The sequence below is a fragment of the Arthrobacter sp. 05T410 genome (genome assembly GCF_056396505.1).
This window is the reverse complement of the sequence record NZ_JBFTLP010000016.1, coordinates 1-55,750: the sequence shown is the minus strand read 5'-3', so window position 1 is coordinate 55,750 and position 55,750 is coordinate 1. Positions and strand designations below refer to the sequence as shown.

At 67.4% G+C, this 55,750-nt stretch carries 57 protein-coding genes, 1 pseudogene and 2 riboswitches (1 of these 60 cut by a window edge); of the genes and pseudogenes, 47 read left to right on the top strand and 11 right to left on the bottom strand.

The features are described 5' to 3' along the window. The 5 genes from AC1DFR_RS16995 to AC1DFR_RS16975 form a co-directional block, all read left to right on the top strand. Positions 1-613, top strand: the final stretch of a protein-coding gene (locus tag AC1DFR_RS16995) for an aminobutyraldehyde dehydrogenase (protein WP_476872206.1). The gene continues 890 nt to the left of window position 1, outside the view; only the last 613 of its 1,503 coding nucleotides appear in the window; the start codon falls outside the window, past its left edge; its stop codon occupies positions 611-613. Positions 614-641: 28 nt separating this feature from the next. After that, complete coding sequence (locus AC1DFR_RS16990; RefSeq protein WP_476873971.1) at positions 642-1,937, top strand: D-arabinono-1,4-lactone oxidase; 1,296 nt, start codon at positions 642-644, stop codon at positions 1,935-1,937. Positions 1,938-2,037: 100 nt separating this feature from the next. Next, complete coding sequence (locus AC1DFR_RS16985) at positions 2,038-2,796, top strand: SDR family NAD(P)-dependent oxidoreductase (RefSeq protein WP_476851559.1); 759 nt, start codon at positions 2,038-2,040, stop codon at positions 2,794-2,796. A 38-nt stretch (positions 2,797-2,834) separates the two neighbouring features. Next, complete coding sequence (locus AC1DFR_RS16980; RefSeq protein WP_476872207.1) at positions 2,835-3,758, top strand: NAD-dependent epimerase/dehydratase family protein; 924 nt, start codon at positions 2,835-2,837, stop codon at positions 3,756-3,758. Between the two features lie 53 nt (positions 3,759-3,811). Then, positions 3,812-4,690 (top strand): polysaccharide deacetylase family protein, encoded by an 879-nt coding sequence (locus tag AC1DFR_RS16975; protein WP_476873970.1) that lies wholly within the window; start codon positions 3,812-3,814, stop codon positions 4,688-4,690. A gap of 147 nt (positions 4,691-4,837) precedes the next feature. Here AC1DFR_RS16975 and AC1DFR_RS16970 read toward each other — a convergent pair whose 3' ends face one another. The 4 genes from AC1DFR_RS16970 to AC1DFR_RS16955 form a co-directional block, all read right to left on the bottom strand. After that, positions 4,838-6,214, bottom strand: a complete 1,377-nt coding sequence (locus AC1DFR_RS16970) for a hypothetical protein (RefSeq protein ID WP_476873969.1) — start codon at positions 6,212-6,214, stop codon at positions 4,838-4,840. Positions 6,215-6,397: 183 nt separating this feature from the next. Beyond that, positions 6,398-7,966 carry an APC family permease gene (locus AC1DFR_RS16965; RefSeq protein WP_243182223.1) on the bottom strand — a complete coding sequence of 523 codons (1,569 nt, stop codon included), beginning with the start codon at positions 7,964-7,966 and terminating at the stop codon, positions 6,398-6,400. Then, positions 7,963-9,006, bottom strand: a complete 1,044-nt coding sequence (locus AC1DFR_RS16960) for an agmatine deiminase family protein (protein ID WP_476860117.1) — start codon at positions 9,004-9,006, stop codon at positions 7,963-7,965. Before AC1DFR_RS16960 ends, AC1DFR_RS16965 begins: the two co-directional genes overlap by 4 nt. After that, complete coding sequence (locus AC1DFR_RS16955; RefSeq protein WP_476873968.1) at positions 9,003-10,028, bottom strand: nitrilase-related carbon-nitrogen hydrolase; 1,026 nt, start codon at positions 10,026-10,028, stop codon at positions 9,003-9,005. The genes AC1DFR_RS16960 and AC1DFR_RS16955 overlap by 4 nt, the downstream gene beginning before the upstream one ends. A 239-nt stretch (positions 10,029-10,267) precedes the next feature. Between AC1DFR_RS16955 and AC1DFR_RS16950 the strand changes: the two genes are divergently transcribed. The 3 genes from AC1DFR_RS16950 (at position 10,268) to AC1DFR_RS16940 (ending at position 12,124) form a co-directional block, all read left to right on the top strand. After that, positions 10,268-10,762 carry a GyrI-like domain-containing protein gene (locus AC1DFR_RS16950; RefSeq protein WP_290370286.1) on the top strand — a complete coding sequence of 165 codons (495 nt, stop codon included), beginning with the start codon at positions 10,268-10,270 and terminating at the stop codon, positions 10,760-10,762. Positions 10,763-10,955: 193 nt separating this feature from the next. Next, on the top strand, positions 10,956-11,258 hold the full coding sequence (locus AC1DFR_RS16945) for a DUF4193 domain-containing protein (protein WP_018775830.1): 303 nt from the start codon (positions 10,956-10,958) through the stop codon (positions 11,256-11,258). Positions 11,259-11,578: 320 nt separating this feature from the next. After that, a complete protein-coding gene (locus tag AC1DFR_RS16940) occupies positions 11,579-12,124 on the top strand; it encodes an AMIN-like domain-containing (lipo)protein (RefSeq protein WP_476873985.1) in 546 nt (181 codons plus the stop codon). A 53-nt stretch (positions 12,125-12,177) separates the two neighbouring features. On the opposite strand, the gene fliW is transcribed toward AC1DFR_RS16940, so the two are convergent. From fliW to AC1DFR_RS16920, 4 genes are read right to left on the bottom strand one after another with little or no spacing between them, the layout of a single operon-like run. Next, positions 12,178-12,582, bottom strand: a complete 405-nt coding sequence (gene fliW, locus AC1DFR_RS16935; protein ID WP_476873967.1) for a flagellar assembly protein FliW — start codon at positions 12,580-12,582, stop codon at positions 12,178-12,180. Next, positions 12,579-13,502, bottom strand: coding sequence for a flagellar hook-associated protein FlgL (flgL, locus tag AC1DFR_RS16930; protein ID WP_476872213.1), 924 nt, complete (start codon positions 13,500-13,502; stop codon positions 12,579-12,581). The genes fliW and flgL overlap by 4 nt, the downstream gene beginning before the upstream one ends. Positions 13,503-13,504: 2 nt before the next feature. Next, positions 13,505-14,917 carry a flagellar hook-associated protein FlgK gene (gene flgK, locus AC1DFR_RS16925; protein WP_476873966.1) on the bottom strand — a complete coding sequence of 471 codons (1,413 nt, stop codon included), beginning with the start codon at positions 14,915-14,917 and terminating at the stop codon, positions 13,505-13,507. 10 nt (positions 14,918-14,927) lie between these two features. After that, the gene (locus AC1DFR_RS16920; RefSeq protein WP_476857557.1) at positions 14,928-15,416 is read right to left on the bottom strand and encodes a flagellar protein FlgN; all 489 of its coding nucleotides are present in this window, start codon (positions 15,414-15,416) and stop codon (positions 14,928-14,930) included. Positions 15,417-15,710: 294 nt separating this feature from the next. Here AC1DFR_RS16920 and AC1DFR_RS16915 point away from each other — a divergent pair, with 294 nt between their 5' ends. The 18 genes from AC1DFR_RS16915 (at position 15,711) to rox (ending at position 32,396) form a co-directional block, all read left to right on the top strand. Further along, complete coding sequence (locus AC1DFR_RS16915) at positions 15,711-16,928, top strand: flagellin N-terminal helical domain-containing protein (protein WP_476873965.1); 1,218 nt, start codon at positions 15,711-15,713, stop codon at positions 16,926-16,928. Between the two features lie 151 nt (positions 16,929-17,079). Next, positions 17,080-18,405, top strand: a complete 1,326-nt coding sequence (gene fliD, locus AC1DFR_RS16910; RefSeq protein WP_476873964.1) for a flagellar filament capping protein FliD — start codon at positions 17,080-17,082, stop codon at positions 18,403-18,405. Beyond that, the gene (gene fliS, locus AC1DFR_RS16905) at positions 18,402-18,911 is read left to right on the top strand and encodes a flagellar export chaperone FliS (protein WP_476873963.1); all 510 of its coding nucleotides are present in this window, start codon (positions 18,402-18,404) and stop codon (positions 18,909-18,911) included. The genes fliD and fliS overlap by 4 nt, the downstream gene beginning before the upstream one ends. Then, positions 18,904-19,329, top strand: a complete 426-nt coding sequence (locus AC1DFR_RS16900) for a hypothetical protein (RefSeq protein WP_476873962.1) — start codon at positions 18,904-18,906, stop codon at positions 19,327-19,329. The genes fliS and AC1DFR_RS16900 overlap by 8 nt, the downstream gene beginning before the upstream one ends. 145 nt (positions 19,330-19,474) lie before the next feature. Continuing rightward, positions 19,475-19,816, top strand: a complete 342-nt coding sequence (flgB, locus tag AC1DFR_RS16895; RefSeq protein WP_028277071.1) for a flagellar basal body rod protein FlgB — start codon at positions 19,475-19,477, stop codon at positions 19,814-19,816. Further along, positions 19,816-20,208, top strand: coding sequence for a flagellar basal body rod protein FlgC (locus tag AC1DFR_RS16890; protein WP_079555549.1), 393 nt, complete (start codon positions 19,816-19,818; stop codon positions 20,206-20,208). The genes flgB and AC1DFR_RS16890 overlap by 1 nt, the downstream gene beginning before the upstream one ends. Further along, complete coding sequence (gene fliE, locus AC1DFR_RS16885; RefSeq protein ID WP_028277073.1) at positions 20,208-20,519, top strand: flagellar hook-basal body complex protein FliE; 312 nt, start codon at positions 20,208-20,210, stop codon at positions 20,517-20,519. The genes AC1DFR_RS16890 and fliE overlap by 1 nt, the downstream gene beginning before the upstream one ends. Continuing rightward, on the top strand, positions 20,519-22,123 hold the full coding sequence (fliF, locus tag AC1DFR_RS16880; protein ID WP_476873961.1) for a flagellar basal-body MS-ring/collar protein FliF: 1,605 nt from the start codon (positions 20,519-20,521) through the stop codon (positions 22,121-22,123). Before fliE ends, fliF begins: the two co-directional genes overlap by 1 nt. Further along, positions 22,120-23,136 carry a flagellar motor switch protein FliG gene (gene fliG, locus AC1DFR_RS16875; protein ID WP_476873960.1) on the top strand — a complete coding sequence of 339 codons (1,017 nt, stop codon included), beginning with the start codon at positions 22,120-22,122 and terminating at the stop codon, positions 23,134-23,136. Before fliF ends, fliG begins: the two co-directional genes overlap by 4 nt. After that, positions 23,126-23,875 (top strand): FliH/SctL family protein, encoded by a 750-nt coding sequence (locus AC1DFR_RS16870; protein ID WP_476873959.1) that lies wholly within the window; start codon positions 23,126-23,128, stop codon positions 23,873-23,875. The genes fliG and AC1DFR_RS16870 overlap by 11 nt, the downstream gene beginning before the upstream one ends. Then, the gene (locus tag AC1DFR_RS16865; RefSeq protein ID WP_223914323.1) at positions 23,872-25,200 is read left to right on the top strand and encodes a FliI/YscN family ATPase; all 1,329 of its coding nucleotides are present in this window, start codon (positions 23,872-23,874) and stop codon (positions 25,198-25,200) included. Before AC1DFR_RS16870 ends, AC1DFR_RS16865 begins: the two co-directional genes overlap by 4 nt. Next, positions 25,197-25,631, top strand: coding sequence for a flagellar FliJ family protein (locus AC1DFR_RS16860; protein ID WP_026538968.1), 435 nt, complete (start codon positions 25,197-25,199; stop codon positions 25,629-25,631). Before AC1DFR_RS16865 ends, AC1DFR_RS16860 begins: the two co-directional genes overlap by 4 nt. Beyond that, the gene (locus tag AC1DFR_RS16855; protein ID WP_476873958.1) at positions 25,628-26,356 is read left to right on the top strand and encodes a C40 family peptidase; all 729 of its coding nucleotides are present in this window, start codon (positions 25,628-25,630) and stop codon (positions 26,354-26,356) included. Before AC1DFR_RS16860 ends, AC1DFR_RS16855 begins: the two co-directional genes overlap by 4 nt. Continuing rightward, positions 26,353-28,542 carry a flagellar hook-length control protein FliK gene (locus AC1DFR_RS16850; RefSeq protein ID WP_476873957.1) on the top strand — a complete coding sequence of 730 codons (2,190 nt, stop codon included), beginning with the start codon at positions 26,353-26,355 and terminating at the stop codon, positions 28,540-28,542. The genes AC1DFR_RS16855 and AC1DFR_RS16850 overlap by 4 nt, the downstream gene beginning before the upstream one ends. Before the next feature lie 18 nt (positions 28,543-28,560). Then, entirely contained in the window at positions 28,561-28,995 is a 435-nt protein-coding gene (locus AC1DFR_RS16845; protein WP_476873956.1) for a flagellar hook assembly protein FlgD, read from the top strand. A gap of 31 nt (positions 28,996-29,026) precedes the next feature. Then, on the top strand, positions 29,027-30,193 hold the full coding sequence (locus AC1DFR_RS16840) for a flagellar hook protein FlgE (RefSeq protein ID WP_028277079.1): 1,167 nt from the start codon (positions 29,027-29,029) through the stop codon (positions 30,191-30,193). Positions 30,194-30,391: 198 nt separating this feature from the next. After that, the gene (locus AC1DFR_RS16835) at positions 30,392-30,856 is read left to right on the top strand and encodes a phage tail protein (protein WP_223914319.1); all 465 of its coding nucleotides are present in this window, start codon (positions 30,392-30,394) and stop codon (positions 30,854-30,856) included. A 79-nt stretch (positions 30,857-30,935) separates the two neighbouring features. Beyond that, positions 30,936-32,396 carry a rifampin monooxygenase gene (rox, locus tag AC1DFR_RS16830; protein ID WP_476873984.1) on the top strand — a complete coding sequence of 487 codons (1,461 nt, stop codon included), beginning with the start codon at positions 30,936-30,938 and terminating at the stop codon, positions 32,394-32,396. Between the two features lie 14 nt (positions 32,397-32,410). Here the strand turns inward: rox and AC1DFR_RS16825 are convergent, their stop codons facing one another. Next, positions 32,411-33,577 carry a cytochrome P450 gene (locus AC1DFR_RS16825; protein WP_476857546.1) on the bottom strand — a complete coding sequence of 389 codons (1,167 nt, stop codon included), beginning with the start codon at positions 33,575-33,577 and terminating at the stop codon, positions 32,411-32,413. Here AC1DFR_RS16825 and AC1DFR_RS16820 point away from each other — a divergent pair. The 14 genes from AC1DFR_RS16820 (at position 33,568) to AC1DFR_RS16755 (ending at position 44,822) form a co-directional block, all read left to right on the top strand. Continuing rightward, positions 33,568-33,795 carry a hypothetical protein gene (locus AC1DFR_RS16820; RefSeq protein WP_476873955.1) on the top strand — a complete coding sequence of 76 codons (228 nt, stop codon included), beginning with the start codon at positions 33,568-33,570 and terminating at the stop codon, positions 33,793-33,795. The genes AC1DFR_RS16825 and AC1DFR_RS16820 overlap by 10 nt on opposite strands. 67 nt (positions 33,796-33,862) lie before the next feature. Continuing rightward, positions 33,863-34,165 (top strand): flagellar FlbD family protein, encoded by a 303-nt coding sequence (locus tag AC1DFR_RS16815; RefSeq protein WP_476873954.1) that lies wholly within the window; start codon positions 33,863-33,865, stop codon positions 34,163-34,165. Positions 34,166-34,167: 2 nt separating this feature from the next. Next, positions 34,168-34,977 (top strand): motility protein A, encoded by an 810-nt coding sequence (locus AC1DFR_RS16810; RefSeq protein WP_028277084.1) that lies wholly within the window; start codon positions 34,168-34,170, stop codon positions 34,975-34,977. After that, complete coding sequence (locus tag AC1DFR_RS16805) at positions 34,974-35,798, top strand: OmpA/MotB family protein (RefSeq protein ID WP_476873953.1); 825 nt, start codon at positions 34,974-34,976, stop codon at positions 35,796-35,798. The genes AC1DFR_RS16810 and AC1DFR_RS16805 overlap by 4 nt, the downstream gene beginning before the upstream one ends. Before the next feature lie 109 nt (positions 35,799-35,907). Beyond that, complete coding sequence (locus AC1DFR_RS16800) at positions 35,908-36,804, top strand: flagellar motor switch protein FliM (protein WP_223914317.1); 897 nt, start codon at positions 35,908-35,910, stop codon at positions 36,802-36,804. After that, complete coding sequence (fliN, locus tag AC1DFR_RS16795) at positions 36,801-37,523, top strand: flagellar motor switch protein FliN (RefSeq protein WP_028277087.1); 723 nt, start codon at positions 36,801-36,803, stop codon at positions 37,521-37,523. Before AC1DFR_RS16800 ends, fliN begins: the two co-directional genes overlap by 4 nt. Continuing rightward, complete coding sequence (gene fliO / locus AC1DFR_RS16790; protein ID WP_476860128.1) at positions 37,524-38,147, top strand: flagellar biosynthetic protein FliO; 624 nt, start codon at positions 37,524-37,526, stop codon at positions 38,145-38,147. After that, a complete protein-coding gene (gene fliP / locus AC1DFR_RS16785; RefSeq protein ID WP_223914314.1) occupies positions 38,144-39,010 on the top strand; it encodes a flagellar type III secretion system pore protein FliP in 867 nt (288 codons plus the stop codon). The genes fliO and fliP overlap by 4 nt, the downstream gene beginning before the upstream one ends. After that, positions 39,007-39,282 carry a flagellar biosynthesis protein FliQ gene (gene fliQ, locus AC1DFR_RS16780; protein ID WP_079555610.1) on the top strand — a complete coding sequence of 92 codons (276 nt, stop codon included), beginning with the start codon at positions 39,007-39,009 and terminating at the stop codon, positions 39,280-39,282. Before fliP ends, fliQ begins: the two co-directional genes overlap by 4 nt. 1 nt (position 39,283) lies before the next feature. Continuing rightward, positions 39,284-40,042: a flagellar biosynthetic protein FliR gene (locus AC1DFR_RS16775; RefSeq protein WP_476872222.1), complete on the top strand. Its 759-nt coding sequence runs from the start codon at positions 39,284-39,286 to the stop codon at positions 40,040-40,042. After that, complete coding sequence (locus AC1DFR_RS16770; RefSeq protein ID WP_476872223.1) at positions 40,042-41,130, top strand: EscU/YscU/HrcU family type III secretion system export apparatus switch protein; 1,089 nt, start codon at positions 40,042-40,044, stop codon at positions 41,128-41,130. The genes AC1DFR_RS16775 and AC1DFR_RS16770 overlap by 1 nt, the downstream gene beginning before the upstream one ends. A gap of 73 nt (positions 41,131-41,203) precedes the next feature. Then, positions 41,204-43,252 carry a flagellar biosynthesis protein FlhA gene (locus AC1DFR_RS16765; protein ID WP_476851538.1) on the top strand — a complete coding sequence of 683 codons (2,049 nt, stop codon included), beginning with the start codon at positions 41,204-41,206 and terminating at the stop codon, positions 43,250-43,252. Beyond that, positions 43,230-44,564 carry a hypothetical protein gene (locus AC1DFR_RS16760; RefSeq protein WP_476873952.1) on the top strand — a complete coding sequence of 445 codons (1,335 nt, stop codon included), beginning with the start codon at positions 43,230-43,232 and terminating at the stop codon, positions 44,562-44,564. Before AC1DFR_RS16765 ends, AC1DFR_RS16760 begins: the two co-directional genes overlap by 23 nt. A gap of 9 nt (positions 44,565-44,573) precedes the next feature. Continuing rightward, positions 44,574-44,822, top strand: a complete 249-nt coding sequence (locus AC1DFR_RS16755) for a carbon storage regulator (protein ID WP_026538957.1) — start codon at positions 44,574-44,576, stop codon at positions 44,820-44,822. Between the two features lie 14 nt (positions 44,823-44,836). On the opposite strand, the gene flgN is transcribed toward AC1DFR_RS16755, so the two are convergent. Continuing rightward, positions 44,837-45,352 carry a flagellar export chaperone FlgN gene (gene flgN / locus AC1DFR_RS16750; protein WP_476873951.1) on the bottom strand — a complete coding sequence of 172 codons (516 nt, stop codon included), beginning with the start codon at positions 45,350-45,352 and terminating at the stop codon, positions 44,837-44,839. A 244-nt stretch (positions 45,353-45,596) separates the two neighbouring features. Here flgN and AC1DFR_RS16745 point away from each other — a divergent pair, with 244 nt between their 5' ends. Beyond that, positions 45,597-46,415 (top strand): sigma-70 family RNA polymerase sigma factor, encoded by an 819-nt coding sequence (locus AC1DFR_RS16745; protein ID WP_026538956.1) that lies wholly within the window; start codon positions 45,597-45,599, stop codon positions 46,413-46,415. A gap of 166 nt (positions 46,416-46,581) precedes the next feature. Further along, positions 46,582-47,061 carry a Dps family protein gene (locus AC1DFR_RS16740; RefSeq protein WP_028275324.1) on the top strand — a complete coding sequence of 160 codons (480 nt, stop codon included), beginning with the start codon at positions 46,582-46,584 and terminating at the stop codon, positions 47,059-47,061. 136 nt (positions 47,062-47,197) lie between these two features. On the opposite strand, the gene AC1DFR_RS16735 is transcribed toward AC1DFR_RS16740, so the two are convergent. After that, positions 47,198-48,784, bottom strand: a complete 1,587-nt coding sequence (locus tag AC1DFR_RS16735; protein WP_476873950.1) for an MFS transporter — start codon at positions 48,782-48,784, stop codon at positions 47,198-47,200. Between the two features lie 67 nt (positions 48,785-48,851). Between AC1DFR_RS16735 and AC1DFR_RS16730 the strand changes: the two genes are divergently transcribed. The 5 genes and pseudogenes from AC1DFR_RS16730 to glyA all read left to right on the top strand — a co-directional run. After that, a complete protein-coding gene (locus AC1DFR_RS16730; RefSeq protein ID WP_079555622.1) occupies positions 48,852-49,391 on the top strand; it encodes a TetR/AcrR family transcriptional regulator in 540 nt (179 codons plus the stop codon). 268 nt (positions 49,392-49,659) lie between these two features. Continuing rightward, a riboswitch (glycine riboswitch) is annotated at positions 49,660-49,758 on the top strand. Between the two features lies 1 nt (position 49,759). Continuing rightward, positions 49,760-49,874, top strand: a riboswitch (glycine riboswitch). A gap of 39 nt (positions 49,875-49,913) precedes the next feature. After that, positions 49,914-52,835 (top strand): aminomethyl-transferring glycine dehydrogenase, encoded by a 2,922-nt coding sequence (gene gcvP / locus AC1DFR_RS16725; RefSeq protein WP_476873949.1) that lies wholly within the window; start codon positions 49,914-49,916, stop codon positions 52,833-52,835. A 12-nt stretch (positions 52,836-52,847) separates the two neighbouring features. Then, complete coding sequence (gene gcvT, locus AC1DFR_RS16720; RefSeq protein WP_476873948.1) at positions 52,848-53,996, top strand: glycine cleavage system aminomethyltransferase GcvT; 1,149 nt, start codon at positions 52,848-52,850, stop codon at positions 53,994-53,996. A 536-nt stretch (positions 53,997-54,532) separates the two neighbouring features. Then, a complete protein-coding gene (gcvH, locus tag AC1DFR_RS16715) occupies positions 54,533-54,916 on the top strand; it encodes a glycine cleavage system protein GcvH (protein ID WP_230007215.1) in 384 nt (127 codons plus the stop codon). A 32-nt stretch (positions 54,917-54,948) separates the two neighbouring features. After that, positions 54,949-55,750, top strand: a pseudogene (gene glyA / locus AC1DFR_RS16710) (serine hydroxymethyltransferase); the annotation flags it as partial.

Genomic DNA, 55,750 nt, shown 5'->3' with positions numbered 1-55,750 from the left:
CTGGAATGCCGGCCAGGACTGCGGCGCCGCCTGCCGTGTGCTCGTGCACGAGTCCGTGGCCGAGGAGTTCACCGAACACCTGGTACGCGAAGTCAGCACGCTCGTCGTCGGCGCTCCGGGCGCAGGGGAAGACGTGGAAATCGGTCCCATGATTTCGCGCCCGCACTTCGAACGCGTGAAGGAAGCGCTTGCCGAGGCAAAGGCTGCGGGCCTTCAGGTGGCCATCGGCGGCTCGGCGTTGGAAGGCCCCGGCTACTTCATTGAACCCACCGTAATCAGCAACGTCCCGGCCGGGGCGCATATTGCTACCCACGAAATCTTTGGCCCAGTGGTCACCGTCGAGTCCTTCAGCTCCACTGAAGAGGCCATCACCCGGGCCAACGAGAGTCCCTACGGGCTTTCCGCCTCGGTATGGACCCGGGATTCGAGCCTCTCGCTCCGCATTCCGAAGCAGCTCGATTTCGGCACCGTCTGGGTCAATTCACACCTGGTGTTGGCCTGCGAGGTTCCGTGGGGCGGATTCAAGGGATCCGGCTACGGCCGCGACCTCTCGCTGTATGCCTTGGACGATTACTCCCGGACCAAGCACGTCATGATCAACCACGGCGCATGAGCGTTTAGACCAGCATCGGAGCCCAGCAATGACCACCACGAATCATCCCCACTCCGCGTCGTCGGCGCGCGCCGCAACCCCGTCCGCTCCGTTCGGGACAGACGTAACCTGGACCAACTGGGGCGGCAACCAGAGCGCCACGCCGGCCTTCACCGTCCGGCCGCGGAACGAACAGGAGGCGCTCGACGCCGTCCGGTTCGCCATCCGCGAAGGCCTCCCCGTACGTGCAGTCGGCTCAGGGCATTCGTCCTCACCGCTTGTCCAGACGGGCGGAGTCCTGATGGACATGTCCGCACTCTCGGCCATCACCGGAACCGACCTCATGGGGCGCCGTGCGAGGGCCCTGGCCGGCACCACCATCAACGCCTTTGGCGATCCGCTGTGGGAGCAGGGGCTGGCACTGGGCAACCAGGGCGACATCGACAAGCAGCAGATCGCCGGGGCACTCGCGACCAGCACCCACGGCTCCGGAAAGAACCTGGGCAGCTTCTCATCGGCACTGCGCTGGGTCCGGCTGATCAACGGTTACGGCGAAATCGTCGAAATCGGCGAAGGGCAACTCCGCGAACTCAGGGCCGCCCAGGTCGCCTTGGGGACGCTCGGAATCTTCCTGGAGGTCGAACTGGCGGTCGAGGACCGCTATTACCTGCAGGAGGAGATTACCTATCCCACGTGGGCGGAGACCGCGGCAACCTGGCAGGCCGACATCGACGGGAACCGGCACTACTCGTTCCTCTGGTGCCCGGACAACGATTCCTGTGAGCTCCTGGACCTGCCCGGTTCGCCGGGCCAGAGCATGGCAAACCGCAGCTACACCAAGCGGTACAACGTCGCCCAGGTCCAGGACGAGGGTGAAATTTCCCGCACGGAAGGTGCCCGGCTGGACCGGTCGTACCGCATCTACCCGGGCGGATTCACCACACCGTTCCATGAACTGGAGTACTTCGTTCCCAGCGAACACGGCCTGGCGGCCGTCCAGGCCGTCCAGGAGCTGATCCGCACCAAGCATTCCGACCAGAAGTACCCCGTTGAGGTCCGCTGGGTGAAAGCCGACGAAGGCTACATGTCCCAGTTCCAAGGACGCGACACCACCGTCATCACCCTGACCACCGAACCCGGGACCGACTACTGGCCCTTCTTCCGGGATGCGGATGCGGTGCTGCAGGAATTCGAGCCCCGCGCGCACTGGGGAAAGATCCATTTCATGACGAGGAGCCGATTGGAGCGTCTCTACCCGGAGCTTGACACCTTCATCCAGATACGCCGGGAGTTCGACCCCCGCGGCATGTTCCTTAACGACCACACTCGTGCGCTCGTTGGCTAAATCAGCCATCAAGGTTAAACCGGCAAATCCGGCGTATGCCCCCGAATCGTGACCGGGGGCATGCTGCCCGCCTTGCCACATCCAACGGGGAAGAGGAGACATGAGCCATTTTCAGGACAAGGCCTACCTTGTCACCGGAGCCAGCTCCGGCATCGGTCTCGCGACCACCCGGGCCCTTCTGGCGCAAGGGGCAAAGGTTGCAGCGGTCGGTCTCCCGGACCGTCTGCTTGAAGACGCAAAAAGCCAAGTCTCGGGCGCTGTGATCTTCATCGAAGCCGACGTATCTGAGTCCCAACAGGTCGATGGCGCCTTCGCCCGGGCGGAAGCAGAACTCGGGCCCCTGAGCGGGGCCTTCAACGCCGCAGGAATCTCCAGTGTTGCGCCCATCGCCGAAACATCCGACGAGCTGTGGCAGAGACTGATCCGGGTGAACTTGACCGGCACTTTCCACTTCGCCCGGGCAGCGGCGCGGACGCTCTCGGCCAACGGCGGTGGATCGCTGGTCTGCACTGCCAGCGAGCTGTCACTCGTCGGCCAGGCAGGCTACACCGCATACACCGCGACCAAGGGCGGCGTGCTGTCGATGATGCGGTCACTGGCCGCCGAACTCGCACCGGCCGGCGTCCGGGTCAACGCACTGTCGCCGGGCACGACAGATACCCCGATGCTTGCGGCCGAGTTCGCGAACGAAGAAGAACGCGCCCGGGACGAAGTGTCCGTGCCGCTTGGCCGGTTCGCCCTGCCCGAGGAGATTGCAGCCGCGGCGCTGTGGCTGTTGGGTCCTGAATCCTCGTATGTCACGGGAACAAACCTTGTTGTCGATGGTGGTCGGACCACGACGTTCCCACTCGGACATTGAATCCCACATCCAACGCACCTAGTGAAAGGCAACATCACATGAGCTCTGTTCTGGTCACAGGTGGTGCCGGATTCACCGGACGCCACATCGTCAACGAACTCGCCGACGCCGGCCATCAAACAGTCAGCTACAACCGGGACTTCATCGAGGCGCCACGCCCCGACGTCGTTTCCGTCCAGGGCGAACTGTTCGATATCCCCCGTCTCCTCGAAGTATTCAAGGAGCACGACGTCGACACCATCGTCCATACCGCCGCCATATCCCACCCGACCTATTCCCTGAGCTTTCCCCTGGCTACGTTTGCTGCCAACGTCGAGGGAACGGTGGCGGTTTTCGAGGCGGCACGACTCCACGGCGTCAAACGGATCATCAACTTCTCTTCCGAGTGCGTGTACGGAAAGACCTCAGCACCGGTGGTTCTCGAATCGGAGCCAGTAAATCCGACGACGCCTTACGCCGTGACGAAGGTTACCGGGGAATGGCTCGGGCAGGTCTACGGCGACAGGTATGGAGTCGACGTCATCTCCCTGCGCATCGGCCAGGTTTACGGACCCGGAAACCGCATGGATGAAGTCATGCGGGACATTATGCGCGGCGTAGTCCGCGACGGTTCATTCTCACAGGACCACGGGGCCGACCACCGCTACAACCTTGTCTACGTCCGCGACGTCGCTCTTGCCGTCCTGGCGGCAGTCCAGGCACCAGAAACGGCCCGGGCCAGGCCCCTGGCCTACAACATCTCCGGCAGCGAGTACTGGACACTCAGCGACGTCGTCAAAGAAGTTCGAATCGCATTCCCGGACGCCTCCGTGGAGATCGGGCCCGGGACGGATCCAACCTTGGATCTGCAGGGCCACTTCAGCATCGCTTCCGCAGCCGCGGATCTCGGCTACGAATCGGTCTGGCCGCTGCATCGGGCCCTCGGCGACTATGCCGACTGGCTCTCCACCCATGACTTCTGACCCCTTTCTTCTGACTCATTTCTTCCAACCCATTTCTTCGAAGAGGGACGAACATGACATTCGATAAAAGCGGCTGGAGGCAGGGGGCGGCCTGCGTTGCCGCATTGACCTTCGACGTCGACGCCGAGTCCCCCGTCCTGGCCGCCGGCCGGCGCTACGCCGACAATGCGATGGCGATGACCCACCAGGCGTTCGGACCCAAGGTGGGTGTTCCCCGGATTCTCCAGATGTTGAAGGATGTGCAGCAGCCGGCGACATTCTTCATTCCAGGAGTAACCGCGGAGCGGTATCCCCGCATGGTGGAACAGGTCCTGGAATCGGGTCATGAGATCGCGCACCACTCACACACTCACCGCACCGCGGTGAACATGAGTTTCGACGACGAACGCGCCGACTTCGATCTGGCGCTAGCTGCACTCGGGCGTTTCGGCATTTCTCCAAAGGGGCATCGCGCCGCACTGTGGGAGCCCTCGTGGCAGACACCGTCGTTGGTGGCTGAATACGGGCTGAAATACGATTCCAGCCTGATGGACGCGGACGTCCCCTATCTCATCGAAACCCCCGCAGGCACAGTTGCGGAGCTCCCCCCACATTGGAGTCTGGATGACTGGGAGCAGTATGCCTTCCTTCCGGAACCCAAGATCGGTGAAATCATCCAGTCGCCACTTGTCGTGGCGGACATGTGGATTCATGAGATCGATGCAATGCGACGTCATGGTGCTCTTTTCATGCTCACTTGCCACCCGTTCCTCACTGGGCGGGCAGGACGGCTGGAGGCGCTGCGGACCGTGATCGAAACTGCGCTGGAACGAGGCGATGTCCGCTTCACGACGTGCGAAGCGCTCGCGGAAGCGGCACTCGGTGACCCCGCATTGATTGCCGAGCCCCTCAATCCAGTTACAGCGTCCGAGGAGCTCTATCCGGACTACTGAATCCGGGCTACTCAGCCGTGCGACACGGCGAACATTGATGATCCCAGAACACACCAGGCGACAGCGTCAGACCCGGAACTGCTGAACGTCGGGCCGTGAGCGCTGCCCGGCACAAACGTTGGGGCGCGGCTGGCTGGAGGCTGGAACTCAGATGCAGGACTTGTTGTAGTCGAAGCCGCCCGAGATGTACTGGGCCATGGTGACTTTCCCGCCGCCTGTCAGCGGCGCTGCCAAACACATGCTGCTGGCGTTTTGGAAGGAGCTCCCGCCGGCGAGCCAGCTTGGCTGGGCGTAAAGGTTGCTTGTCGAGGGCACCGTGCCGATGATCTGTGCCCATTGGTAGCCGGTCGAGTAGAGCCCGGTTTTGGCGCCGATGCTGGCAAAGTAGGCGGCCATGCCCTCCAGATCAGCTCTGTTGGCGGCCTTGTTCGTTGACCAGGAGTTTTCGGTCTCGACGTCCAACCACCAGGTGTAGGAGGCCGGGTTCTTGACCCCGCGGATGATGGCGTCGTCGTAGGCCTTGGCGTAACCGTACATATAGGAGCACGCCGAACCGACCGAGCCCTTGGTGCACGTGCCGTACGGGTTGGCCACGGTCTTCCCGGCATAGGTGTTGCTGGTGGGCCACCAGGAGCCGGCCGTCCCGGGGTTCCCGGTATTTACGTACAGGGCCACGAGGGGCTGCCCGGTCCCGCCGGTGGACGTGGCGGCCCAGGACAGCTGGGTGGCCAGGCACGAGTTGGTGTTGTTCGCCAGGCCGTTGTTCACACCAATGATCGCGAAGCTCTGGCCCTTGGGCAGGGGTTTGCCGCACTGCGGCCAGGACACGTCGACGCCGGGTCCGGCGGGCGTGACTGCCGCTGTGCCGGCCGAGGTCCTCGCGGCGGTGGTGTAGCCGGTCTTGGTTCCGGTGACGGTGACGGTGAGGGCCTTGCCGGCCTGCGCCGCGGCCAGTTTGTAGGTGGCGGCGGTCGCGCCAATGATGACGACGCCGTTCGCCTTCCACTGGTACTTCAAGATGACGGGTGCCGGACCCCACGTGCCCGGGAGTGCGGTCAGGGTGTAGCCGGCCTTTGTCATGCCGGTGATCGTCGGTACCGGGGCCGGCCCGAGCGAGCCGGCAGCGATGGCTGCGGTGGGGGTCGAGGTCTTCGCGGCGGTGGTGTAGCCGGTCTTGGTTCCGGTGACGGTGACGGTGAGGGCCTTGCCGGCCTGCGCCGCGGCCAGTTTGTAGGTGGCGGCGGTCGCGCCAATGATGACGACGCCGTTCGCCTTCCACTGATACGTCAGAGTGACGGGTGCCGGACCCCAGATGCCCGGGACCGCGGTCAGGGTGTAGCCGACCTTTGTTGTGCCCTTGACCGTCGGCACGGGGGCCGTCGTCAACGGCGCGGACGCTGCACTGACCGCCGTCGTCGTATCCGGCGCGGCGGATGCGGGGGCAAGCGGTGTCAGGGAAAGCATCATGACCACACCCAGGAACAACGGAATTGATAGAGGCCGGACGCGGTCGAATAGCAGCATAAAAATTTCCCCCAAATTGCCGCGCCCGGAACAGGCTGCGCTAGAGCCCGCGGAAATGCAGACAGCGTGAATCTAGCACGGGGAGGTGTTCCTCAACATGTCTGGCAGCTATGCGGGCGACGGACGCACGCAAAAACCCGCCGGCTCCGGGCTCACCCGGGCCGGCGGGTCGTTGCTGGGAGGCTACTCCGGAACCACCAGGGCGGGGGTGTCCTTCCGGATGGTCTCGCCCCGGAAGAAGCCCGGATGCAGTTTCGCGGCGACCAGCATGATCACGACGCCGAGGGCGAGGATGCCGATCCCCAGAATGAACACCAGGCCCACGCCGAAGACCTCCGAGCCGCTGCCGAATTCCGGTGCCCAGCTGTCCACGGCGGTCTGGAAGAAGACCACGGTGAGGACCAGGCCGCCCAGGACCGGGAACAGCAGCCGCATGAAGAAGTTGCGGACGCTGGAGAACAGGCTGTGCCGGAAGTACCAGGTGCAGGCGAAGGCCGTGAGGCCGTAGTAGAAGCAGATCATCAGGCCCAGGGCCATGATGGTGTCATTGAGGACGTTTTCGCTGACTACCTTCATGACGGCGTAGAAGCCGCCGGAGATCACACCGGCAATCACCGTTGCGAAACCGGGGGACCCGAACCGCTTGCTGACGGATGCGAAGCGCGGCGGCAGTGCCCCGTAGTGGCCCATCGCCAGCAGGCTGCGGGCGGGGGAGGCCATGGTGGACTGCAGGGACGACGCGGTGCCGGAGAGTACGGCCAGGGACATCAGGATGGCCAGCGGGCCCATGACGGGGGAAGCCAGTGCCGCAAAGATATTCGACTGGTTGTCGGGGTTGTTCAGGCCGATGCCGTCGGTTCCGGTGCCGGCAACCATCATGGTGGCCACGATCGCGACGAGGTAAAGGGCCAGGACGGCGACCGCCGTCGTGGTTCCTGCCCGGCCGGCGGTACCCTTGCCGCCCTTGGTTTCCTCGTTGACGGTGAGGCAGACGTCCCAGCCCCAGTAGACGAAGACGGCCAGTGACATGCCGGCGGCGAACTGCTCGAAGCTGCCGATCTTCATCGGGTTGAACCAGTCCCAGCTGAAGGCGATTGCGGTGCCCGAGTCGCCCGAGGCGGCGTGGGTGAGTGCCATGACGACGAAGATGCCCAGGACGAGGACCTGGAATCCGACCATGGTGTACTGCACCAGCTTGGTGGCGTGCAGGCCGCGGTAGCTGACCCAGACGGCCAGTGCCACGAACACCAGGCACGTCACGATGTTTACGGCCGTGTTGGAGGTCAGGTCCGCGAGGTCCGGGTTGTTGAACACCTGGGCCAGGAAGAGGTAGAAGAAGTCCACCGCGACGCCGGCCAGGTTGGACAGGACGATGATGTTGGCGGCCAGCAGACCCCAGCCGCCCAGCCAGCCGACGAACGGGCCGAACGCCTTGGTGGCCCACGTGAAGGTGGTGCCGCTGTCCGGTGAATCGGCGTTGAGCTCACGGTAGGCGAACGCCACCAGGATCATCGGGATGAACGCGACAATGAAGATCGCCGGCAGCTGCAGGCCCACGGCGCCGACGGCGGGTCCCAGCGAACTGGTCAGGCTGTAGGCGGGTGCCACGGAGGAGATGCCGAGGACGACGACGGCGAGCAGGCCCAGCTGGCCGCCCTTGAGCCCCTTGCCCGAGATGCCGTGCTTGGAACCGGCCGGATCGACGACGTCGTGCGTGATGGTGCCGTCTTCACGGCCGATAGTCTGACTCATTGCTGACCTTTTTTCTGGGGGACGGATGGTTGCTGTTGGGTGATGCAGTGGATGCCGCCGCCGCGGGCGAAGAGCTCGCGGGCGTCGATGCCGACTACCCTGCGGCCGGGGTAGGCGTCGCCAAGGATGCGCAAGGCTTTTTCGTCCATCGGGTCGCCGAAGGTGCAGGCGATGACGCCGCCGTTGACCACCAGGTGGTTGATGTAGCTGTAGTCGACGAACCCCTCCTCATCCGTCAGGGTTTCCGGGGCGGGGACCTCGATGATGTTCCATTCGCGGCCGGCCGCGTCCCGGGTGGTGGCGAGGTGGCTGATGATGGCCCGGCAGACTTCGAAGTCGGGGTGTGCCGGGTTCTGTTGGGAATGGACCAGCACGGTGCCCGGGGACGGGATGGCCGCAACGATGTCGACGTGGCCGCGCGTGCCGAACCGTTCCGAATCCCGGGTCAGGCCGCGGGGAAGCCAGACGACGTGGCTTACGCCCAGGGTCCGGCCCAGCTCGGCTTCGACGTCGGCCTTGCTGAGCCCGGGATTGCGGCCCGGATCGAGCTGGACCGTCTCGGTGACGAGGACGGTGCCTTCGCCGTCGACGTGGATGCCGCCGCCCTCGTTCACCAGCGGCGAGACAAGGTGGCTGGCCCCCGAGCGGGCCGCGACGGCCGACGCCACGAGCGCGTCCTTGTCCCAGGCGGCCCAGTCCTGGCCGCCCCAGCCGTTGAAGACCCAGTCGACGGCGCCGAGCCGGCCGCCGTCGTCGAGGACGAACGTGGGGCCGATGTCCCGCATCCAGGCGTCGTTCAGCGCGGCGGGGACCACCTCGATATCCGGGTGGAGGTAGTCCGCCGCGGTCTGCACATCCGCCGGCGCCACCAGCATGGTGACCGGTTCGAATTCCACGACGGCGTTCGCGACGGCGGCCCAGACGGAGCGGGCGGCGTGGGCTTCTGCCGCTGTTTCGCCCAGGGTGTAGCCGCCGGTGGGGAACGCCATCCAGACACGGTCCTGGGGCGCCGTTTCGGACGGCATCCGCCACGCGCTCATGCGGTGGCCTTGCTGGTTTCGGCGCCGAGCGGGGCGTCGGGGCGAACCGGTTCGGTCAGCCGCCCGTACGTGTCCGGGCGTCGGGTGGCCAGGAAGGGGAAAAGCGTGAGCCAGTCCCGGCGCTGGTCGAGGTCGAGGTCCGCGACGAGCACCGCGGATTCGTCCCGCGGTGCCTGGGCAAGGATCCGGCCGTAGGGATCGGAGATGAAGGAGGAACCGTAGAAGTTCAGCGTCCCTTCGCTGCCCCAGCGGTTGGGGACCACCATGAACAGCCCGTTGGCGATGCCGTTGCCGACGATGACCTGCTGCCACAACGGCTGGGTGTCGAAGTCGGGGTGGTCGGGCTCGGAGCCGATGGCTGTGGGGTAGACCAGGAGTTCCGCGCCGCCGAGGGAGTAGATCCGCGCCAGCTCCGGGAACCACTCGTCCCAGCAGGTGGGCATGCCCAACCGTGCGCCGCCGAGTTCGGCGGGGGAGTGGACCTCGTAGGCATCGTCGCCGTCCGGGCCCTGGCGGAAGAATTTGTCCTCGTAGTAGCCTGCCGTGACGGGAATGTGGAGCTTGTGGGTGCGGGCCAGGAGTTCGCCCCCGGGGGACACCAGGACGGCGGTGTTCAGGCCCAGGCCGTCGTCTGTGCCGTCCGGGTTCTCCGCCTTCTGGTACAGCGAAGCGTGGACGCAGATGCCGTGCCTCCGGGCCGCGTCCGCCGCGAACCGGAACGTGGGGCCGGTGAACAGATCCTCGGCAATGTCCGAGGGCCGCGGGCGCGTGGTCCCGCCGCGGGCGGCGTCATTTTCGGGAAGCGTGTCCGCGGGATAGCGGGACAGCGTGAGCTCGGGGAGGAAGACGACGGCTGCTCCCAGCCGGGCGGCGCGCCCGATGCCTTCGTCCAGTTCGGCGTGCAGGGCCGCGGCGTCAGGATGCCAACGGTGCTGCACGACGCCGATCCGCAGTGCCGGCCGGCCGGAGGGCAGCGTGCGGGCGAGGGAGGGCGGGGTGTCGAGGGACGTGATTTCGATCATGGCTACTCCAGTGAGACGGGCGTCACATTAATGAACGTTGTTCATTTAGTTTGAGGGTGATGGCCGCATGGGGCAAGGCCTAATATGAATAAAGTTCATTTATTTATTCGGGGTGGAACCCGCGCCGTCCCCGCGCCGTCCCCGGGCCGGCAGCCGGACCGCTACTGGACCACGGCGCGGACCTCCCCTGCGGGCCGTAAGGCCCTAGACCGTGGATTAGTCCCGGCAGAGTCTGGGGTATGACTCAAACGAACCCGGGGCCGGCCCCGGACATCAGGGCCGCCCAACTCAAGGAACAGCCCACGGCGGTGGTGCATGAGACAGTCCCGATGAATGCGTTGCGGGATTTTTTCGGCCGTGCCTTCGCCGCCGTCATGGGTGCGGTGCAGGAGCAGCATGTCCAGTTGGCCGGACCCCCGTTCGCGCTGTACCGCGGCATGCCGACCGACGTCGTCGACGTCGAAGCGGGGTTCCCCCTCGCCGCGCCTTTCACGAACCCCAGTGGCGCGGACACGGCGGTTGTCGCCGGCACCCTCCCCGCAGGCCAGGCCTACGAGGCGATGCACATCGGTCCCTACGAATCACTGCAGCGTACTTACGGCGCGATCATGGCGCGGATGCGGCAGGACGGCGCGAGCCCGGGAGCAGCAATGTGGGAGTACTACCTTACCGATCCCGGCGTCGAACCCGATCCAGCGAAGTGGCAGACGCTCGTGGTCTGGCCGGTCGACTGAAATGCCGCACCTGCACTGCCCGGCCGCCGCGCGGAGGGGCCCCGGCCGGGGGCCGCTGCCCGGGTTTCCAGGGCCCGTCCGACTCATTCTGTCTGATAGGCCACACTATTGCTCTACTCCATGCATAATGTCCTAAACTGCTTCACTGAGGTGCCTGAAATGGCGCTGCGCAGCAACGAAAGTGAACCCCGATATGGCTACCGATTACGACGCCCCACGCAAGACAGAAGAAGAATCTCCCGCTGAGTCGCTGGAGGCCCTTCAGGCGTCCCGCGGCGGCGGCGCGCAGACCGCTGTGATCGACGTCGATGAGAACGACACCGCTGAAGGCATTGATCTTCCCGGTGCAGATCTGTCCGGCGAAGAGCTGACGGTCATTGTTGTTCCGGAGCAGTCCGATGAATTCACCTGCTCCTCCTGCTTCCTGGTCCGTCACAGGTCCCAGGTGGCCCTTGAGAAGAACGGCATGAAGTACTGCCGCGACTGCGAAGGCTAAAACCTTCCGGCAACAGACAGGCCGTACGAAGCGCCGGACCCGCGAGGGTGCCGGCGCTTCGCCGTTCCCGGCCAGGCCTGCTGCTGGCGGTGTTATCTGTTCGTGAACGACCTTCACGAACAGGGTCCGTGCAATCCGTCCGTGACCAGCAGCGGGCCACGCTAACGGTTGGGCGCCGAAACTGTGGAGGACCTCGCCCGCCGGGCCGGGCCCGCCTACGCTGAAAGCGTCTGACCTGCGCTGACTGTTCCGCCAGCCCAAGGGTCAGGCAGCACCAGGGGGTGGCGGCCTTGAAGAAGACCCAGTTGAAGAAGATCCAGTTGAAAAAGGTCAACGCGTTGCTCGCGGCTGTTCAGATGGCCGCCGCGCTCGGGATTCTTGCGCCGGCGCCGGCCGCCGCAGACCCGTACTGCGGACTGGCCTGGGGGTCGCTGAGCAAACTGGATCCGGCCATGAGCCAGGCCAAGGTGGTGGACGTCCGCACCGGTCAGCACTACTGCTTTGACCGGCTGGTCATTGACCTCAACGGCCCCGTGGCCGGCTACAGTGTCCGCTACGTACCCGCGGTGGTGCAGGACGGGTCCGGCCTGCCGGTCCCGTTGCGGGGCCAGGCCTTCATTCAGCTCACGGTCAATGCTCCCGCATATGACGACGCCGGCAATTCCACCTACAACCCGCCGAACAAGAATGAATTGGCTGACGTGGCTGGCTACCAGACCTTCCGGCAGGTGGCGTGGGCGGGCAGCTTCGAGGGCTATTCGACCATTGGCCTGGGGGTCCGCGCCCGGCTGCCGTTCCGGGTCCTGGCCCTGCCCGGGCCGGGCACCGGGTCCCGGCTCGTGGTGGACGTGGCGCATTTCTGGTGAGGCTGGTGAAGCCGGTCGCAAGGCAGGGCTGCGCGCCTTGCCGGGCGGGTCGGCTAGAGCGAGCCGAGCTCGGCCCGGAGCGGGAAGTCCCGGCCGTCCAGCACCAGCTGCGTGCAGCGCCCGGTGGCGCGGTTCAGAACGATCGGGGCCATGAGGTTGACGGTCGTGGAACCGGGCGAGTGGTTGACCACGACCAGTACTTGGGCGGCGTCCCGCCCGTCGAGTTCGAGGGCCTCCAGCGAGGCTGCCGGGATCGGCGGAGCGTAGCTCGGTGCGAACACGGCCGCATCGGCCAGGAATAGCCGCACCGGGCTGGAACCGGCCTCCAGGGCGTACAGTCCGGCCGCGCCCTCGACGCTCCGCAGCGCGAAATCGTGCAGCTCCTCGAAGCCAGGCATGGGTGCGGTGAATGTGAGGGGCAGGCTTGCGACGGGAGTGTCCATGACCGGGGTGCTCACCGCAGGAAGTCCATCAGGGTGGGCTGAAGCACCCGGGCCGTCGCCGCGAGGGCCACCTGGTAGTTGGTTTCCTGAAGCTTCAGGTCCATGATGACGCTGCCGAGATCTGCCTTTTCAATGCCCATCTTCTGTGCATCCAAGGTGGCCTCCAGTTCGGTGTTGACGTTGCCGGCGCGTTCCAGCTGCACCTGCCGTGTTCCTATTTCAGCACGCCCGCTGACGATGTTCTTGAAAGATGCCTGCAGGTTGGTGAGGTTCACAGTGGCATCCTCACCTTTGCGCAGTGACTCGATGGTCTTGGTGACGGCGTCGAAGACGGAGCCGGAGCCGCTGCCGAAGATCGCGGCGCCGTCGGCGTCGACCCGGACGGTTCTGTCGGCACTGATGCGCCGTTCCACTGAGCCGCCGGCGACGCCGTTGAAGACCGGGGGAGTGCCGGTGTCTCCTGGGATGCTCGGGTCGGCCGGGATGGCTGGGCTGAAGGCCGTGGCCGCGTCCGAACTTCCAGCAAAGATGTTCCGGCCAAGGTGCTTGCTGTTGGCGGTTGAGAGCAGATCCTTGTTCAGCCCTTCGAGCTCGACGGCGATCGCGTCCTTGCCCGCCTGGTTGAGCGCGCCGTTGCCGGCCTGGACCGTGAGGTCGAGGATGCGGTTCATGACGTTGGTGGCCTGGCTGAGGGCGGAGTCGGCCGCGTTGAGCCAGCTGGCGCCGTCGTCGATGTTCCTGCCGTACTGGGCGTTGGCGGCGAGCCGCGCGCGCGTATCGAGAGCCTGCGCCGTGGCGGCAGGATCGTCAGACGGGCGCGAAATCTTGTCCAGCGTGGTCGCCTTTTCCTGCAGCTGGGCCAGCTTGGACTGCTGGGCCTGCAGGGTCCGCTGGGCGGTTGTGCTCATGGTCAGGTTGGTTACCCGGTTCAGCATGTCTACCTTCCTACCAGTCCGGTGCGGTTGATCAGGACGTCCAGGGCTTCGTCCACAGCCGTCATGACGCGGGCCGCGGCCTGGTATGCGTGCTGGTTGGTGAGCAGGCTGACGTTTTCTTCGTCCAGGCTGACGGACGCCTGCGAGGAGCGGTTGGACTGCGCGGAGATTTCCGCTGCCGAACTCAACGCTTCATGCTGCTGGGCGCCGCGTGACTGCACACCGATCCCGGTGACGATGTTTGCCCAGGCGCTGTCCGGAGACCCCGGCCCAGTGCCAAGCTGTGAGATTTTGTCGGCGAGGCTGCCGTCCAGGTTCCCCGCACCCGCCACGCCGACCGCGATCTCCGCGGCGGCCTTGGGCACAACGGCGAGAGCGAGGGCGGCGGGGCCTGCGGCGGCAGGGTTGAAGAAGCTGCCGGAGGAGGAGCCGTCAGAGGTCCGTCCGCCGAAGTGAAGGGCGTTGACCGCATCCCGCAGGTCGCCGGCGAACTTGTTCAGTGACTGTGCGGCCGAGTCGATGGCGCCGCCGTTCGCGGCAGGAGCCAGGACGGACAACGCGCCGGCGATTTCCCCATCGGCGACGGCAATTGCCGCGCCCGGCCGGTCCGCCCACTCAAGCTGCACGGCTGTGCCGAGCTTGTCCGCAGTCTGGCTTCCGGAGAGGGCGAGTGCCCGGACGGAGCTGCCCATCACGAGGGCGTTTCCGCCGACGTGGACATCCACGGTGCCGTCGGCCTGTTCCCTGACGGTGCCGCCGGTCAGCCGGGAGATGGTCTCGGTGAGCTTGGCCCGCGCGTCGATCAGCTCGTTGGCCGATCCTCCCGCGGCGAGGGTCGAGCGGATGCTGGTGTTGAAGGCGGCCACCTGCGTGGCGGCGGCATTGACGGCGTCCACGGCGTCCTGGGCCCGGCCGCGGACGCTGCTCCACTGGCCCTCAAGGGAGCGGTAGGAAGAGGAGACCTTGCTGGCGAGGTCGTTGCCGGCCTGCAGGACCATTCCCTTGGCTGCCGGGTCGTCGGGCTGGTTGTGGGCGCCTTGCCAGGCCGACCAGAAGCCCTGGAGCGCGGTGGAGATGCCGTTTTCGCCGGGTTCCTGCAGGATGCCCTCGATCCCTTGGAGCGCGGAGGACCGGGCGCTGGCATAGCCGGCCTGCGCCGCCGTCGAACGGACGCCTGCGTCGAGGAAGCTGCTGCCCAAGCGTGCGATGCTGTCGACGGAGACGCCGTTCCCGGCCTCGGGGCGGCCCGAACCGAACAGGCCCTGCGCGGGAGCCACGATTGACGATTGCTGGACGCGCTGCCGGGTGTAACCCTCGGTGGCGGCGTTGGCGATGTTCTGCCCGGCCACGTTCATGCCCTGCTGGGCGGCGGTCAAGCCACGGTAGGCGGTGTTCAGCGCGCCGAAGGTACTCATGGTCGCTTCCTTAGAATTGCTTGTCGAAAATACGCGAGGCTGCAGTTTCCCCGGTCTTGCCCTGGGCGTCATAGGTGCCGGCCGCAGCGGTGGGCCGCAGATCGGCGAGGGATTCCTGGGTGGAACGGACCGCGGTGCGCAGGTACTGCTCGTTCGAGTCGCGCAGTTCCTTGATCAGGGCCGTCTGGTGGGTCAAGGCCGTCAGATGGGCCGTGAGGATTTCGGACCAGGCGCCTTCCGGCGCGGCAGCGGCGAGTTCACCCAGGGACGCGTCAGTGGGCAGTCCCCAGGTTTCGGCCACGACGGCGGCTTCGATGGTGCGGGCGAGGCTCGCCTTGGAGAGGTGTTCCAGAACCTGCTCGACTTCCTTGGTGCCGTGGGGAAGCCAGCGCGATTTGCCGGCGGTGAGCAGCAATTGCTCTTCCTCCAGCTTGAAGGTGAGAACGTCCAGGAGTTCACGCTCCCGCCACAGCAGGGCTGAAAGTTCGTGGATGGCCATGGTCCGGACGGCTCCCTCATGTGTTAATGGTGCAAATGACTGATGCGGTGGTGCCGAGGGCGTCGATTTCATCGTGCGGACGATTCGGCCTTCAGCAGGGTTCGTAGAAACTATCGGCCGGGGCGCGGCATCCGTTAGCGGCAATACGGCTGATAACAGTCAGGAACAGTCCGGGCGTCGAACCGAAGAATCTTTTTGGAATCTTCCTTACGTGTGCTGGCTAAATGGCGATAACTACTTCTGAAGGCCCACGGATGGGCCATCGCACATCGTCCCAATCATGGAGGAAACATCATGGGAATGCAGATCAACACCAACATGGCTGCGAACAACGCCTACCGCAGCCTCAGCAACACCCAGACCGACCTGTCCAAGTCGCTGGAGAAGCTTTCCAGCGGCCTGCGCATCAACCGCGCCGGTGACGACGCGGCCGGCCTGGCAATCTCGGAGGGCCTGAAGTCCCAGATCGGCGGCCTCACGGTTGCTTCCCGCAACGCCCAGGACGGCATCGGGCTGGTCCAGACCGCTGAAGGCGGCCTGAACCAGGCTCACTCCATCCTGCAGCGCCTCCGCGACCTGGGTGTTCAGGCAGCGAACGATACCAACAACTCCGAGTCCCGCGGGGCCATCAAGACCGAAGCCGACAGCCTGGTCAAGGAACTGGACCGCATCGCAGGCTCCACGAACTTCAACGGCACATCCCTTCTCAACAGCTCCAAGAGCCTCTCGTTCCAAGTTGGTGCCAACTCGGATACGGCGAGCACCATTTCCATCAACCTCAGCGGCGCGAACGTTTCGGCGATTGCCGACACTTTGGACAACGGTTCTCTTGCTGCGACCGGCACACAGTTCGATCTTTCAGGTGCCGTCAACACCTTGTCTGCAGCCGTCAACTACAAGTTCACGTCTATTAACACCGACACTGGTGTAACGACTACCGTTGCAACTGACTTGTTGGATGACACGATCGCCGGCGCCTCCACCACGCAGAAAAATGCCGGATTCGAGAGCGTCGATGAATTCGTCGGAGCGCTGAACAGTGATGCGAAATTCTCGGCGCACTTCACCGCATCAGTTGTGAAGGACGTCAACGGAGCGGGAACTGGAATCGTCGTCAAGGCCAATGACGGAGGAAAGGTCCAGGTCGACGCTACCGGCAATACTGGCCTGAGCGACGCCGCAGCTGTTGGCGGAGCAGGTGCAACCGGCGGCCTCGATTTCTCGTCAGCTCAAGCTGCACGGGACTCGATCGCCATGATCGATACGCAGATTAAGACTGTCTCGACGGCTCGCGCTGACCTCGGTGCTTCCCAGAACCGCCTCGAGTCGGCTGTGCAGACCATCAACGTGGCCAAGGAAAACCTGACGGCTTCCAACTCCCGTATCCGCGACACGGACATGGCTGAGGAAATGGTCAAGTTCACCCGCAACAACATCCTGTCCCAGGCCGGCACCGCAATGCTGGCCCAGGCAAACCAGTCCAACCAGGGTGTTCTGCAGCTCCTGCGCTAAACCATAGCGGGAAGCGATCACCCCGGTGACTTCCGCTAGATAGTTCAGTCTGCACGTGGCGCCCGGGGAGAGAATTCTTCTCCCCGGGCGCTGTGCAGTACCACCAGCCTTCACCGATTCAGCAGGCCATTGTTCTTAGGAGTTGTAGCGCATGGGACTTTCTATCGACGGACTTTCCAGCGGTTTGGACACCACAGCCCTGATCAATTCGCTCATGGCCGTGGAAGCAATCCCGCAAAGCCTCATCAAGAACAAAGCCGCATCTGTCCAGACCAGCATCTCGGCCCTGCAGGGACTCAATTCCGCCATCGCGGACCTCGCAACCAAGGCAGGCAAGCTCTCCGACCCCAAGGCCCTGGAGCTTTACTCTGCCTCGAGCAGCTCCGCAAAGGTCACCACCACGGTCGGTGCCGGGGCGAAACCCGGTGCGGTTGATTTCACCGTCTCCCAGCTGGCCCAGACCCAGGTCTCGGTCAGCAAGAACCTCGCCGCGTGGCCGTACACCACCATGACGGTCACGGGTGAAGGCGGCCAGGCTGTCACAGTCACCCCGCTTACGTCCTCCCTGGACGACGTCGTTTCCGCCGTGAACCTCTCCGGCGCCGGCATTGTCGCATCGAAAGTTTCCGTGGGCGGCGGCGAGTACAGGCTGCAATTTGCCGCGGCCAAGTCCGGCGACGCCGGCGGGTTCAGCATCGCCGATCCGGACGGAACAGCCGGGCTGATAAAAGTGCAGCCTGCACAGGACGCGAAGATCAAGCTGTGGGCCGGTACAGATGCCGAAGTGACGCTTAATTCGTCCTCCAACACTTTCGCGGAACTCCTGCCAGGCGTCTCGGCGACCGTCTCCGAGGTCTCTGCCACTCCCACACGCGTCACCGTTGCCCGTGACAACGCCCAGATCAGCAAGGCGGCCTCTGATCTGGTCGGCTCCGTCAACGGAGTCCTGGCGCAGATCGCGACCAAGAGCGCCGTGGTCAGCAGCACCGACGCCTCGGGCAACGCCGTCACCTCAGGCGGCGTATTCACCGGAGACAGCACCATCCGCAACGTCAACGCGGCGATCCTGGCCGCTGCGTCCCAGCCCCTGAACGGGAAATCGCCGTCCGAGCTTGGCATCAGCGTCACCAAGACCGGGACGATGGAATTCGACGCCACCAAGTTCGGTGACGCCTTGGCGAAGGACCCCGCCGGAACGATGGCGGCCGTGGCCACGATCGCGGGTCGGGTGGCAGACGCCGCCAAGCAGGCCTCCGATCCCGCCACTGGCCTGCTCAGCACCAAGATCAAGGGACAACAGTCCACCGCGAAGGACTACACCGCGCAGATCGCCGACTGGGATGACCGCCTCGAGATGCGCCGGACCACGCTGCAGCGGACGTACTCCGCGCTGGAGGTCGCTCTCAGCGGCATGAAGGCGCAGTCGTCCTGGCTGTCCTCCCAACTCGCAGGACTCTCAGGAAGCTCTTCATCATGACTCTGACCTCCTTCGGCGGCGGCTACGGCAATGCCGGCCAGCGGAACCAGTACCTCGCGGACTCGGTCTTGTCAGCTCCGCCGGCACGGCTGCTCACGATGCTCTACGACCGGCTGCTGCTGGACCTGGGCCGGGCGGAAACAGCCCAGCAGGCTGCCGACTGGACCACGGCCTCGGAAAACCTGCTGCACGCCCAGGCCATCGTGTCCGAGCTGTCCTCGTCGCTGAAGGTGGAGGCGTGGGACGGCGCCAACGGCCTGATGGGGGTCTACAACTACGTCTCCACGGCACTGATCAACGCGAACGTCCAGCGGGATGCGGCATTGACCCGCGAAGCCATCGACCTGCTGGAGCCTTTGCGGCAGACCTGGCACGAGGCCGCCGCGGCGGTACCCGCGCCCGCACCCCCCGCGGCGTTCCCCGCCGCGGCGCCCGCCGCCTTCGCGGCAGCCGGGGCCTGGAACACGCAGGCCGGAACAGGTGGCGGGAGCCTCGGTTTTGGCTGAACTGGCTGACGCGGATATCGGCGTCCGGGGAACCGGTTTCAAGCACGCGGCATCAACCCCGGCCGAGTCAGCGGCTGCTGACACAGCCCTGGCTGCCTGGGCAGCTATTTTGGATGTCCTCGAAATGGCGGTCCAGGCGGCGGAGCGTACCTTGAAGGATCCGCTGGGACCGTTGTCCGCCGCATCAGCGCACCACGTGGCGCCGTTGCCCGTGGAACGCTGGACACCGCCCACCCGGCCCGGTCCGCTGCCGGCGGCTTCACGGCGCCGGGCAGCCGCCCTGGCCGCCGCCCAGGAACGCGTCGCGCACCGGCTTGATGAGGCCCGAATGGACGTTGCCCGTCAGCTCCAGGCGGTGTCCTCGGTGCCCGGCGTAGGCGAGTCTTCTGCCGCCATTTACCTCGACGTGAACGGCTGACACTTTCCCGGCTCAAATCTTTGAAAGAACTGTTGTAGTTTCTCCTAACGCGGCGCTGACCAGTGCCGATAACCACTGTAAGAGCACGGATCGCTCGCTTACCGGCCACGGATCGGCCATCCCCACCTTTCCCAGGCAGGACTCTGTGCTCGAATCCGTGACTTCCGCCGCCTTGGCCAGTGCCATGGACGGGCTGGCACTGCGCCAGCGGACCATCGCGAACAACATCGCGAACGTCAACACGCCGAATTACCACGCGAAGCGCGTCAGCTTCGAGGACGCCCTCGCGGCGTCGGTGCAGTCCGGGAACGGCCGCGTCCAGGCAACCACGGCGGAGTCCCTGGAGCCCACGCAGCTGAACGGCAACAACGTCAACCTGGACACCGAGACCCTGTCCAACATCGACACCGTGCTGCGTTTCCAGTTCGCCGCCCGCGCCGTCAATACCGAGTTCACCGCCGTGCGCTCCGCCCTGAGGACCAGCTGATGACCTTCGACATGATCGGCATCGCCGGCTCCGCCCTCACCGTCCACCGCAAGTGGCTCGATGCTGTCTCGGACAACCTCGCCAACATGAACAACGCCTCCGCCACGTCCGGCCCCGCCTTCCAGGCCCGGTATGTCGAGGCCGCGGAGGGCTCGCAGGGCTCGGGCGTGTACGTCAAGAGCACCCAGCTCGGCAACGCCGAGGGCAGGATCGTCTACCAGCCGGATCACCCGCTGGCGGACGCCAACGGCAACGTGAAGTACCCGGACATTGACATGGCCGAACAGATGGGTGCGCTCATCATCGCCCAGCGCGGCTACCAGGCCAACGCGCAGGTGGTGGATCGCGCCCGCGAAACCTACATGGCCGCGCTTGAGATTGGACGCTCCTAATGACTGTCGCCCCCATCGCCCCCGTCCAGGGCGTCCTGCCGACAAACTATGTGACGGGCGCCGGAGCGGCACCCGTGGCCGGCACTGACGGCTCCGCCTTTGCCACTTCCCTCACCGGCGCGGTGGATAACCTCCAGCAGCTGCAGTCGACGTCGAACCAGCTGGCTGTGTCCGCCGTGACCGGCAACCTGGATGACATCCACAACGCCACGCTTGCCGCGACCCGGGCGCAGGTGACGCTGGAGCTCATGGCCACCATGCGCAACAAGGGCGTTGACGCGTTCAACGAGATCATGAGGATGCAGGCCTGATGCCTCCGCAGATTAACGCTTTCTTCCAGCGCTTCGGCGCGGGCCTGAAGAGCTTCACCGCCGGCCAGCGCACCATCGCCGTGATCGGCGCTGCCCTGCTGGTGGTGGGCATTGTTGCCCTGTCCGCCTGGCTTACCCGCCCGGTGCTGACCCCGCTGTTCTCCGGCCTCCAGACCACCGACGCCAACGGCATCGTCGAACAGCTCCGCAAGGACAACGTTCAGTACGAGCTCAGCGACGGCGGATCCACCATCCTGGTGCCGCAGGACAAGGTCTACGACGAGCGCCTCAAGGCAGCGGCCGCGGGCCTGCCGACTGCCGCCGCCACCGGCTACTCCCTGCTGGACAAGATGGGCGTGACGTCTTCGGAATTCCAGCAGTCCGTCACGTACAAGCGCGCCCTCGAGGGCGAACTTGCCAGCACCATCTCCGCCATGGACGGCGTGAAGACCGCCGCCGTCCGGCTCGCCATCCCCGAGAAAACAGTGTTTGTGTCCAAGGCCCCGGACACCACCGCCTCAGTGTTCATCGAGACCGACGCCGGCGCTGCCCTGACCGGTGACAAGGTGCAGGCGATCGTCCACCTGACCTCCGCCGCCATCGAAAACCTCAAGCCGTCCAACGTCTCCGTGGTCGATTCGCAGGGCAACGTGCTCTCCAGCGTCGGCGGCGGGACCGCAGGATCGTCCACCAAGCAGGCCAGCGACTACCAGCAGCGCACCTCGGACGCCGTCCGCGCGGTCATGGACCGCGTGGTGGGCCCGGGCAACTCCACGGTCGCCGTCGCCGCCGACGTGACGGGCGAATCGGCGCAGCAGAAGAGCGAGACTTTCTCCAATGCCGAGGGCGCCCTGCCGCTGAGTGAATCGTCCAAGACCGAGAAATACACCGGAACCGGGGGAGGCGCCGCGGGCGTCCTCGGCCCGGACAACATCGCTGTTCCCGGCGGCACGAGCGGCAACGGCAACTTCGATTCCTCCACCGAAACCAAGAACAACGCGGTCAACAAGGTCACCGAGGACCGGACCATCCCGGCCGGTGCCATCAAGCGGCAGACCATTTCCGTCGCCGTCAGCCAGGCCGCCGCCGGCGGCCTGAACCTGGCGTCGCTGAAGAACCTCGTCACCTCCGCAGCCGGGGCCGACACCGCGCGCGGCGATATTGTCACGGTCGAGGTTGTGCCGTTCAGCACCGCAGCCGCCGACGACGCCGCCAAGGCGCTCGCCGAGGCCCAGGCCAACGCCGAAGCCGAGAAGCAGGCCGCGTTCTTCGGAACCCTCGTCACCGCAGGCAGCATCCTGCTGGGCCTGCTGATCCTGGCCCTGGTGGTCACGATCATCCTGCGGCGCCGCCAGAAGCGCGAGCCCGTGGACCTCGGCGAACGCCTGGACCTGGAGATCATGCCGGTGGCCCCGCCTGTGGTGGCCCTTCCGCCAGCGACGTCGGCGATCCCGATCACCGCCCTGCCCCCGCTTCCGGGCCCGAGCACCGAACAGCTGGAATCCGAGCGCCGCCGGTTTGAAATCGACAACATGGTCGCCGCCAACCCGGAACGGGCCGCCGATTACCTGCGCAGCCTCATGGATGACAGGCAACCGGCATGAAACCCACCGATACGCCCCTGACCGGCACCCAGCGCGCCGCCGTCGTCCTGATGCAGATGAGCCCCGAGAACGCCGCCAAGGTCATGGCCCAGCTCACGGACACCGAGGCGGAGGAGATTGCCGGGGAGATCGTCAAGCTCCGCAAGGTGGACTCTGACGTCACCGAGCAGATCATGAAGGACTTCCACCAGGCCGCGATGACAACCACGCGCCAGGCCCGGGGCGGCCGGGAACTCGCCGAGGGCCTGCTGGAGGCCTCCTTCGGCTCGGAACGGGCCGCCGGGCTCATGAACCGCCTGACCGTCAATATGGCCGGCAAGTCCTTCGAGTTCCTCGAAGACATCGAACCCGTGCAGATCCTGGCCCTGATCGACGGCGAACTGCCGCAGACCATCGCCCTGGTCCTCGCCCACCTCAGCCCGCGCAAGGCCTCGGCCGTGATGTCCGGGCTGCCCGGCTCGCTGCGCGCCGACGTCGCGCTCAGCATCGCCACCATGGGATCCGGCGCGCCCGAGGCGATCGGGATCGTCGCCGACACCCTCAAACTCCGCGGCGGCGCCGCCGTGTCCCAGCAGGCCTCGAAGGTGGTGGGCGGCATCCAGCCGCTGCTGGAGATCATCAACCGGACCGACGCCGGCACGGAACGGTCCGTGCTGGACGGCCTGGACCTGCTCGATCCCGACCTCGCGGTGGAGATCCGGGCCCAGATGGTGACGTTCGACGACATCGTGAAGCTGGAACGCCGCGACGTGCAGCTGGTGCTGCGCGGACTCGACGCGGCCGTCCTGGCGATGGCGATGAAGGGTGCCTCCGAGCCGGTCCTGGAAACCATCACCACAAACGTCTCCGGGCGCAACCTGGAAATCCTCGAATCCGAGATCGCCGCCCTGGGACCCCTGCGTGCCTCGCAGATCGAAGAGGCCCGTGCCGCCGTCGTCCGGTCCATCCGCGAGCTCGAGGCCGAAGGCCAGATCACCATCCACCGCGGGGACGAAGAAGACTATGTCTACTGACAACGGCGCGGCCAACGCCCCGGCGCGCGTCGTCTTCCCGTCGCTGCGGGCCAACGGCCCGGCCGCCGAACAGGCCGGCTACACTGAAGGCCACGCCGCGGGCTACGCCGCCGGTGTGCGCGCCGCAGCGAAAGAGCAGCGCCGCTGGCGGGACCGGATGGCCGCCGAGCAGGCTGCCTCCCTGGCCGCCGGACAGCAGGACCTGGACCGTGCCGTGCGCGCCCTCGCCGTCGCCCGGGCAGACTTTGCGCACCGCAACGTGCAGGCGCTGCAGGACGCCGAGGAAATCCTGGCCCGCACGGCGCTGGAACTGGCCGAGGCCATCCTCGGCTACGAACTGGCCGAGGGCACCCGGACCGCCCGGGCCGCCCTGGCCCGCGCCCTCTCCGGGAATGACTCCGCCACGGTACTGGCAATCCGGCTGCACCCGGCGGACATCGACGTCCTCAGCCGGGAAGGCCAGGAACTGCCAGCCGGGCTGCCGCTCATCGCGGACCCCTCCCTGGGCCGCGGCGACGCGAAGGTCGAATACCAGCAGGGCTGGTTCGACGCCAGCCTCCGCACCGCCCTGGGACGTGCCCGCACGGCGCTGCTGGGAGAGGCAGCGTCGGCAGAGGGCCCGCTGGGTGGCGCATTGGTGGGAGACACCGTGCCGGGAGACGTCGTGCCGGGAGACACCGTGCCGGGAGAATCCGGCCGGGCCGAATTCGGTGCCGGCGCCTACCGGGGCCAGGCATGATCGCCGAGTGGCGGCCGAAGGGCGCCGACTATGCCGCCGCGCTGGCCGCGGCCGCCCCGCAACGGGTCGGCGTCGTCACCTCGGTCATCGGGCTGGGCCTGGAAGTGTCGGGTCTGGACTGCGCCCTTGGTGACCTCGTGACCGTGGGCGGGAACCCGGGCCTTGACGCCGAAGTCGTCGCGGCGCTGGACGGCTCCGTGCGCTGCATGCCGCTGGGCCGGCTGGCCGGCGTGGCTGCCGGTGACCCGGTGCGCGCCAAAGGCAGCGCGGTATTGGTTCCCACCGGGCGGGGCCTGTTCGGCCGGGTCCTTGACGGCCTGGGACGCCCGATCGACGGCAAGGGTCCGCTGCTCAGCGGGCCGCGAGTGCCGATCGACAACGAGGCACCGAACGCCATGAAACGCGCCCGCATCGACACCGCGCTGCAGACCGGCGTGCGCGTCCTGGACACCATGACCACGCTCGGCAAGGGCCAGCGCATGGGCCTGTTTGCCGGCTCCGGGGTCGGCAAATCCTCCCTCCTCTCGATGATCGCCCGCGGAACCGACGCCGAAGTCTCGGTGATCGCCCTCGTTGGCGAACGCGGCCGCGAAGTCCGCGAGTTCCTCGAAGACGACCTCGGCGCCGCCGGCCTGGCGCGCTCCGTGGTGGTGGTCGCCACTTCCGACGAACCCGCCTTGATGCGCATGCGCGCGGCCTTCACCGCCACCCGCATCGCCGAGTCCTTCCGCGACCAGGGCCAGGATGTGGTGCTCATGATGGACTCCCTGACCCGGGTGGCCATGGCGCAGCGCGAGATTGGCCTCTCGGCCGGCGAGCCCCCTGCCACCCGCGGCTACCCGCCGTCGACCTTTTCCATCCTGGCCCGGCTGTTGGAGCGTGCCGGCACGGCCGAGACCGGCTCCGTTACCGGCATCTACACCGTGCTCGTGGACGGCGATGACCATAACGAGCCCATCGCCGACGCCGCCCGCTCCATCCTGGACGGCCACGTGGTGCTGGACCGCAAACTCGCCGTCACCGGGCACTTCCCGTCCGTGGACGTGCTCGGATCCGTGTCCCGGGTGGCCAGCAAGGTCAATTCCCGGCCACACCTCGACGCCGCCGCAACGCTCCGCCGGGTCCTCGCGGCCCGCAAGGCGGCACAGGACCTGATCGACGTCGGCGCCTACCAGGCCGGGACCAACCCGCTGGTGGACGCTGCGCTGAACCACGAGCACGACGTCAGCGGTTTCCTCCAGCAGCCGATGGACGAATCCACGGCCCACCCCGAGTCCTGGCAACGGCTCGGCCACCTCACTTCGATCCTGGGAGCAGCAGCATGAACCGCGAATTCTCACTGGCCGGCCTCCTGCGCCTCCGCCAGCTCCAGCAGGACCAGGCGGCAACCGGGCTGGCGCGCGCCCGCTCACGTTCCAGCTCCGTCCGGGTCCGCGAAGCCGCCGCCCGCCGCGAACTTGCCGCCACGGATGACCCCATCTCCAGCTCGGCCTCACTGCGCGCCGTGGCCGCCGCCCGGTCATCCGCGCACAGCATGCTCGCGGACCTGCAAAACCTCACCCACCTGGCCGAGGCCGACGAAGCCAACGCCCGGGCCGAGTTCATCGCTGCCCGCACGCGGTCCGTGGGGCTGGAAAAACTGCAAGCCCGGCACGACGCCGAGGTCAACTCCGCGGACCTGCGCGCCGAACAGTCGGCCCTCGATGAGATTGCCTCGACGCTCTGGCACCGCGATGAGCAGCAGGTGAAGCCATGAGCATGACTGAAGCGATCGGCCGGATGCAGGGCATCCAGTCGATGATCGCGGAATTGAGCCGGCCTGCGGCCACGGAGACCAGCGCAGCCGCTGCCAAGGCTGCGGCTACCTCGCTCGCGTCCGCAACCGGCACCGGCGACTCCGCCACGTTCACCCAGGCACTTGCCGCGGCACTGGGCGGCAGTGGCGCAACGGATGCCGCCTCCCTCACGGACAGCCTGGGCCTGGGCTCCTCACTGGGCACGTCACTGGGCATTGGCGGCACATTCGGACCAGGTAGCGCTGCGGCGGCCGGGACGGCCGCGCTCACCGGCGCCCAGGCAGCCGGAACCGTACATGCCGGTGGGGCCGCGACGGGCAATGACGTGGTGGCAGTGGCGAAGAAGTACATCGGCGTTCCCTATGTGTGGGGCGGCACCAATCCGGCCTCCGGCATGGACTGCTCCGGCTTCACCCAGCGGGTCTTCAAGGACCTCGGCGTGGAGCTTCCCCGTGTGGTGAGCGACCAGATGCGCCAGGGCACCCCGGTGGCGTCCCTCGCAGAAGCGAAACCCGGAGACCTCCTGGTGAGCTTCGGAGGCAACCACATTTCCATCTACCTGGGCAACGGCAAGGCGATTGACGCACCCGTGCCGGGCAAGACCATCCAGATCCGCGATGCCTGGGAGCAGCAGTCCAACCTGACCTCCATCCGGCGCATCGTTCCCGCAGGGGCGGCATCATGAAGGCGGCGGCATCGACGGAGCTTGCGGGCGCGCTGGGGGCGACCGTCCGGGCGGCCCGGCAGGGCGCGGACCCGCGGCCCGGCAGCGAAAACGGAAACACAGCCGCCGCGTCCTTCGACGCAGTCCTCAACGACGTCCAGGGCGCAGCGGGCAACGGCACCGCGGCAGAGCCTGGCGCCGCTAAGGCTGTACCGGCGGCCGATGACACGGCGGCCGAACTGCCGCAGCCCGACGACGCCACGGACCCCGCTTCGCTGAGCGGCACCGCTGCGAACACTGTGACGGGGGCCGACGCTGCTTCCGGGACCGCGCCGGGGACCGACGCTGCTTCGTGCGGTATCACCAGCCCCGGGCCGGCCCCGTACGTTCCGGCCCAGTACGTTCCAGCCCAGTACGGCCCGGCCGAATTCCCGCCGGCCCAGTACGGCCCGGCCGATTTCCCGCCGGCCCAGTACGGCCCGGCCGATTTCCCGCCGGCCCAGTACGGCCCGGCCGATTTCCCGCCGGCCCAGTACGGCCCGGCCGAATTCCCGCCGGCCCAGTTTGTCTCCTATACACAACTTGGTCAGGCTGGTCAGGCTGCGCTGCCCGGACAGTCGGCGCCGGCGGTTGCCCCGCCGACGGACAGCAACGATGGTTCCCGTACTGCCGCACCGGCCGTCACTGCGTCCGCGGCCTCGGCGGTCCTTCCCGACGAGTTGCCGGCCGCCGCCGCGCATTCCCCGGCCGTCGCGACCCCGGGATTGGCCGCAACGCGGCGCCAGACTGTGGCCGCCGTCCCCGCTGGGACCATGCCGGACGGTAAGCCGAACGCCGCTGCGGCCTCGCAGACGGCGGGCGCGGTCCCGCTGGCCGGGCCCAAGGCCGCCGGCGGACCGGTCAACCGGCCGGTCAATGGGAACGATCCTGCCCCGACGGCTGCGCCCGTCGACGCCGTGGCCACCGCACCGGCTGCTGTTGCGGCCGCGCCGCTGGCCTCGACTGCCACCGGCGCCGCAGGGACCACCCCTGCGGCCGGTCCCGTTCCGGTGCTCAGTGGCCCACCCAAGGCTGCTGCACCTGCCGGGCCAACGCAGGCAGTCCCGGTGCAGGCCGGCGCCACACCTCCGGCCGCGGCCGCGGCACCGGGCGCGGCAGCGGCGGCGCAGACCGCCCAGGGACTTGGCTCTGGTCATGGTGCGTCGCCGGCGGCCACCACCGCGGCCGTGTCCGCGCGGGCGGTCAACGGATCAGACGTCGCCGCCGTCGCTCCCTCCGCGCCCGGACAAGCGCCGACGTCGCCGACCACCTCACCCGGCACGACCCCGTCCGGTCCGGCGCCATCCGGCATCCCCGGAGCCGGCACTGGATCCTCCGGCAGCATGTCCACCGGAACCGGAACCGGAACCGGAACCGGAACCGGAACCGGAACCGGAACCGGAACCGGAACCGGACCCGCACACGCCCCCGCTCCTTTCCACGCCGGCGTCCTGACGGAACCAGTCGCGGCACCCACGCCCACCGCCGCCCAGGCTCGGTCCAATCCGGAAAGCGACGCCCCCACGGCGGCCGCCTTCCCCGTCCAGCCGACTCTGGCGGCGGCAACCGCGGCCCAGGCCGTGCCCCAGCCGGCTGCCCAGGCCGCTGCGCAGCCGGCGTTCCAGTCCGCGTCCCCGCCGGCGCCCCATTTCGCGGCGCCCCTCCAGTCCCAGCTGGCCAAACCGCTTTTCACCCTCGTGGGGGCACCCCAGGGCCAGCACATCATGACCCTCAAGGTCAGCCCGGAAGATCTCGGTCCACTGACGGTCCGGGCCCAGATCGACGCCGCGGGCGTCCGGATTGAGCTGTTCGCCCCGGGCGATGCGGGACGTGAAGCCGTCCGCGGAATCCTGCCCGAACTCCGCAGGGAACTCCACGGCGCCGGATTCGCGGCCAGCCTTGACCTCTCAGACCACAACGGTCCCGGTTTCGGGCAGCACGGGGCCCAGCACGGCACGGGCCAGGACCGGACGGGGACCGGCGGCCAGTTCGGCACCGGCCGGGACCCCGGCGGCAGCGGCTCGGGCCCCGGCGGCAGCGGCTCCGGCCCGGGCGACCGGAACGGGCCGCGGCCCGGAAACCGCTGGGATGCGCTGGCCGATGATCAAGCCATACGCACCGCCAGGCTGTTGAACGGCCCCCAGACCACCCTCGACATTCTTGTCTGACACGAAGGAACGCGACTTATGACGATTCAGCCGATCGCATCCCAGCCGGTAACGGCGGCGGGGGACGCCACCCAGGCCTCTGCCGTGCGGACACCCTCGCAGACCATGGATGCCAACGTGTTCATGTCCCTGCTCGTGACGCAGCTCAAGAACCAGAACCCGAGCGCGCCCATGGACACCAACCAGATGATGAGCCAGACCCTTCAGCTCTCCATGATGGAAAAAATGGCCGAACTGACCACCAACAGCAAGGAGGGCTTCTCCCTCCAGATGCGGACGGCGGCAGCCCAGCTGATCGGACACTCGGTCGGCTACACCCTCGCGGACGGCACCACCGGGACCGGCGTCGCCAGTTCCGTCAGCTATGCGGGATCGGTTCCGTCCGTCACGATCGGCGACCTTTCCGTTCCCCTCGACTCCATCACCGGGCTTACCGCTCCGGCCGCATCCTAACCAGTTCTTCACCCGTAGAAAGGCAGTTCCCATGCTCCGCTCGCTGTACTCCGGAATCTCGGGCCTCCGCGCCCACCAGACCATGCTGGACGTTACTGGCAACAACATCGCCAACGTCAACACCGCAGGCTTCAAGGCCTCCTCCACCCAGTTCCAGGACACCCTGTCCCAGCTGCAGCAGGGCGCCACCGGCCCGCAGGCCGCGACCGGCGGCAGCAACCCCGCCCAGATCGGCCTGGGCGTCCGGGTTGCCGGCGTCACCACCAACTTCTCCCAGGGCTCATCGCAGAGCACCGGCCGGGCCACCGACCTGATGATTTCCGGTGACGGCTTCTTCGTCACCAGCAAGGGCGGCAGCCAGCTCTTCACCCGCGCCGGCGCGTTCAGCCCGGACGCAGCCAACCAGCTCGTAAGCCCCGACGGCGGCATCCTCCAGGGCTGGACCGCCACCAACGGTGTGATCAACGCGGGAGGCCCCGTTGGCGACATTACGCTGAACCCCAACACCATGGTGGCCAAGAAGACCGACTCGGTGACGCTGGACGGAAACCTGCCCAGCGACGCCGTCGACGGCACCAAGTTGGACCGTCTGGTCAAGGTTTACGACGCCGCCGGCACCGAACGCAGCGTGTCAATGACCTTCACCAAGGCCGGAAGCACCTGGAACATCGCCGCCGACGACAACGGCACCACAGCCACCGGGTCTGTGACCTACACGAACGGCAAGCCCACCGCAGGCGGCAACGTCACCGTCAACGGCATCACCATCGATGTCTCCAAGGTTTCCGGCTACGCTGCCATGAGCTCGCTGACCGTCAGCGGCCAGAACGGTGCCCCCGTCGGCAAGCTCGAGTCCTACACGCTGGGCAGCGACGGCTCCCTGGTCGGGTCGTTCAGCAACGGCATCAAGCAGGTCCTCGCCAAGATCGCCCTCGCCAAGTTCACCAACCCGGGCGGCCTGGAGAAGGCCGGCGGCTCCTCCTACGTCGCAACCGGCAACTCCGGCGGCGTGCAGCTCGGTGCTGCGGGCGACCCCGGCCTTGGCACCCTGACCGGCGGCTCGTTGGAAATGTCGAACGTGGACCTGTCCCAGGAATTCACCAACCTGATCGTTGCGCAGCGCGGTTTCCAGGCCAACGCCCGCATCATCACCACCTCGGATGAGGTTCTCCAGGAACTGACCCAGCTCAAGCGCTAATGAGCGGAATCGTGCTTGTCCCCTAAGGATTCGGGAGACAGCTTCGGGTTTCCGGTAATGCCGGACCCGGAGCTGTCTCCCCGGATCACACCTCAGGGGGGGCGCCTGCGTTCCGGCGTCCGGCAGCCACGTCGTCGCGTTAGCGGCAGCACGTCGTCGCGTTAGCATTGGTCCCAACACGTCTGTCCAGGAGGGCACATGCCGTACATCGTTGACTTCGAGACCGTTTCTACCGTCGGCTTGGAATCATCGCCCGTCTCCGAGGCCCTCGCCGGGTTGCGCGCCAACGAGGCCCGCTATTACCGGAATAAGTACGGCCACGCCTTCACCGTGAGCCCCGCGGGCGAAGTTCCTGACGTGGTTGACCGGGTGAGCCGCATCCTCCGGGATGAACGCGAGATCGTGATCGGCTCCCGCCCGCTGGAGGCGACCGCCTTCGAAGTCGACGGTTTGCGGATGGCCTATGTTTTTTACGAGTCGGGGCTGTCGGTCAACGTCATGTACAGCATCGAGGACGGCGGGAAGAGAGCGGTGGGGTTCAAACTTGCCGACGGCATGGAAGTTCCGGAGGAATTGGCGCCGCGCTTCAAGTTCGCCCGCCAAAAGTCGAAGCTGGCGGGCGTTATTCGCGGCTCCTACTTCGTGATCAAGGGTGAGTACTGATCGGGCTCACCCCCGCATTTCAGGTTGCGGGACGCAGCCGGGCAATCCGGAAAGTGAGTTTCTGGGATTGGGGTTCCATATTTTCGACGTGATCATTAGCGGCGGCGGCCCGACGGGGATGATGCTGGCCAGCGAGTTGCGGCTGCACGACGTGGACGTGCTCGTGCTGGAGAGGGACGCGGAGCCGAGCCAGGCGGTCCGTTCGCTCGGCCTGCACCCGCGCAGCATCGAGATCATGGACCAGCGCGGGCTGCTGGACCGGTTCCTCGCCCACGGGCAACAGTATCCCGGCGGCGTGGGTCGCTTCGCCGGGATCGACAAGCCCCGGCCGGTGAACCTGGACACCGCACACGGCTACGTCCTTGGCATCCCCCAGCCGGTCACCGATCGCCTGCTGGCCGAGCGCGCCGGTGAGCTCGGCGCCCAGATCCGCCGCGGCTGCGAGGTGGCAGGGGTCGAGCAGGACGAGGACGCGGTGAGCGTCGAACTCGCTGACGGCACACGGCTGCGCTCGCGCTGGCTGGTCGGCTGCGACGGCGGACGCAGCCTGGTGCGCAGACTGCTCGGCATCGGCTTCCCCGGCGAGCCGGCCAAGACCGAGTGGCTCCTGGGCGAGGTGAAGGTGACCGCGGCGCCGGACCAGCTGGCCGCGGTGGCCGAGGAGGTGCGCAAGACCCACAAGGGGTTCGGCATCGGCCCCGCCGGAAACGGCCTGTACCGCGCCGTCGTGCCCGCGGCGGCCGTGGCCGAGGACCGCTCGGTCCCGCCGACGCTGGAGGAGTTCCGGACGCAGCTGCGGGCGTTCGCAGGCACCGACTTCGGCGTCCACTCACCACGCTCCCTGTCCCGTTTCAGCGACGCCACCCGGCTTGCCGAGCAATACCGGGTGGGCCGCATTCTGCTCGCCGGCGATGCGGCGCACGTCCACCCGCCACTGGGAGGGCAGGGACTGAACCTCGGCATCCAGGACGCCTTCAACCTCGGCTGGAAGCTCGCCGCCGAGGTCAAAGGATGGGCGCCGGACGGGCTGCTGGACAGTTATTACGCCGAGCGTCACCCGGTCGCCGAAGGCGTGCTGACCATCACCCGCGCCCAGAGCGAGCTGCTGTCCACCGAGCCCGGCCCGCAGGCCGTGCGGCGGCTGCTGAGCGAGCTGATGGACTTCGAGGACGTCAGCCGTTTCCTGGCCGAGAAGATTACCGCGATCGGGGTCCGCTACGACTTCGGCGAAGGACCCGAGCTGCTCGGCAGGCGACTGCGCGACATTCCTCTATCGCGGGGCCGTCTCTACGAACTCACCCGCAAAGGCCGCGGGCTCCTGCTGGACCAGACCGGCGAACTCTCCGTGGCAGGATGGGCGGACCGGATCGACCACGTCGCGGACACCAGCGGGGAACTGGACGCGCCCGCGGTCCTGCTCCGGCCGGACGGCCACGTCGCATGGATCGGCGACGACCAGGACGACCTGCTCCGCCACCTGCCGACATGGTTCGGGGCCGCCCTCGAGGGCGCCGGAGACCGTCACGATCGCCGCCCCTGACGCCGTGGCCGCCGTCAGGCAGCCTGCCAGGTCACGGGAAGCTGTTTCGCCCCGTACACGATCATGCTTTCCATCCGCTCCAACTGCGCGTCGGGGTCCACAGCAAGCCCCGGCAGCCGTGAGAGCACGGCCTCCAGCGCGATCCTGGCCTCCAGCCGCGCCAGGGGCGCCCCCAGACAGAAATGGATGCCCTGCCCGAAGGCGAGGTGACGGTTGGGTGAGCGTTCGACGTCGAACTCGTCCGGGCTCGGGAACTGCTCCCCGTCGCGGTTCGCCGAGCCGATCCAGGCAATGATCGGCGAGCCTGCCGGGATGGTGCGGCCGCGCACGGTCGTGTCGACGGCTGAGAGCCGGTACATGGACTGGACGGGGGAGCGGTAGCGCAGCACCTCTTCGATGGCGTGCGGGAGCAGGGCAGGCTCGGCGACGAGGCGTTCCGCCGTGCCCGGCGATTCGGTGAAGCACAGCACCGCATTGCCGATCAGGTTGGTGGTGGTCTCGTTTCCCGCCACGAGCAACAGGCTGCAGAATCCCAGCAACTCGATGGGACTGAGCTTCTGCCCGTCGATCTCGGCCGCGAGGAGCGCGCTGATCAAATCATTGCCCGGCCGGTGCCGCCGCTCCTCGATCATGGCCATGAAGTACTCCGCCATTTCCCGGTTGGCTGCCGTGTGGACGGAATCGTCGGCGCCCGGGCGGGTTTGGCTCACGATCACGTCGGACCACAGCTTGAACCGGTCCCGGTCAGAGGCCGGAATGCCCATGAGTTCGGCGATCACGATCACCGGAAGCGGATAGGCGAGCTGTTCGATCAGGTCCGTGGCGCCGCCGGCCACCACCGGCTCCAGCAACTCGCCGGTCAGTTCCGAGATGCGCGGGGCGAGCGCTTCGACTGCCCGCGGTGTGAACGCCTGCGTCACGAGCGAACGCAACTGGCGGTGCCGCGGCGGGTCCGTGTTGACCAGGCTGGCGGCGAAGAGCTGGCCCGTTTCGGAGGGGTTGTCCCCGCCCATCCGGGAAGAAAAAGTGGCGTGCTCGGACAGGACCCGCTGCACGTCGTCGTAGCGGAACACGTGCCAGACGCCCGTGTCCGGGTCCTGGAAAACGGGTTCACTGTCCCGCATGGCTGCGTAGCGGGGAAACGGGTTCAACGGCTGCTCAAAATCCGGAAATGACGCCATGGCTGGCCTTCCTGATGAGGCGGGCGGCCGTCGTTTCCTGGCACTGGGCCAACTGCACGGGACGAACTGCGGTGGAGCAGACGTCCAACGGGGCGGGCCGGGTGGCCCCGTCAGATCCCACCCTAATACCGCGCGGCGGCCTTGGCACGGGGAATGTTGCTGCGCCGGCCGCCCCCGGGCACCGGCACGTTGACAAGGCGCCTGACGACGGCGCCTAACGAAGGGGCCCCGGCTGCCGACAGTACGGAGGAGAACACCCTTCCCCTCACAGAGCAGAATCGGCCCATGATCGTCGTCACACGCCTCAACGGAACGCGCTTCGCGGTCAATCCGGACCTCATTGAACGCATCCACGAGAGCCCGGATACGCACTTGGTGACACTCGACGGCGCCGCCTACGTGGTGCTCGAAAGCCTCGCCGAGGTGGTCGAGCTCATCGCAGAGTACCGGGCTTACATCCTGAGCAAAGCCCGGGACTTTCCGGCCATCACCGGCTATCCCCTCAGCCTGGTCCGGGCTGAAGACCCGGACGACGACCCCTACGACGACGGCGCCGGTCCCACGGCGCCCGCGCAACCCAGAAAGTAACGATGGATCCCGCAACAGTCATCGGACTGCTCCTCGCCTTTGGCTCCGTTATCGCCATGGTGTCGCTCGAGGGCGCCAGCCTGTCGGCGTTGCTCCTCCCGGCCCCCATGATCCTGGTCTTCGGCGCCACGCTCGCCGTCGGGATCGCCGGAAACACCCTCAAAGACGTCGTCCAGGCCTTCAAAGCCCTCCCCAAGATGTTCCTCGGCAAAACCGCCAAGCCGCAGGAAAGCATTGACCAGATGGTCCGCTTCGCCGAAAAGGCGCGCAGCGAGGGCCTGCTTTCCCTGGAAGAGGAAGCGGCCAGCGTCAAGGACCCCTTCCTTGCCCGTGCCCTGCAGAACATCGCCGACGGCACCGACGCCGAGGACCTCCGGATGCTCATGGAGGACGAGATCGACTCCAAGTCACGGAGCGATCACGCCAACTCCAAATTCTTCGCGAGTCTCGGCGGCTATGCCCCCACCGTGGGCATCATCGGCACCGTGGTATCCCTGACCCACGTCCTGGAAAACCTCTCCACCCCGGACCACCTCGGCCCGATGATCGCGGCAGCCTTCGTCGCCACCCTGTGGGGCCTGCTGTCCGCCAACTTCATCTGGCTTCCCTTCAGCGCCCGGATGGCCCGGCTCTCGGAACTGGACATCGAACGGATGACGCTGCTCATGGAAGGCATGCTGTCGGTCCAGTCCGGTGCCCAGCCGCTTCTGCTGGCCGAACGGCTCCGCGCCATGGTCCCCGAGCACCAGCTCAAGAGCTCCGGCAAGAAGGCCGGCGCTGACAAGTCCGACAGGATGGACGAGGCAGCGTGAGCCCGAGGCGGCGCGGGCGGAAGAAGCCGGAAGAACACCACGTCGACGAACGCTGGATGGCGTCCTACATGGACATGGTCACCGTGCTGATGTGCATGTTCATCGTCCTCTTCGCGATGTCCACGGTGGACGCCAACAAGTTTGAAAAGCTCCGCAACTCCCTGGCCACGGGATTCGGCGCAGTCGCGACGGAAACGGTGGATACGGCGTCGGGCACAGTGGTGCCGCCGGAGCTCGTGAAAGAGGACCTCGAGGCGTTCGCCGCCGTCAAGGGCGCGGCCACCGCATCCCCCGAGAATATGGCTGAAGCGATCAAGGAAGTGGACAAACTCAAGGCGCTGCAGCAGAAAATGCAGGCCGGCCTGGCGGCAGCCGGGCTGAGCGAGAACGTCGAGTTCCAGATCGACCAGCGCGGCCTGACGGTCAAGCTCGTCGGATCGCAGGCTTTCTTCGAACCTGACCGGCCCGAGCTCACCCCCCGGGCCTCCCGGGTGCTGCAGGTCATCTCACCGGTCCTCAAACCGGCCGGCATGGAAATCATGGTCGAAGGCCACGCCGCGAACGGCATCACGGCCTACCCCTCGACGTGGGAACTGTCCTCGGCGCGCGCCGTCAATGTCCTGCGGTACATGGTGGACCGCGGCGGCATAGCCCCCGGCACGATCGGTGCCGTCGCGTTCGGTTCTGCCCGCCAGGTCAACGACGACTCCACGCCGGCGCTCATGGAGCGAAACCGCCGGGTGGACATCGTGGTCATTTCCGACAAGCCCGACGTCGTCCGGGCACTGATTCCGGAGGCCTTGAAACTCAGCGAGAAGTAGCCGTTCGGGGCTACGGCGGATCGCCTGGGTTCTTTGCCGGAGTTTTGCCTGCATTTTTGCCTAAGGCGTTCTGCTTACGCCACGAGTTCCCTTGCCGATAGTGGCAACCGTGAGTGTTCTGGATGAGCGGGAAGTGGCACGGGAGCGGACCGTCAGCGTCTATGACTTCCGCCGTCCTGCGACGCTCGCGCGCGAACACAGCCGGGTGCTGGAGCTCGCCTTCGAAACCTTCGCCCGCCAGTGGGGCACCCAGCTCACTGCCAAGGTCCGCGTCAAGTCCGTGGTGCGCCTGGAAGACGTCAGCATGCTCAGCTACGACGAGTACGCCGCCTCGCTGCCCGCCGTCACCGCCATGGTCCTGTGCACCGTGGAGGCCCACGATTCCAAGCTCGTGGTGCAGTTCCCCGGCCCGGCCGCCCTCGGCTGGGTCAACCGCATGCTCGGCGCCACCAACGATTCGCCCATGCCGGACCGCAAGTTCACCCAGATCGAGCAGGCGCTGATCAAGGGCCTGATGGACGAGGCCCTCGAAGACCTCGGCTATTCCCTGGGCCCGCTGCTCAGCGAGGCCGTCCGGGTGGACACCATCCAATACAACTCCCAGTTCGCCCAGGCCGCCGCACCCAGCGAACTGATGATCGTTGCCTCCTTCACCATGAGCGTCGGCGACGTCAACGCGCCCGCCACCCTGGCCGTTCCGGCCGGAATCCTGCTGGGACGGCTCAAGAAGGTCAACCCGACCGACTCCCGCGAAGACGCGGCCGCCCGCGTCAGCGCCCAACTGGAGCAGGTCCCGGTGGAACTGTCCGTACGGCTCTCGACGTCGTTCGTTACCCCGAGCCAGGTCCTGGGTCTCGCAGTCGGTGACGTCCTGACACTGCCGCACCTGGAGAACCGGCCCTTTGACCTCACCCTGGACGGAACCCGGCTGGCCACTGCCGCCCCGGCCCGCAACGGCTCCCGCGCGGCCGCAGTAATTGTCACAATCGAGGAGAACCAACGATGAGCATCACCCTGACCAAGCACGAAATGTCGGCGGAACGGCTCGTCGAGGAGCTCCCGAGCCCGGTGGCCCTGAAGGTTGTCGCGCTGGTGCCTGCCCGGTCCGCGGCGGCCTACGCCCGGCAGGCGGTCACGGCGACCTTCGTCGGCGCGGTGACCGCCGACCTCGCCCTCATGCTCAGCGACCGCACCTTCCTTGACGAGGCCGCCGGCGCGGGGTCCCAGCTGGGCCACGTCTCCGTGACCGACGTGCTGCGCCCCGCGATGGAAAGCGCCAGCTCAGTCTTCGGGGCCGGTGTCCTGTCCGACCTGCGTGAATCCGACGTCTCAGGGCTCCTCTCGGATCCCGACACGGCCGTCTTTGAACTCTCCGACGGCAGCAACGCTGCGGCCTGGTTCGCCGTCCGGCTCCGCGAACACAGCAACAGCCAGGAACGCGGCGGGGACCTGTTCGCCGGCGGGGACACCGTGGCCGGCCGGCTCGGCCGGATCAACAACATTGAAATGGCCCTGACCGTGGAGATCGGACGCACCCGGATGTCGGTCCGGGACGTCCTGTCGCTGGAACCGGGCAAGATCATCGAACTGGACCGCTCCGCCGGCGCCCCGGCCGACGTCCTGCTCAACGGCCGCCTGATCGCGCACGGCGAAGTCGTGGTCCTCGACCAGGACTACGCGGTGCGGATCACCCGGATCCTCGACGTGGCCGAGGGGCTCAGCTGAATGGACGCACTGATCCTCGGGCTGCGGGTAGTCGTGGCCCTGGGCGCGGTGCTTGGCCTCATGTGGTTCCTGCAGCACCGGCTGGGCAAGGGCACCGGACGGCGCCGGGCTGACCGCGCCTTGACCATCGTCAGCCGGCAGAGCCTCGGACAAAAAGCCTCCGTGGTGGTGGTCGACGCCGCCGGGCAGCGCTTCCTCCTGGGCGTGACCGAGCACGCCGTCAACGTCCTGCACACCGGGGACATCCCGCCCGAACCCGAAGAAGTCGCGGTCCCCGGCACCAGCCGCGGCCTGGGCGATTTCGCCCGGATGCTCGCTGACGCCAGCCCGCTCGCCGGCAACCACTTCAGCAGCCAGCCGGCCATGCCGGCAGGTGATGCCGCCGCTGACGGCGACGATTTTGCGGACGGTGTCGACGCCGACGATTTCGCCGACGGTCAGAACGGTGTCCGGGAGTTGCCGCCGTCCCGCCGCAGCTCCCTTCACCGGGGCTCCGCGGCCCGCGGCCACGCCGGCCGCGGCAGCGCCGGCGGGTCGGCCCATCCGCCGCTGCACGGCTCCATCCTGGCCGGCTCCACCTGGAAGCAGGCTGCCGCCGCGCTCAGGAGCGGACGCCGCAATTGATCTTCCCGCTCCCCACCAGCACCACCCGCCCGCGAACAGCTGGCGCAAGACCCCTCAGGCTCCTGGCCCTGGGGCTCGCCGCCGTGCTCTTTGCCGTCCTCCTGCTGTGGCTCAATGCCTCGGCAGGCCACGCCGCACCGATCGACCCTGTTGCACCGGTGCCCCCGGCCGACCCTGCCAATCCCGACGGCGGGAACATCAACATCCAGATCAACGGGATGGACGGGAAACCTTCCTCCGCTGTCCTGACCCTGATCAGCATCACCCTCCTGGCCGTTGCGCCCTCGCTGTTGCTGATGATGACGTCCTTCACCAAGATCTTTGTGGTCCTGGCAATGACCCGCAACGCGCTGTCCCTGCCCTCCATCCCGCCGAACCAGGTCCTGGCCGGGCTGGCTCTGTTCCTCTCGATCTTTGTGATGTGGCCCGTCATCAACGAGATGAACACCCTCGGCGTCCAGCCCTACCTCAACGGCACACTGGACTTCAACGGTGCCGTCAGCGCCGCGTCGGGTCCGCTGCAGCACTTCATGCTCGCCCACACGCGCGAGGAGGACATCGCCCTGATGTCCCGTGCCGCCGGAGCCGAGAACCCGGCCACGCCTGAGGCCGTGCCGCTGCAGACCCTCATCCCGGCGTTCATGATCTCCGAACTCCGTGCCGCTTTCATCATCGGCTTCGTCATCTTCATCCCGTTCCTCGTGATCGACCTCGTGGTGTCCGCGGCCCTGATGTCCATGGGCATGATGATGCTCCCGCCCGTCATGATCTCGCTGCCCTTCAAGATCCTGCTCTTCGTGCTCGTGGACGGCTGGGGCCTGATCATCACCGCGCTCGTCCAGAGCTATGCGGGTTCAGGATGAACGCCAACGCGGTCCTGGACATCTGCCTCCAAGCCATGATCGTGGCCGCCAAGCTCTCCGCGCCCGTGCTGGTCACGGCGCTGGTGGTGGGCCTGGCCATCTCCCTGCTGCAGTCCATCACGCAGCTGCAGGAAGCCACCCTGTCCTTCGTGCCGAAGGCTGCCGCGGTGGCCGTGGCCCTGATTGTCTGCGGACACTGGATGATCTCGGAGATGGTGGGCTTCACCAACGACCTCTTCGCGAAGATTCCGTCCCTGCTCGGAGGCCTGTGAGGTGGGCATCCCCATCGACCCGGCCTGGCTTGAAGTCCTGCTGCTGGCTACGGTCCGGATGACCGCCTTCCTGGTCGTGGCACCGCCCTTCTCGCACCACGCCATTCCGGGGCGCGTCAAAGCCATGCTGGGGCTGGGCCTGGGCCTGGCGGTGACGCAGCGCCTGGCCGGCGGCTACATGCCCCGGGACACCGCCGGGTTCGTCACCGGTGTGGTCCTGGAGCTCGTCACCGGGCTGGTCCTGGGCTTCCTGGTCCTCGTCATCTTTTCCGCCATCCAGTCCGCCGGCAGCCTGATCGACCTTTTCAGCGGGTTCCAGATGGCCCAGGCCTACGACCCCCAAATGATGGTCAACGGCGCACAGTTCACCCGTCTCCTGCAAATGGCGGCGCTGGCCCTGCTCTTCGCCTCCGACGGCTACCAGCTCGTCATCACCGGCCTCACCGGCAGCTTTGCCGCCCTGCCGCTGGCCGGGGGGATCGACCTGGCCCAGCCGGTGCAGGCCATGATCGCGGCGGTGTCCGGCATGTTCCTTGCCGCCGTGCAGATCGCCGGCCCCCTCCTGGTGGTCCTGTTCCTTGCCGACGTCGGGCTCGGCCTGCTGACCCGCGTGGCCCCGGCGCTGAATGCCTTCTCCCTCGGCTTCCCGCTGAAGATCCTGCTCACCCTGACGCTGGCCGGCTTCATGTTCCTGGCCCTGCCCCGACTCGTTTCCAGCCTCGCCGGGCAGGCCGCCAAAGCCGTACTGGGGGTGGGCTGATGGCGGATTCACAGGAAAAGACCGAGCAAGCCACCGAGAAACGAATGCGGGAGGTCCGCTCCAAGGGCCAGCTGTCCCGTTCCCAGGACCTCACCGCCTGGCTCGGCGTCGGCGCCGCCGCGCTGATGCTGCCCAGCACGGTGGACCGGGCCGCCAACGCCGCCACGGACCAGCTCTTCAGCATCCGCGGGATCGTGTCCGCCCCGGACCCCGGCAAAGCCGTCCGGGCGCTGGAAGCCGGCTTCGCGTCCATCGCCGGGATCGTCGGACCCCTGCTGGTTGTCGTATTCCTGGCCGTCCTCGCCGGCTCGGCCCTCCAGGGCGGTGTCCACCTGAAGAAATTCAGGCTCGAATTCGAACACTTCAACCTGCTCGCCGGGATCAAGCGGCTGTTCGGCGCGCAGGCCGTGTGGGGCGGCCTCAAGGCGCTGCTCAAGGCAAGCGTCGTGGGGCTGGTGCTCTACACCGTCGTGCAGGGACTGGTTCCGGTGCTGCTGACCGCCGGCGGACTGCCCGTCGCCGGGGTAGTGCAGGCCGCCGCCGGCGGGATAGCCGCCCTGGTCCAGTTCGCGGTGGCCGCCGGCATCGTGCTGGCCGCGGCCGACTTCTTCGTCGTGATGCGGCGCAACCGCAAGAAGACGCGGATGTCCAAGAAGGAAATCCAGGACGAAAACAAGAACAGCGAGGGCGATCCGCTGATCCGGTCCCAACGCCGGGCGCGCCAGATGGCTATGAGCCGCAACCGCATGATCGCGGCGATCGGGGACGCCGACGTCGTCCTGGTCAACCCCACGCACGTGGCGGTGGCCCTGAAATACGAGCCCGGAAAATCCGCACCCCGCGTCGTTGCCAAGGGCGCCGGCCACGTGGCTGCGAGGATCAGGGAAGAAGCCGAGGAAAAGAACGTGCCCATGGTCCAGGACATCCCGCTGGCCAGGGCCCTCCACGGGGCCTGTGAGCTGGGGGACGAGATCCCGGTGGACTTCTACCGGGCGGTGGCCGGCGTCCTCGCGTTCGTCATGGCACTCAAGGCCCGGGGCGCCGCCGCCGGGATGCACCGCATGACCACCACGGTGGCCACCGTATGAAACACGGCAGGCTCCACAGCGTGCAACACGGCACGAAATCTTCGGGAATCAGCGTCTGTGAAAGGACAGCACCATGAACAACAGGCTGAACCGGCTGGTGGTGCCCATCGGCATCGTGGGGATCGTGCTCCTGCTGGTGGTTCCCGTTCCCGCGCCGCTGCTCGACTTCCTCATCGTCTGCAACATCCTGCTGGCACTGCTGGTCCTGCTGACCAGCATGTTCGTCAAGAAACCGCTGGATTTCTCGGTGTTCCCGTCCCTGCTGCTGGTGGCCACGCTGTTCCGGCTCGGCCTCAACGTCGCCTCAACCCGCCTGGTCCTGGGCAACGGATACGCCGGGCAGGTCATTGAAGCCTTCGGCAAGGTGACGGTCGGCGGCTCCATGATCATCGGCGCCGTCGTGTTCCTCATCCTCGTGGTGATCCAGTTCGTCGTGGTCACCAAGGGCGCCGAGCGCGTGGCCGAGGTGGGCGCGCGCTTCACCCTCGACGCCATGCCCGGCAAGCAGATGGCGATCGACGCCGACCTCAACGCCGGCCTCCTCACCGACACCCAGGCCCGGGAGCGGCGGGCCGAAGTCTCTGCCGAGGCCGACTTCTACGGTGCCATGGACGGCGCCTCGAAGTTCGTCAAGGGTGACGCCATCGCGGGCATCATCATTATCATCATCAACTTCGTCGGCGGCATCGCCATCGGCATGGTCCAGCGCGGCCTGGAAATCGGCGACGCCCTGAACACCTACGGCCTGCTGACCATGGGCGACGGGCTCGTCACCCAGATCCCGGCACTGCTCATGGCCGTCTCCACCGGCATGATCGTGACCCGGTCCAACGCCGAGTCCGACATGGGGCGGACGGCCTCCACCCAGCTGCTGCAGTCACCGAACGCCCTCATGATCGCCGGCGTCGCCGCCGTCGCCATGGCACTGATCCCCGGTATGCCCCCGATTCCGTTCGTCGTCGTAGGCGCCGGCCTGTTCATCGCCTCCCGCCGGACCGCGGCAAGCCAACAGCTGGCGGAAACGGCCCGGGAGGCTGAGTCGACCGCGCTGAACTTCCCGGAACAGGATCCGAACGAGAAACTGCTGGAAGACATGCGCATCCACCCCGTGGAGATCCTGCTCGCACCTGACCTCGTGGATATGGTCTCCGGCGCCTCCGATGACCTCCTGGCCCGGGTCCGGTCCCTGCGGCACAAGATCGCCATGGAACTTGGCCTGGTCATCCCGCCGGTGCGCACCCGGGACAGTGTAGACCTGCCGCCGGCGACCTACGCCATCCGGATTGCCGGCGTGGAAGCCGGCCGCGGCACGGCCCCCAGCGGCCAGATGCTCGCCCTGGGCGAGAACCTGGACTCGCTCCCGGGCCCGGCGATGATCGAACCCGTGTTTGGGCTCGCCGGGAAATGGATTCCGGGGGAGATGCGCCACAACGCCGAAATGACAGGTGCCACAGTGATCGACCGGGTCTCCGTTCTGGTCACCCACCTGTCCTCGATCGTCGCGGCGAACGCTGCCCGGCTGCTGTCCCGCGAGGACGTCCGCGTGCTGACCGAGGGCGTGCGCAAGCAGAGCCCCTCCGCCGTCGACGAACTGACCCCGGCCCTGCTCTCCCTCGCCGAGCTGCAGCGCGTCCTCCAGGGCCTGCTGGATGAGCAGGTGCCCATCAACGACCTCGCCCGGATCTATGAGGCCCTCACGCTCCGCGCCAAGATTTCCACGGATCCGGAATCGCTTGTGGAAGCCGCCCGGCAGGCCCTGGGCCCCGCCCTCACGGCCAAGTTCATGGACGGCGAGGTGCTCAACGTCATCATGATCGACCCCGTCCTGGAACAACACATGCTCGAGGACATGCGGCCCGCGGAGGGCGGCAGCCAGATCGTCATGGGGCAGGAACGCCTCGACGCCGTGCTGCGCTCGGTGCGGTCCGCCGTCGACGCCGCGGCCGCCGCCAACCGCCAGGCCGTGCTTGTCTGTGCACCCGCGCTCCGGCCCGCCATCTACCGCCTCGTCGGGGCGCAGCCGGGATCCGTGCCCGTGTTGTCCTACCGCGAGGTGACCTCCGCCAACGTCCGGATCGAAACAGTAGGAGTGGTGCGCCATGCCGAACCGCTATCGGCTTAAGGGAGCCTCGCTCGAGGAAATCCGCCGCAAGGCAGAACAGCTGTACGGTCCGGCGGCCCGGATCGTTTCCGCCGAACGCGTCAGCAGCCCCGGAATCGCCGGCCTCTTCGCCCAGGACCGCTACGAGGCCATGATCGAGCTCCAGTCCAAACACGAGGTCGTCACCGGCGAGGTGGTGCCTGACGCCGACATCCTGGCCGGGGCCGATTCCGGCCCGGCGACTGGTGGTCCCGCCGGGGAGACCGCCGCCGGGGAGACCACCGCCGGGGAGACCACCGCCGGGGCGGCTTCCGCGGGCACTGTTCCGGGCACTGTTCCGGGCACCGTTCCGGGCGCCGGGACCCCCGCCGGGAAGTACGACGCCGGAGCCGCGGCGGCAGCACCGGCCCCGCCGGCGGCCCGGACCGCAGCGCAGGCGGGCCCGGCCGGAGGGCCGGCACGGCCCGCCGCCCCGACCCATCACCTGCAGGGCGCCGCCATCGCCGCACTCCTGGAGGAGGCGGACGCCGCCGAGCTGAGCCTGCACCGGCCCGCTCCTGCCGGTGTGTCCACCGAATCGCGGGACTTCGCCGAGCTGCTGGAACAGCTCGGTACCGGGCTCCGGACCCCGACAGATCCGCCCGCCGCAGCGCCGGACGCCGCCGTCGGGAGCCCTGCGCACCCGGCCGGCGCCGCCGCCGTCGGGAGCCCCGCGCACCCGGCCGCCGTCGCGCACCCGGCCGCCGTCGGGAGCCCTGCGCACCCGTCCGCCGTCGCGCCGGGCAACGCTGCGGGTGCCCCGGCTCCGGCTCCGCTGACCGGCGTCGGCGATCTCGTGCTCCTGATCGGGCTGGGGGAGGACGCGATGGATACCGCCCTGGCCATGTCCATGGCCTCCGGAGGTGCCGATGTGCGCACCGCCGGTGAGCTCTCCGCCTATGGCCACCTGCACGTCGACGGACGCCAAAGTGCCACGGCCGCGCGCGCCCATGCCGTGGTGACGGAGCGCACCGTCCTGGTGGCGTTCGGACTGGGCAAAGCCCGCAACGCCCTGGCCCGGGTGCCGTCCGTGGCGGCGCTCTCCGCCGACCAGGTCTGGGTTGTGGTCGATGCCGGACGCAAGCACGAGGACACGGCGCGCTGGGTCGGCGTGCTGTCCGCCCAGCTCAACGTGACCGCGGTGGCGGTGGTCGGCGCCTCGGAGACCGGGTCGCCTGAAAGCGTCAATGGCCTGGGACTGCCCGTGGGCTGGATCGACGGGCGCCCCGCCGGGCCCGAACCGACATGGCAGAACCGGCGGGAATCGTACGATGCTCCCCGGACTGAAGGGTAGATTGAGAGGATGCTGGTACTTACACGCAAGCCGGGCGAACAGATCATGATCGGCGACGGCATCGTCATCACTGTTCTGGAAGGCCGCGGCGACGGTGTTCGGATAGGCATTGAGGCGCCCCGCGGTGTGCCGATCCAGCGCCGGGAAGTCATCGAAGCCATCGCAGCGGCGAACCTCGCGGCGGCGGAAGCGGGCCCGGACGCCGAGGAGGCGCTGCGCGGCCTCATGCCGCCGCGCGCCACTCCCGCCGACGGCTGAGGACCCGCGCCGGATCAGACATGGTCCCCGCCGAGATACTGGGCCAGGAGCGGCTGGGCTGAACGCCGGACCACGGCGAGGGACCGCTCCAGGTTTCCTCCCATGGTCAGCTGGTCCAGAAGCCCGGCCGTGCCCGCCGGGCCGGCGCGTCCCGGCATCGGGAGGCTCCGCAGCGCATCCTCATTCACGCGGGAAGCCTCGCCCAGCCGGGCCAGGAGTGCGTGCAGGGCGTCCAGATGCTCGCGCAGGATCTCGGGCCAGGGCCCGGCGGGAGCGGCCGCAATCAGTTCGACGAGCGTGGTCTGTGCCGGCAGGCCCCATTGGGCCGCCACGGCAGCAGACTCGACGCTCCGGGCCAGGGCTTCGAAGCGCAGGCGGTCCAGCACGGTTTCAATCTCGGAGGCCATGAAGCTCAGCCATTCCAGATTCCCGGCCACGACGTGCAGGCGCTGCGTTTCCAGCCTGAAGAGGAGTAGCTCCAGCTGCCGCCGCTCCTGCCACAGTGCCGCGGAGAGATCACTTGCGCTCATGTGCCCCATTCTCTTTCCGCCCCGTGAATCACAGCTTCGGGGCGGTCACCGCATTTTTCGCACAGCTTTTCCCTGAGGGTACACGCAGATCTTGGAACAGGTGATAGGTTTCCTCCATGGGTGCTGCGCCCCTGCTTGCGAACGCTGACTCCAATGGGGGGAGCACCGGTCGGTTTTGGGTGCGGCTCTCGGCGTTTTAAGGGTCGAGGACCCTTCGGATCCGGTCTCATGGGGGGACACAGTATTGAATCGCGTGGAACGCAACGAGATGGTCACGCAGCACCTTCCGCTGGTGGGGTATCTCGTCTCAGATTTGTGCTCGAAGGCGTCACACCTTTCTCGCGATGACTTGGCGTCAGCCGGCGCTATTGCCTTGATTACCTCGGCCGATTCGTTCGATCCAGGCCTCGGGGTGCCGTTCGGCGCTTTCGCGCGCCGGCGTATCCTTGGCGCCTTCGCAGACGAGATGCGGGCCAGCGACTGGGCCACCCGATCCGCCCGCCGCCGGATCAAGGAAACCATGTCCGTGCAGGAAACCCTGGCGTCCGCCCTGGGCCGCACCCCCACAGTGGACGAGATCGCCTCTGCCCTGGGCGTCCAGCAGAGCGTTGTGGAGGCCGCGCTCGCGGATGCCTCGCGCACATTGACGCCCCTCGACGAGGCCGTGGTGGACACCCTGGCCGCCGAAACCCTCACCCCGGAACACTCCGTGCTCGCGGACGAACGGCTCCAGTACCTTCGGGCCGCCGTGAAATCCCTTCCGGAACGGATGCGCTACGTGGTGGAGGAGATCTATTTCGGAGACCGCACGGTCAAAGACCTGGCCGCGGAACTCGGATCCACGCACGCAGCGGTGTCCCAGCAGCGTTCGGAAGCCATCCGGCTCATGCGCGACGGCCTGAGCGCCCACTACGCCGACGACCCCGAGCAGCCGTTCCAGCCCCAGTCCAGGATTACCCCGAGGCGGCGCAACGACTACCTCACCCAGCTGTCCGAATCCACCTCCGGCGGCATCACACGGGCCGTGTTCCCGCGTGGGCCCATCCTCAACGAGGCCGTCTAAACCGCCCCAAAAACGGTTAGTAAGCCGACTTAGTAAGCTGACCGAGAAATTCCTCCCAGAAGCATCGCGGCCCGGCGCCGCGCTGCGGTAGCGTCGGAAGCATCGGCCGGGGTGCCAGCAATGGCATGCGCGGCCCGCACGGCACCGGTTCTATCGAGGAGGATTCATGAAAGCATCACCCACATTGACGACCAACCTGCAGGCAGTACTGGTGGACCTGATCGAACTCCACGTTCAGGGCAAGCAGGCACACTGGAACATCGTCGGGACCAACTTCAGGGACCTTCACCTCCAGCTGGATGAAATCATCGACGCCGCCCGGGGATTCGCGGATGACCTTGCCGAGCGCATGCGTGCCCTCCACGCCCTCCCGGACGGCCGAAGCTCCACGGTTTCCAAGTCCACCGCACTGGCCGAGTTCCCGAAGGGCCTGATCAACACGAAGGACGCCATCGAGCGGATTGTCGCCGCGCTTGAGGCGGCCGTCGGCACGATGCGCAAGGTCCATGACGAAGTGGACGAGGAAGATCCCACCACCGCGGATCTGCTGCACGAGTTCATCGCCAAGTTTGAGCAGTACGCCTGGATGGTGAATGCCGAGACCATGCGGGCCACCGCCAGCGTGACCACCCCGGACAGCAAGTAGGGACCGGCTCCCACCAGCCCCCCAAGAAACAGCAGCGTCCGGCGCCGGGAGGATACCCGGCGCCGGACGCTGCTGTTTAAGGGCTGGAACCCCTTGACGCTGACGACGGCGTGACGCTGACGGCGGCCGCTGAGCCCTATTGGGCCTTCGGCACCGACCGCAGGACGACGGCGGCCAGGACGCAGGCCCCGGACATCAGAACCAGTGCAATGGACGCTGTGACGTGCACGCCCGAGTCGAAGGCGGTGCGCGCGGCCGCCGTCACCGCCTCGGCCAGGGGCGCCGGAAGCATCCGGGCCAGATCCACAGCGCCGGCCAGGGTTTCACCGGCCTGGCTGGTGGCCGCCGCCGGGGCGAGTTCGGACACGCCCGCGGGAAGCCGGAGGTTGCCCTGGTAGGAGGCCGTCAGGATTGAGCCGAGAATCGCCGTACCCAGCAGGGACCCCACTTCGTAGCCCGTCTCGGAGATAGCGGCGGCTGCCCCTGCCTTGTCGGCGGGCGCCGCACCCAGGATCAGGTCATTGGAGATCGTCTCCGCGGCGCCCACCCCCAGGCAGAGCACCAGCAGGGCGGCAAGGAGCAGCGACGGGCCCTGGCTGTGGTCGCCGAATGCCACCACGAAATAGCCCGCCGCGCTCAGCAGCAGGCCGCCGGCCACCACAAAGCCGGGCCGCACCTTGCGCACCAGCGGGACCACGAGCAGCCCCGCTACAACCGTGGCGATGAGGGCCGGGACCATGGCGACGCCGGAGGCCGAGGGGGACTGGCCCTCCAGCAGCTGCAGGTGCTGGGCCAGGAAGAGGATGAAGCCGTTGAAGGAGAACAGTGCCAGGACGTTGGCCACAATGGCCGTACTGAAGATCCGGTTGCCAAACAGGCTGACGTCGAGCATCGGCGCGGTGCTGTGGTCTGTCCTGTGGATACGGGCAAGCGCGCGTTGCCGCCGGATGAACACATAGCCCATGAGCAGGCCGGTTCCGATGCTCGCGAAGGCCTCGGGAGCCGGCCCGTGGGTGGCAAGGGCTTTGATCCCGTAGACCACCGGCACCATGACCAGCAGGGACAGGGCAATGCTGGGCACGTCCACCCGGCCCGGCTTCGGATCGCGGGATTCCGGGATCAGGGCCGGCCCGAGCAGCAGCAGCGGCAGGATGATCGGCACCGCGACCAGCAGGACGGCGCCCCACCAGAAGTGTTCCACCAGCCAGCCGCCGACAATCGGGCCGAGGGCGGCGCCGCCGGAGAAGCCGGCGGCCCAGACCGCCACCGCCAGCCTGCGCCGGTTGGGCTGCGGAAAGATGTTCCGGATCAGCGACAGCGTGGACGGCATCAGCATGGCGCCGAAAAGGCCAAGCCCGGCGCGGCCGGCGATCAGCCATTCCGCACTCGGCGCGAACGCCGTCACGGCCGACACCGCGGCAAAGCCCGCGCTGCCCACGAACAGCAGCCGGCGCCGGCCGATCCTGTCGCCCAGGGAACCCATCGCGACCAGGAGTCCGGCCAGGACCAGGGGATAGGCATCGACGATCCAGAGCAGTTCGACGCCGGAGGCGGTCAGGCTGCTGGCGATGGCCGGCAGGGCGAACGTGAGCGCGGTGTTGTCCACGGCCACGAGCAGGACGGGGAACATCAGCAGGGCCAGCGCCACCCAGTCACGCCACGGTGCCCGGGGCCCGGTGGCCGCAGGAGTGCTGGTGGCTACGGTGATCGATGGAATGCTCATAAGGATAACTGTACCGTCTGGACGGTACAGTTAAGAAATGCGCGCGCGGACAGGCATGATGGGAGGCATGCCCAGGAAACCCGTCGCCCGCGAGGCCGTCCTCGATGCCTTCGAATCCCTGCTCATCGAAGTCGGTGAACGCGCCGCGACGCTGGACGCCGTCGCGCGCCGGGCCGGCGTCTCCAAGGGCGGCCTGCTCTACCATTTTCCGACCAAAGAGGCCATGATCGCGGTCCTGCTGGAACGGCTGGACCGGCTCCTGGCTGCCGATGTTGCGGCCATGGCGGCAGCCCCGGAAGGGGCGGCGGCGTACTTCATCAAGTCCTCGGTGTGGGCGGACACGCCCATGGACCGGGTCTTCGTGGCGGCCACGCGGCTCGCCGAGGTGGCGCACGGGGAAACGCTCCGCCGCTTCGCCGCCGGCCAGGCGAGCTGGCTGGAACTGCTGGCGGCCGACGTCGGGCCCGCCATGGCGAAGGCCGTCCTGTGCATGGGGGACGGGCTGTACTTCAACGCCATGCTGGCGCGGGGTCCCGGCGGGCCGCCGCCGGAAGTCGAGGCGGACGTCCAGAGCCTCCTGGCCGCCGTCGAGCGCCTGCGCGGCTGAAGCCCACACCCACCCCCTCCGACCCCCTACTCCCCGCCGACCCCCTACTCCCCGCCGAATTCGCCGGAAGCGTTCGAGTACGCCGGAAAGTTGCGGCGACTCCGGGCGTTTCCGGCGAATTCGCGCCGCCGGATTCGCCACCGGGTGGCTCGTGGCCCGTAACCTGGGTCCGCCGCCGGGAGGGAGTTTGCGGACGCGCGCCCGGCATAGGACAATGAGAGCTGTGACTGTAGTCACCCCCGATTGAACGCCTAATTAAATACGCCTTTGATCTGCGGCGGGAGAGTCCTGCAAGTAGGTACAAGCAGGCGCCGTAGGAGCAAACCCTCCCCAGGAATCTCTCAGGCCCATGTACCGCCGCGGCAAGGCATCTCTGGAAAGTAGCAGGCGTGTCCCGGACATGCTGTGCTCACCGACGGTGCAAGCGGAGCCCTGAAACGCGGGCTGCGCGGAAACTCTCAGGTCCAATACAGAGCGGGGAGGAACCCGAATCAATGTGGCGTACCCTGCGCCGCCTGAGTTATGGAGTTCCTTGTGACTGTTACCCCAGCCTCCACGTCCTTCGTTGACCGGCATATCGGCGCGCGCCGCCAGGCCGACGTCGACGCCATGCTGAAGGCTGTCGGCTACGACACCGTCGACGCCCTGGTGGACACCGCCGTTCCGAAGGACATCCGCCAGGACGCCGACCTCGCGCTCGCCGCGGCCCTGAGCGAGGTCGAAGTCCTCGCCGAGCTGCGCAAGCTGGCGTCGAAGAACAAGACCGCCGTGCAGATGATCGGGCAGGGCTACTACGACACGCTCACCCCGCCGGTGATCCGCCGCAACATCCTCGAAGCCCCGGCCTGGTACACCGCGTACACGCCCTACCAGCCGGAGATCTCGCAGGGCCGGCTTGAGGCGCTGCTGAACTTCCAGACCATGGTCCAGGACCTCGTCGGCCTGCCGATCGCCAACGCCTCCCTGCTGGATGAAGCCACCGCCGTGGCCGAGGCCGTGCTGATGATGCGCCGCGCGAATAAGAACAAGACGGCGCACGACGGCAAGACCGTCCTCGACGCCGACTGCCTTCCCCAGACCATCGCGATCGTCAAGGGCCGTGCCGAGGCCCTCGGCTTCGAGGTCGAGGTCGCCGACCTCTCCAAGGGCCTGCCCGACGGGGTCATCAACGGCGTCGTCCTGCAGCAGCCGGGCGTCTCCGGCCGCGTGTTCGACCACACCGCCGTGATCGCCGACGCCAAGGAACGCGGCGCCCTCGTCACCGTCGCGGCAGATCTCCTCTCCCTGACCCTGATCACGTCCCCGGGCGAGCAGGGCGCTGACATCGCCGTCGGATCCGCCCAGCGCTTCGGCGTGCCGCTGTTCTTCGGCGGACCGCACGCCGCCTACATGGCCGTCCAGAAGGGGCTCGAGCGCTCCATGCCCGGCCGCCTCGTGGGTGTCTCCAAGGACAACGCCGGCGTTCCCGCCTACCGCCTGGCCCTGCAGACCCGCGAGCAGCATATCCGCCGCGAGAAGGCCACCTCCAACATCTGCACCGCCCAGGCCCTGCTGGCCATCGTGGCTTCCTTCTACGCCGTCTACCACGGCCCGGACGGGCTGAAGGCAATCGCCCAGGCGGTACACGTCCACGCGAAGACCATCGCCGCCTCCCTGAAGGCCGCCGGTCTGGACGTGCTGCACACCTCTTTCTTCGACACCATCACCGTCTCCGTGCCGGGCCGGGCAGCTGAGATCATCGCGGCAGCCGACGCCAAGGGCGTCAACCTGCGCGCCATCGACGCCGACACCGTCGGCATCTCCGCCGACGAGGCCACGACGGTGGCCGTCGTCGCCGACGTCATTGCCGCATTCGGCGCGTCCGTGACTGCCGCGGCTGCAGGCACGGACACTGCGTTCGGCCTGGACCCCGCCGTCGAGCGCACCTCCGACTACCTGCAGCACCCGGTGTTCAACACGCACCGTTCCGAGACCCAGCTGCTGCGCTACATCCGCCGCCTCTCGGACCGCGACCTTGCCCTGGACCGGACCATGATCCCGCTGGGCTCCTGCACCATGAAGCTGAACGCCACCGCCGAGATGGAGGCCATCTCGTGGCCCGAGTTCGCCTCCATCCACCCGTTCGCCCCGGAATCCCAGACCGCCGGCTGGCGTGAACTGATCGAGGACCTCGAAGGCCAGTTGACCGAGATCACCGGCTACGACCAGGTCTCGATCCAGCCCAACGCCGGTTCCCAGGGCGAGCTCGCCGGGCTGCTGGCGATCCGCGGCTACCACCTCTCCCGCGGTGATGCCCAGCGCAACATCTGCCTGATCCCGGCCTCCGCGCACGGCACGAACGCGGCCTCGGCCGTGTTGGCCGGCATGAAGGTCGTGGTCGTGGCCACGGCTTCGGACGGCACGATCGATCACGCGGACCTGACCGCCAAGATCGAGCTGCACAAGGATGCGCTGTCCTGCATCATGATCACCTACCCGTCCACGCACGGGGTGTACGACGCCGATGTCCGCGAGGTCTGCGACGCGGTCCACGCCGCCGGCGGCCAGGTCTACATCGACGGCGCCAACCTCAACGCCCTCGTCGGGCTGGCCCAGCCCGGCATGTTCGGCGGCGACGTCTCGCATCTGAACCTGCACAAGACTTTCTGCATCCCGCACGGCGGCGGCGGACCGGGCGTCGGCCCGGTCGCGGCCAAGGCGCACCTGGCCCCGTTCATGCCGGGCAACGCTGTTGATCCCGCCAACGGCGCCGACGGCACCCCGATCTCCGCCTCCCGCTACGGCTCGGCCGGCGTGCTGCCGATCTCCTGGGCCTACGTGAAGCTGATGGGCGGCCGCGGCCTCACCGAGGCGACCAAGTCCGCGCTGCTCGCGGCGAACTACATCGCGGCCCGCCTCAACGACTCCTTCCCGGTGCTCTACACCGGCGAAGGCGGCCTGGTGGCCCACGAGTGCATCCTGGACCTGCGCGAACTCACGGCCAAGACCGGCGTGACCGCCGAGGACGTGGCCAAGCGCCTGATCGACTACGGCTTCCACGCCCCCACCCTGGCGTTCCCGGTGGCCGGCACCCTGATGGTGGAGCCCACCGAGTCCGAGGACCTGGGCGAGATCGACCGCTTCATCACGGCCATGGTCGCCATCCGCGCCGAGATCGACCAGGTGGCCAACGGCGATTTCACGGTGGAGCACAGCCCGCTGCGCAACGCCCCGCACACCGCCGCTGCCGTGATCAGCACCGACTGGACCCGCGAGTACCCGCGTGAGCAGGCCGTCTTCCCGGTCCACACGCTCAAGCAGGACAAGTACTTCCCGCCCGTCGGCCGCATCGACGGCGCAGCCGGGGACCGCAACCTGATCTGCTCGTGCCCGCCCCTCGAGGCCTTCGAAGAAGACACAGCAGTCCACTCCGACGACTCCGCCAACTCCGACTCTGACAGCTAAGGACAGCCAACGATGACTGAGAACTACACGGCCCTGTACGAAGAGCACAAGAAGCTCGGCGCCTCCTTCACGGACTTCGGCGGCTGGCAGATGCCGCTGAAGTACAGCTCGGAACTAGCCGAGCACCACGCCGTCCGCAAGTCCGCGGGCCTGTTCGACCTCTCCCACATGGGCGAAGTCTGGGTCACCGGCCCCGACGCCGCAGCCTTCCTGGACTACGCCCTCGTGGGCAAGATCTCGGCGATGGCCATTGGCAAGGCCAAGTACTCGCTGATCTGCAACGAGGACGGCGGCATCATCGACGACCTCATCACCTACCGCCGCGGCGACCAGAAATTCCTTGTGGTCCCCAATGCGGGCAACGCGAAGGTCGTCGCCGCGGCCCTGGCCGAGCGCGTCGGTTCCGGAAAGGACGGCGGATTCGACGTCACCGTCCAGGACGCCTCTGCTGAGACCTCGCTGATCGCCGTGCAGGGACCCAAGGCCCAGGAGATCCTGCTGCGCCTGGTCCCCGCGGCGCAGCACGAGCTCGTCACCGGCCTGAAGTACTACGCCGCCGTGGACGTCCCGTTCATGTTCGCTGGAGCCAGCCAGGACCTCCTGCTGGCCCGCACCGGCTACACCGGCGAAGACGGCTTCGAGATCTTTGTCGCGAACGACGCCGCCGCCGCCCTCTGGCAGGCGCTCGTCGCCATCGCAGAGGACGGCGAGCTGACCCCCTCCGGTCTCGCGTCCCGCGATTCGCTCCGTCTCGAGGCCGGCATGCCGCTTTACGGCAACGAGCTCTCCCTGGAGGGCGATCCGTTCGCCGCCGGCCTGGGCCCCGTCGTCGCCCTGTCCAAGGAAGGCGACTTCATCGGCAAGGCCGCCTTGGCCGCCAAGAAGGAAACCGGCGCCGGCGCCACGACGGGCCGCAAGCTCGTCGGGCTCAAGGGCCTCGGGCGCCGGGCCGGCCGCGGCCACTACCCGGTCCTCAAGGACGGCAACGTCGTCGGCGAAGTCACCTCCGGCCAGCCCAGCCCGAGCCTGGGCTACCCGGTCGCGATGGCCTACGTCGACGTCGAATTCACCGAGCCCGGCACCGCACTGGACATCGACCTCCGCGGCAAGGCCGAACCCTTCGAAGTGGTCGCACTGCCTTTCTACAAGCGCCAAAAGTAGCCGAAGCTGTCCCGGGGGCTGCGTGATTGTGGTTGCGTCAGCCCGTCGGACCCGGCATCCTCTGCATGCTCGGTCGCGAAGACGCCCGCTGAGCGGACGTAACGCTCCCTTAGACGCATGCTCCCGGATGTCGGGCCCGAAGGGGCCCTGCAGCTCACCTCGGGTTCAACTCACCTCGAGTTCCAAGCCTCATTTGGGGCGCCTTCGAAAGCCAAAAGTGCTGGGGGATGTACCGCCTACCGCGGGGTAGGACTGTCCCAAAGGGTGGCACGCCAAGCCCGATCATTGGGGGTTGAGCTTGATGACACCCTTGAAGCCTCGGAGCACCCCGGCTCTGGAAGATATCGAAAAGCCACTGTTTCTTCCGGGGAAACGGCTGGCCCCAAAAACTGAACTGAATAGCGGCGGGTGAGGGGATTCCGGAAGCGTGCGTCTAAGCGAGGGACGAGCGAGCACGCGGAGGAATTGCCTCATCCGCCACCCAACCCACCACAATTGTTGTGGCCCACGACTTTTCAAACGTAAAGGAAAAACACATGGCAAAAGTTGCCCCTGAACTGCAGTACTCCGACGAGCACGAGTGGGTTGCCCGCGAGGCCGGAAACGTTGTTTCCATCGGCATCTCCGCCGTCGCCACGGATGCCCTGGGCGACATCGTCTACGTGGACCTGCCCGAGGTCGGTTCCGCGGTGACCGCGGGGGAGACCTGCGGCGAGGTCGAGTCGACCAAGTCGGTCTCGGACCTGTACGCCCCTGTCACGGGTGAGGTCACCGAAATCAACCCTGCCGTCGTCGATGACCCCGCGCTGATCAACAGCGACCCGTACGGTGCCGGTTGGCTGTTCAAGGTCGCCGCCGAGTCCGACGGCCCGCTGCTTTCGGCCCAGGAGTACGCGTCCAAGAACGGTGGCGAGCTGTGAGCGGCGCATCGGCGGCCGCGGGCACCCAGACGCTGGCGTTTGAGCAGGTCGTCTCCGCGAGCCTGGACGCGGACCTGTCCGTGCTGGATCCGGAGATCGCCGCGAAGATCGACGCCGAACTCACCCGGCAGCGTGACGGTTTGGAGATGATCGCCTCGGAGAACCACACCGCCAAGGCTGTGATGCAGGCGCAGGGTTCGGTGTTGACGAACAAGTATGCCGAGGGCTACCCGGGCAAGCGCTACTACGGCGGCTGCGAGCACGTTGATGTGATGGAACAGCTCGCGATCGACCGGGTCAAGGCCCTGTTCGGTGCGGGGTTCGCGAACGTGCAGCCGCATTCCGGTGCGCAGGCCAACGCCTCGGTGATGCACGCCCTGATCCGGCCGGGCGACACCATCATGGGCCTGAACCTGGCGCACGGCGGGCACCTGACGCACGGCATGAAGATCAACTTCTCCGGCCGGCTCTACAATGTCATTCCGTACCAGGTCCGTGAAGAGGACCACCGGATCGATATGGCCGAGGTCGAGGCCCTGGCCCTGGAGCACAAGCCGGCGCTGATCGTTGCCGGCTGGTCCGCGTACGCCCGGCAGCTCGACTTCGCCGAGTTCCGCCGGATCGCCGACTCGGTCGGCGGCTTACCTGATGGTGGACATGGCGCACTTCGCCGGGCTCGTGGCCACGGGTCTGCACCCGTCCCCGGTCCCGCACGCGCACGTCACCACCTCCACCACGCACAAGACCCTTGCMGGTCCGCGCGGCGGCATCATCCTCTCCAACGACGCCGAGATCGCCAAGAAGATCAACTCCGCGGTGTTCCCCGGCCAGCAG

Bases quoted from the DNA above. Each gene is read 5' to 3' on its own strand.
- AC1DFR_RS16990 (WP_476873971.1), top strand. From the start codon at position 642: ATGACCACCACGAATCATCCCCACTCCGCGTCGTCGGCGCGCGCCGCA.
- AC1DFR_RS16985 (WP_476851559.1), top strand. From the start codon at position 2,038: ATGAGCCATTTTCAGGACAAGGCCTACCTTGTCACCGGAGCCAGCTCC.
- AC1DFR_RS16980 (WP_476872207.1), top strand. From the start codon at position 2,835: ATGAGCTCTGTTCTGGTCACAGGTGGTGCCGGATTCACCGGACGCCAC.
- AC1DFR_RS16975 (WP_476873970.1), top strand. From the start codon at position 3,812: ATGACATTCGATAAAAGCGGCTGGAGGCAGGGGGCGGCCTGCGTTGCC.
- AC1DFR_RS16970 (WP_476873969.1), bottom strand. From the start codon at position 6,214: ATGCTGCTATTCGACCGCGTCCGGCCTCTATCAATTCCGTTGTTCCTG.
- AC1DFR_RS16965 (WP_243182223.1), bottom strand. From the start codon at position 7,966: ATGAGTCAGACTATCGGCCGTGAAGACGGCACCATCACGCACGACGTC.
- AC1DFR_RS16960 (WP_476860117.1), bottom strand. From the start codon at position 9,006: ATGAGCGCGTGGCGGATGCCGTCCGAAACGGCGCCCCAGGACCGTGTC.
- AC1DFR_RS16955 (WP_476873968.1), bottom strand. From the start codon at position 10,028: ATGATCGAAATCACGTCCCTCGACACCCCGCCCTCCCTCGCCCGCACG.
- AC1DFR_RS16950 (WP_290370286.1), top strand. From the start codon at position 10,268: ATGACTCAAACGAACCCGGGGCCGGCCCCGGACATCAGGGCCGCCCAA.
- AC1DFR_RS16945 (WP_018775830.1), top strand. From the start codon at position 10,956: ATGGCTACCGATTACGACGCCCCACGCAAGACAGAAGAAGAATCTCCC.
- flgL (WP_476872213.1), bottom strand. From the start codon at position 13,502: ATGCTGAACCGGGTAACCAACCTGACCATGAGCACAACCGCCCAGCGG.
- flgK (WP_476873966.1), bottom strand. From the start codon at position 14,917: ATGAGTACCTTCGGCGCGCTGAACACCGCCTACCGTGGCTTGACCGCC.
- AC1DFR_RS16920 (WP_476857557.1), bottom strand. From the start codon at position 15,416: ATGGCCATCCACGAACTTTCAGCCCTGCTGTGGCGGGAGCGTGAACTC.
- AC1DFR_RS16915 (WP_476873965.1), top strand. From the start codon at position 15,711: ATGGGAATGCAGATCAACACCAACATGGCTGCGAACAACGCCTACCGC.
- fliD (WP_476873964.1), top strand. From the start codon at position 17,080: ATGGGACTTTCTATCGACGGACTTTCCAGCGGTTTGGACACCACAGCC.
- fliS (WP_476873963.1), top strand. From the start codon at position 18,402: ATGACTCTGACCTCCTTCGGCGGCGGCTACGGCAATGCCGGCCAGCGG.
- AC1DFR_RS16890 (WP_079555549.1), top strand. From the start codon at position 19,816: ATGACCTTCGACATGATCGGCATCGCCGGCTCCGCCCTCACCGTCCAC.
- fliE (WP_028277073.1), top strand. From the start codon at position 20,208: ATGACTGTCGCCCCCATCGCCCCCGTCCAGGGCGTCCTGCCGACAAAC.
- fliF (WP_476873961.1), top strand. From the start codon at position 20,519: ATGCCTCCGCAGATTAACGCTTTCTTCCAGCGCTTCGGCGCGGGCCTG.
- fliG (WP_476873960.1), top strand. From the start codon at position 22,120: ATGAAACCCACCGATACGCCCCTGACCGGCACCCAGCGCGCCGCCGTC.
- AC1DFR_RS16870 (WP_476873959.1), top strand. From the start codon at position 23,126: ATGTCTACTGACAACGGCGCGGCCAACGCCCCGGCGCGCGTCGTCTTC.
- AC1DFR_RS16865 (WP_223914323.1), top strand. From the start codon at position 23,872: ATGATCGCCGAGTGGCGGCCGAAGGGCGCCGACTATGCCGCCGCGCTG.
- AC1DFR_RS16860 (WP_026538968.1), top strand. From the start codon at position 25,197: ATGAACCGCGAATTCTCACTGGCCGGCCTCCTGCGCCTCCGCCAGCTC.
- AC1DFR_RS16855 (WP_476873958.1), top strand. From the start codon at position 25,628: ATGAGCATGACTGAAGCGATCGGCCGGATGCAGGGCATCCAGTCGATG.
- AC1DFR_RS16850 (WP_476873957.1), top strand. From the start codon at position 26,353: ATGAAGGCGGCGGCATCGACGGAGCTTGCGGGCGCGCTGGGGGCGACC.
- AC1DFR_RS16845 (WP_476873956.1), top strand. From the start codon at position 28,561: ATGACGATTCAGCCGATCGCATCCCAGCCGGTAACGGCGGCGGGGGAC.
- AC1DFR_RS16840 (WP_028277079.1), top strand. From the start codon at position 29,027: ATGCTCCGCTCGCTGTACTCCGGAATCTCGGGCCTCCGCGCCCACCAG.
- AC1DFR_RS16835 (WP_223914319.1), top strand. From the start codon at position 30,392: ATGCCGTACATCGTTGACTTCGAGACCGTTTCTACCGTCGGCTTGGAA.
- AC1DFR_RS16820 (WP_476873955.1), top strand. From the start codon at position 33,568: ATGACGCCATGGCTGGCCTTCCTGATGAGGCGGGCGGCCGTCGTTTCC.
- AC1DFR_RS16825 (WP_476857546.1), bottom strand. From the start codon at position 33,577: ATGGCGTCATTTCCGGATTTTGAGCAGCCGTTGAACCCGTTTCCCCGC.
- AC1DFR_RS16815 (WP_476873954.1), top strand. From the start codon at position 33,863: ATGATCGTCGTCACACGCCTCAACGGAACGCGCTTCGCGGTCAATCCG.
- AC1DFR_RS16810 (WP_028277084.1), top strand. From the start codon at position 34,168: ATGGATCCCGCAACAGTCATCGGACTGCTCCTCGCCTTTGGCTCCGTT.
- fliN (WP_028277087.1), top strand. From the start codon at position 36,801: ATGAGCATCACCCTGACCAAGCACGAAATGTCGGCGGAACGGCTCGTC.
- fliO (WP_476860128.1), top strand. From the start codon at position 37,524: ATGGACGCACTGATCCTCGGGCTGCGGGTAGTCGTGGCCCTGGGCGCG.
- fliQ (WP_079555610.1), top strand. From the start codon at position 39,007: ATGAACGCCAACGCGGTCCTGGACATCTGCCTCCAAGCCATGATCGTG.
- AC1DFR_RS16770 (WP_476872223.1), top strand. From the start codon at position 40,042: ATGGCGGATTCACAGGAAAAGACCGAGCAAGCCACCGAGAAACGAATG.
- AC1DFR_RS16765 (WP_476851538.1), top strand. From the start codon at position 41,204: ATGAACAACAGGCTGAACCGGCTGGTGGTGCCCATCGGCATCGTGGGG.
- AC1DFR_RS16760 (WP_476873952.1), top strand. From the start codon at position 43,230: ATGCCGAACCGCTATCGGCTTAAGGGAGCCTCGCTCGAGGAAATCCGC.
- AC1DFR_RS16755 (WP_026538957.1), top strand. From the start codon at position 44,574: ATGCTGGTACTTACACGCAAGCCGGGCGAACAGATCATGATCGGCGAC.
- flgN (WP_476873951.1), bottom strand. From the start codon at position 45,352: ATGAGCGCAAGTGATCTCTCCGCGGCACTGTGGCAGGAGCGGCGGCAG.
- AC1DFR_RS16740 (WP_028275324.1), top strand. From the start codon at position 46,582: ATGAAAGCATCACCCACATTGACGACCAACCTGCAGGCAGTACTGGTG.
- AC1DFR_RS16735 (WP_476873950.1), bottom strand. From the start codon at position 48,784: ATGAGCATTCCATCGATCACCGTAGCCACCAGCACTCCTGCGGCCACC.
- AC1DFR_RS16730 (WP_079555622.1), top strand. From the start codon at position 48,852: ATGCCCAGGAAACCCGTCGCCCGCGAGGCCGTCCTCGATGCCTTCGAA.
- gcvP (WP_476873949.1), top strand. From the start codon at position 49,914: ATGGAGTTCCTTGTGACTGTTACCCCAGCCTCCACGTCCTTCGTTGAC.
- gcvT (WP_476873948.1), top strand. From the start codon at position 52,848: ATGACTGAGAACTACACGGCCCTGTACGAAGAGCACAAGAAGCTCGGC.
- gcvH (WP_230007215.1), top strand. From the start codon at position 54,533: ATGGCAAAAGTTGCCCCTGAACTGCAGTACTCCGACGAGCACGAGTGG.